General features: G+C 35.3%; 39 protein-coding genes (2 of these 39 only partly in view). 26 read left to right on the forward strand and 13 right to left on the reverse strand.

Annotated features, from left to right (window positions below; translation table 11 throughout):
- From ABXQ82_RS06845 to ABXQ82_RS06870, 6 genes are all read right to left on the reverse strand, one after another.
- On the reverse strand, positions 1–394 hold the 5' portion of the coding sequence (locus ABXQ82_RS06845) for a 2-oxoglutarate dehydrogenase E1 component (RefSeq protein WP_367056850.1). Its footprint begins 2,351 nt before the window's first position; the window shows 394 of its 2,745 coding nt (coding positions 1–394); the start codon lies at positions 392–394; the stop codon falls past the left edge of the window.
- Between the two features lie 230 nt (positions 395–624).
- The gene (locus ABXQ82_RS06850; RefSeq protein WP_367056853.1) at positions 625–2,259 is read right to left on the reverse strand and encodes a G-D-S-L family lipolytic protein; all 1,635 of its coding nucleotides are present in this window, start codon (positions 2,257–2,259) and stop codon (positions 625–627) included.
- A gap of 11 nt (positions 2,260–2,270) precedes the next feature.
- Positions 2,271–5,123, reverse strand: a complete 2,853-nt coding sequence (locus ABXQ82_RS06855; RefSeq protein ID WP_367056856.1) for a TonB-dependent receptor — start codon at positions 5,121–5,123, stop codon at positions 2,271–2,273.
- Positions 5,124–5,329: 206 nt separating this feature from the next.
- Entirely contained in the window at positions 5,330–7,177 is a 1,848-nt protein-coding gene (gene glmS / locus ABXQ82_RS06860; protein ID WP_367056859.1) for a glutamine--fructose-6-phosphate transaminase (isomerizing), read from the reverse strand.
- A 141-nt stretch (positions 7,178–7,318) separates the two neighbouring features.
- Positions 7,319–9,091, reverse strand: a complete 1,773-nt coding sequence (locus ABXQ82_RS06865; protein ID WP_367056862.1) for a DUF4270 domain-containing protein — start codon at positions 9,089–9,091, stop codon at positions 7,319–7,321.
- A 31-nt stretch (positions 9,092–9,122) separates the two neighbouring features.
- Positions 9,123–9,932 (reverse strand): glycogen/starch synthase, encoded by an 810-nt coding sequence (locus ABXQ82_RS06870; RefSeq protein ID WP_367056865.1) that lies wholly within the window; start codon positions 9,930–9,932, stop codon positions 9,123–9,125.
- Positions 9,933–10,041: 109 nt separating this feature from the next.
- Between ABXQ82_RS06870 and panC the strand changes: the two genes are divergently transcribed.
- From panC to ABXQ82_RS06930, 12 genes are all read left to right on the forward strand, one after another.
- Positions 10,042–10,893 (forward strand): pantoate--beta-alanine ligase, encoded by an 852-nt coding sequence (panC, locus tag ABXQ82_RS06875; RefSeq protein WP_367056868.1) that lies wholly within the window; start codon positions 10,042–10,044, stop codon positions 10,891–10,893.
- A gap of 12 nt (positions 10,894–10,905) precedes the next feature.
- The gene (panD, locus tag ABXQ82_RS06880; RefSeq protein ID WP_367056871.1) at positions 10,906–11,256 is read left to right on the forward strand and encodes an aspartate 1-decarboxylase; all 351 of its coding nucleotides are present in this window, start codon (positions 10,906–10,908) and stop codon (positions 11,254–11,256) included.
- Between the two features lie 4 nt (positions 11,257–11,260).
- Positions 11,261–12,223: a lysylphosphatidylglycerol synthase transmembrane domain-containing protein gene (locus ABXQ82_RS06885; RefSeq protein ID WP_367056874.1), complete on the forward strand. Its 963-nt coding sequence runs from the start codon at positions 11,261–11,263 to the stop codon at positions 12,221–12,223.
- 76 nt (positions 12,224–12,299) lie between these two features.
- Positions 12,300–13,448 (forward strand): alpha/beta hydrolase-fold protein, encoded by a 1,149-nt coding sequence (locus ABXQ82_RS06890; RefSeq protein ID WP_367056877.1) that lies wholly within the window; start codon positions 12,300–12,302, stop codon positions 13,446–13,448.
- 3 nt (positions 13,449–13,451) lie between these two features.
- Complete coding sequence (gene radA, locus ABXQ82_RS06895; protein WP_367056880.1) at positions 13,452–14,816, forward strand: DNA repair protein RadA; 1,365 nt, start codon at positions 13,452–13,454, stop codon at positions 14,814–14,816.
- A gap of 329 nt (positions 14,817–15,145) precedes the next feature.
- Complete coding sequence (locus ABXQ82_RS06900; RefSeq protein WP_367056883.1) at positions 15,146–19,366, forward strand: LamG-like jellyroll fold domain-containing protein; 4,221 nt, start codon at positions 15,146–15,148, stop codon at positions 19,364–19,366.
- 132 nt (positions 19,367–19,498) lie between these two features.
- Positions 19,499–22,948: an isoleucine--tRNA ligase gene (gene ileS, locus ABXQ82_RS06905; protein ID WP_367056886.1), complete on the forward strand. Its 3,450-nt coding sequence runs from the start codon at positions 19,499–19,501 to the stop codon at positions 22,946–22,948.
- 4 nt (positions 22,949–22,952) lie between these two features.
- Positions 22,953–23,333 carry a TraR/DksA C4-type zinc finger protein gene (locus ABXQ82_RS06910; protein ID WP_367056889.1) on the forward strand — a complete coding sequence of 127 codons (381 nt, stop codon included), beginning with the start codon at positions 22,953–22,955 and terminating at the stop codon, positions 23,331–23,333.
- Between the two features lie 153 nt (positions 23,334–23,486).
- The gene (locus ABXQ82_RS06915) at positions 23,487–24,110 is read left to right on the forward strand and encodes a lipoprotein signal peptidase (RefSeq protein WP_367056892.1); all 624 of its coding nucleotides are present in this window, start codon (positions 23,487–23,489) and stop codon (positions 24,108–24,110) included.
- Between the two features lie 196 nt (positions 24,111–24,306).
- Positions 24,307–30,015 carry a LamG-like jellyroll fold domain-containing protein gene (locus ABXQ82_RS06920; protein ID WP_367056895.1) on the forward strand — a complete coding sequence of 1,903 codons (5,709 nt, stop codon included), beginning with the start codon at positions 24,307–24,309 and terminating at the stop codon, positions 30,013–30,015.
- A 12-nt stretch (positions 30,016–30,027) separates the two neighbouring features.
- The gene (locus ABXQ82_RS06925; protein WP_367056898.1) at positions 30,028–32,682 is read left to right on the forward strand and encodes a PQQ-dependent sugar dehydrogenase; all 2,655 of its coding nucleotides are present in this window, start codon (positions 30,028–30,030) and stop codon (positions 32,680–32,682) included.
- 167 nt (positions 32,683–32,849) lie between these two features.
- Complete coding sequence (locus tag ABXQ82_RS06930; RefSeq protein ID WP_367056901.1) at positions 32,850–34,745, forward strand: hypothetical protein; 1,896 nt, start codon at positions 32,850–32,852, stop codon at positions 34,743–34,745.
- Positions 34,746–34,846: 101 nt separating this feature from the next.
- Here ABXQ82_RS06930 and ABXQ82_RS06935 read toward each other — a convergent pair whose 3' ends face one another.
- The 6 genes from ABXQ82_RS06935 to ABXQ82_RS06960 form a co-directional block, all read right to left on the reverse strand.
- Positions 34,847–35,677, reverse strand: a complete 831-nt coding sequence (locus tag ABXQ82_RS06935; RefSeq protein ID WP_367056904.1) for a mechanosensitive ion channel family protein — start codon at positions 35,675–35,677, stop codon at positions 34,847–34,849.
- Positions 35,678–35,740: 63 nt separating this feature from the next.
- Positions 35,741–37,576, reverse strand: a complete 1,836-nt coding sequence (locus tag ABXQ82_RS06940; protein ID WP_367056907.1) for an SLC13 family permease — start codon at positions 37,574–37,576, stop codon at positions 35,741–35,743.
- A 74-nt stretch (positions 37,577–37,650) separates the two neighbouring features.
- Positions 37,651–38,217: a 5-formyltetrahydrofolate cyclo-ligase gene (locus tag ABXQ82_RS06945; RefSeq protein ID WP_367056909.1), complete on the reverse strand. Its 567-nt coding sequence runs from the start codon at positions 38,215–38,217 to the stop codon at positions 37,651–37,653.
- Between the two features lie 57 nt (positions 38,218–38,274).
- Positions 38,275–39,249 (reverse strand): succinylglutamate desuccinylase/aspartoacylase family protein, encoded by a 975-nt coding sequence (locus ABXQ82_RS06950; protein ID WP_367056911.1) that lies wholly within the window; start codon positions 39,247–39,249, stop codon positions 38,275–38,277.
- 1 nt (position 39,250) lies between these two features.
- A complete protein-coding gene (gene rimK, locus ABXQ82_RS06955) occupies positions 39,251–40,126 on the reverse strand; it encodes a 30S ribosomal protein S6--L-glutamate ligase (protein WP_367056913.1) in 876 nt (291 codons plus the stop codon).
- Positions 40,127–40,129: 3 nt separating this feature from the next.
- Positions 40,130–40,555: a RimK/LysX family protein gene (locus ABXQ82_RS06960; protein ID WP_367056916.1), complete on the reverse strand. Its 426-nt coding sequence runs from the start codon at positions 40,553–40,555 to the stop codon at positions 40,130–40,132.
- A 655-nt stretch (positions 40,556–41,210) separates the two neighbouring features.
- Here ABXQ82_RS06960 and uvrC point away from each other — a divergent pair.
- The 11 genes from uvrC to ABXQ82_RS07015 all read left to right on the forward strand — a co-directional run bounded on the left by uvrC (position 41,211) and on the right by ABXQ82_RS07015 (position 54,786).
- On the forward strand, positions 41,211–43,004 hold the full coding sequence (gene uvrC / locus ABXQ82_RS06965; RefSeq protein WP_367056918.1) for an excinuclease ABC subunit UvrC: 1,794 nt from the start codon (positions 41,211–41,213) through the stop codon (positions 43,002–43,004).
- Between the two features lie 76 nt (positions 43,005–43,080).
- The gene (locus ABXQ82_RS06970) at positions 43,081–43,620 is read left to right on the forward strand and encodes a hypothetical protein (RefSeq protein ID WP_367056921.1); all 540 of its coding nucleotides are present in this window, start codon (positions 43,081–43,083) and stop codon (positions 43,618–43,620) included.
- Positions 43,621–43,719: 99 nt separating this feature from the next.
- Complete coding sequence (locus ABXQ82_RS06975; RefSeq protein ID WP_367056924.1) at positions 43,720–45,960, forward strand: patatin-like phospholipase family protein; 2,241 nt, start codon at positions 43,720–43,722, stop codon at positions 45,958–45,960.
- 253 nt (positions 45,961–46,213) lie between these two features.
- Positions 46,214–47,401 (forward strand): homogentisate 1,2-dioxygenase, encoded by a 1,188-nt coding sequence (locus tag ABXQ82_RS06980; RefSeq protein WP_367056926.1) that lies wholly within the window; start codon positions 46,214–46,216, stop codon positions 47,399–47,401.
- Between the two features lie 312 nt (positions 47,402–47,713).
- On the forward strand, positions 47,714–48,172 hold the full coding sequence (locus ABXQ82_RS06985) for a CCC motif membrane protein (RefSeq protein ID WP_367056929.1): 459 nt from the start codon (positions 47,714–47,716) through the stop codon (positions 48,170–48,172).
- Positions 48,173–48,243: 71 nt separating this feature from the next.
- Positions 48,244–49,380, forward strand: coding sequence for a 4-hydroxyphenylpyruvate dioxygenase (hppD, locus tag ABXQ82_RS06990; protein WP_367056931.1), 1,137 nt, complete (start codon positions 48,244–48,246; stop codon positions 49,378–49,380).
- A 246-nt stretch (positions 49,381–49,626) separates the two neighbouring features.
- On the forward strand, positions 49,627–50,409 hold the full coding sequence (locus ABXQ82_RS06995) for a DUF3108 domain-containing protein (RefSeq protein ID WP_367056934.1): 783 nt from the start codon (positions 49,627–49,629) through the stop codon (positions 50,407–50,409).
- Positions 50,409–51,338 (forward strand): tryptophan 2,3-dioxygenase family protein, encoded by a 930-nt coding sequence (locus tag ABXQ82_RS07000; RefSeq protein WP_367056936.1) that lies wholly within the window; start codon positions 50,409–50,411, stop codon positions 51,336–51,338. The genes ABXQ82_RS06995 and ABXQ82_RS07000 overlap by 1 nt, the downstream gene beginning before the upstream one ends.
- Complete coding sequence (locus ABXQ82_RS07005) at positions 51,296–52,630, forward strand: peptidoglycan DD-metalloendopeptidase family protein (RefSeq protein WP_367056939.1); 1,335 nt, start codon at positions 51,296–51,298, stop codon at positions 52,628–52,630. The genes ABXQ82_RS07000 and ABXQ82_RS07005 overlap by 43 nt, the downstream gene beginning before the upstream one ends.
- Positions 52,631–52,633: 3 nt before the next feature.
- Complete coding sequence (pgi, locus tag ABXQ82_RS07010; RefSeq protein WP_367056941.1) at positions 52,634–54,253, forward strand: glucose-6-phosphate isomerase; 1,620 nt, start codon at positions 52,634–52,636, stop codon at positions 54,251–54,253.
- A gap of 92 nt (positions 54,254–54,345) precedes the next feature.
- Entirely contained in the window at positions 54,346–54,786 is a 441-nt protein-coding gene (locus ABXQ82_RS07015; protein WP_367056944.1) for a hypothetical protein, read from the forward strand.
- 16 nt (positions 54,787–54,802) lie between these two features.
- Here ABXQ82_RS07015 and ABXQ82_RS07020 read toward each other — a convergent pair whose 3' ends face one another.
- On the reverse strand, positions 54,803–55,639 hold the full coding sequence (locus ABXQ82_RS07020) for an AraC family transcriptional regulator (RefSeq protein ID WP_367056946.1): 837 nt from the start codon (positions 55,637–55,639) through the stop codon (positions 54,803–54,805).
- 149 nt (positions 55,640–55,788) lie between these two features.
- Between ABXQ82_RS07020 and ABXQ82_RS07025 the strand changes: the two genes are divergently transcribed.
- The 3 genes from ABXQ82_RS07025 to ABXQ82_RS07035 form a co-directional block, all read left to right on the forward strand.
- The gene (locus tag ABXQ82_RS07025; protein ID WP_367056949.1) at positions 55,789–56,949 is read left to right on the forward strand and encodes a cytochrome P450; all 1,161 of its coding nucleotides are present in this window, start codon (positions 55,789–55,791) and stop codon (positions 56,947–56,949) included.
- A gap of 92 nt (positions 56,950–57,041) precedes the next feature.
- Positions 57,042–57,350: a 2Fe-2S iron-sulfur cluster-binding protein gene (locus tag ABXQ82_RS07030; RefSeq protein WP_367056951.1), complete on the forward strand. Its 309-nt coding sequence runs from the start codon at positions 57,042–57,044 to the stop codon at positions 57,348–57,350.
- Between the two features lie 11 nt (positions 57,351–57,361).
- Positions 57,362–57,671 carry the 5' end (the start) of an FAD-dependent oxidoreductase gene (locus ABXQ82_RS07035; RefSeq protein ID WP_367056954.1) on the forward strand. The gene runs 938 nt beyond the window's last position, so the window shows 310 of its 1,248 coding nt (coding positions 1–310); its start codon is at positions 57,362–57,364; the stop codon falls past the right edge of the window.

The raw sequence follows: 57,671 nt of genomic DNA on the forward strand, positions 1-57,671 counted from the left end.
GCAACGTTTGCTGTGGCCCTTTACCTAAGATTTCACCAGCATTAAACACAGTATCTAAATCGCTTTCGGACAATCCGAAATTTTCTATATCAAGAGTTGGAGAATATGTTCTTCTATCTCTAACAGGATTAGTTTTGGTAAACAAATGTCCACGACTTCTATAGCCATCAATTAAGCGAGCTACCTGAAATTCTTTTTGAATATGTTCTGGTATTTGAGTTGAAACACCTTCTACTATTTCACCATCCAGTCCATAGTTTTCCGTTCCAAAATCATAACCTTGAAAAAAGGCTCTCCAACTGGGTTCTACGGAATCGGGATGCTCTAAATATTGCTCGTATAAATCGGCAAAATAAGCTGTATGTGCTGCGTTTAAAAAGGAAAATTTATCCATTATTAGTTTAGTGCTTTCTCTTCATAAAAAAATATGCGTTAAAAATACAACTTTTACTAAAATTAGATAGGTCTTTGAGGATATTTGTAAAGAGAATGAAACGTTTTAACAAAACTCACGAAATAACAGTTAAATTTTTAACGATTTAAATGTAAAACTGGGTTTCTATAAAGGAATAAAAAAACACCCTCAATTGAAGGTGTTTAAAGTGTGTTTTTACTTAATATGATTTATTGTAACGTTGGCGAATAGTTGGTTGGAAAATCATTTGCTTTGGCAACATTACCTGAAGCTATAAAGTTAGAACCAAAATTTTCGTCAATAGCTTCTAAAAATTTATTTGCCATATAGGCATAGCCTCTAGCATTTAAGTGAATACCGTCTAGACTGATAGCACCACCAAATACTAAATCTGCGGTTAGATTAAATCCGTCAAAATCAATTCCTGTTGTAGCAGTTCGATTAAGTATGGCATTTAAATCAACTAGAGCAATATTTTCGTTTGAAGTTGCAACGCTCCCAATTGTTGCGTTATAGGCCTCTGTAGCTGTTTTTATTTCTGCTTGCTCACTGGGCAATAAAACCCATTTATCTGCTAGAGGAAGTGTTATACCTTCGGCAGAAAATTGACCTGCCACTTGTTGGGATAATCCTTGAGACATTAAAAAAGCCAAGGTAGTAGTATTAACTGTCCCAATAATGGAGCTACTAGGTAGTAAAAGCAAATCATTTTCATTGGCTTGTCTGGCTTGCCCATATACAAGACCGAATAAGGTAGCAACCTGAGGCGCTGCTGCTTCTGGAAGTCCAAAAGATTGAACTAAGGCTGTGAATGTAGGGCTTCCTTTTAATACATCAGCTATATTAGTAGCTAGGTTGGCTAAGTTTTCATCATGTATTACAACTGCGCTGGCTTCAGTTTCACTAAAAGTAATTTGACGTTCGGTTGCATTCGGAATGCCTTGACTTTCTAAAAAGGCAAATACTTGATTCAACTGACCAAAAACCCCATTTAATGTTGGTATTTGAGGACCAAAATCTGGGTTTGCAGGACTTAATGGTGCGAATGGAACTGTTGTAAAATGAGGTAAATCTGTAATGTTCGGCACATTTGTAACTACGCCTTTAGCACCGTTTGAAGTTAATGTTGTTACAAGGGTTTCAAAGGTTGCGCTAAAACCAACACCTGAGGGACCATCAACAGGCGTTATCATATTTGAACCATCACCGCCAGAGGTTGCATAACCAAGCACATCGTTACCTCCTATTTCAGATAAGGTAAAGAATGTTGGGTTTTGCGCCATGGCATCGTCTAAGACAGTTGCCGTAGGGGCAGATGCAATTCTCGCGTAAAAAGGATTTAACCCAGCATAACCAGGTGTAATTAAATGCCAACTTTTGGCTGCTGGAATTCCGAAGTTATTAAAATCGCTTCCAATACTAACCCCCGCTTCTGTAGTGATAGGGGGGACTGGAGCTCCCAATTCTGTTAAAAATTCATCTAATGGTTGAGGTCCAGGAATATCAGCATTAAATGTTAACCGATAACTTCTTACAACATTTCCACCAACTAAAATACCACCAGTATTGTCGACCATTAAGGGTTGTTTGAACGTGCCGCCTCCCAATTTAGAAAATTGTTTAGATAGGGTATTGGGAAATGAATTTTCTTGGCTTGCTATAAACAAACCATTATCTGTAAACCCAGCGGTAAAAGATGCGCCTACGGCAACATAGTTCGAAAAATCGGCACTACCTGATGTTAATTCTGGAAGTACAACTTCCTCTGGGATTGGGCTGTCTATTTCTTCACATGATATAAAACCAATTAAAAGCGTGAATAGCCATATATATTTAAATTTCATAGTTTTTTATTTTATAAGTTATTGATAGTCCAGGACACATAGTATTGTGAACCAATTAAGCCAGTACCTGCAGCCGTGAAATACTCATCGCCCATTAGGTTTGTTGCGCCAGCTTTAAAAGAAGACTTAAGGCTTGGTACTCTAAAGTTGATTTGGGCATCCAATACATGGTATGCGGGTACAGGGGCAGTTACAAAAGTAGCTTCCCAAACATAATTATCGCTCCATCGCCATGCTAAGTTAAATCCGAAATTCTTAAACAAATCGGTATTTCCAAAAGTGGCTTTTACTTTGTGTTCCGGTGTATTAAAATTAGTTTGGAAATCTGAATTTGCCTCACGGTCAAAATCTAGTTGTGTATAAGTGTAATTCACTCCTAAATCAAAATCTCCAAATACCTTTGTAGTTACACCTAAAGCAGCTCCATAGGAATTTACATTTTCAGTTGTGTTCGTGTTTGCTCGGTAGGCTTGACGATCTCCATTAGCTAAAGCAATTATTGCAAGTGGTGTTGGTGTTCCACCTACATCTGTTGTTTGTGACAATTGTACATCGCCATAAAAAGGACTAATTACGTCAACTGAAGTAATAAAATCTTTGTATTGATTAAAATAGGCACTAAAATCGATAATTACTCTTTCTACTTTACCTCGATAACCTACTTCAACTGAGCTTACTTGTTCTGGTTTAACTAAGTCAGGGTTTGCTATTTTTAAATCAGCAGGATTTCTTGAGGCAGCAAAGGCAGTAGCGGAACTTCTTGTAAAGGAATTGTTATAAGCCCCGGTACCATCATAAGTATAACTATTGGTTCCAAGTATTGCTTGCCCAGTTGCAGAAAGATCGTTACCACTTGCGGTTCTAAGATCTCTTTCGGGGTTGTTAATGGCGCCCCCAAGTAAAATTATCGGTCCTACATCAAAGCCAATATATAAGGATTGCGTATCTGGGTTTCTAAATCCTGTTTGAAAAGATGCTCTTATATTGTGATTGTCATCTTCTCCTATGTTATAACCTAAAGAAAGTCTTGGGGAGAAAAATGCATCGAACAATTCTGATTTATCATAACGCACAGAAGCCGTTAGTTTTAAGTCGTCTTCCAAAAATTTCTTTTGAAGTTGGGTATAAAAACCAACTTCAGAGTAAGGTATTGAACTTAATTTATCTGTATAAATGGAACCAAAAGAGTTGAGCTCGTATTTTCTGTAAGAACCACCCACTTGAATTTCGGCGAAATCAGTTAAATGACTGAAATTATAATTAGCGTCAGAATGGAATAATTTAGATTGATCCTTAAGTTGACTTCCTGTGAGTACGTCTGGATCATTGGTTACGGTATTAAAAGCACTTTGAAACTCTGGTGTACCGGGTTCAAACCTATCTCTGTCAGCAAACGCTCTAGCAGCAGCATGAGCCTCGTTCGCTGTTGCGCCAGCAAGGGTCTGCGTGATAAAGCCTTGTGTATATTCTCCAAACCAAACTTCATCTTCTTTCCACTTTCTGTTTATGTTCAGACCAGTAAATACCATATCATAAGAATTACCCGCATTTTCGCGTGTAATATAGGCTCTAACAAAAAAGTTATCATTTTTTACCTCTATCTTATGCTGTTGTAAAAAGAAATCTTTTATGGAATACCTGTTGGAACCCTGATAAATAGTTGCTCCAGAACCAATTTTACCTACATATTGAATTTCAAAATCATTTTCCCAAGGACGAAAATAGAGTCCCCAATCTGCTTTTATACTTTTGGCGTCGTAGTCTGTTAAATCCGATTCTGCATAACCTGTTCTACTAACATCAACATCGGGGACCAAATTTACTACTGCGGGATTAATGCCTCTTTCCGCAAGAGCCGCTAAAAATGTAGGACTCTCTTTTACAGCTCTCAAGTTGCTAGTTGCCAAATCTCCATAAATATTAACACCATCATAATCAATATCATTCTCCCGAGTACTGTTTGGTTTTACAATAGAGCTGGTTCTATCTTTACCTCGAGTGTCGTTTGCCACCCAATCGGTACCTTGTAAATAGCCAAAATTGATTTTTGCAGCAAACTTGTCACTAAATTTATGAGCGGCCCTAATCCCGTAATCTTTATAAAAATTATCTCCTGCTGCTTCTTGGGATGTAACGCCTCCCTTATAATAAGCACTGATTCCTGCATGGTCAAAAGGGTTTTTACTGCGCATAAACAAAATACCGTTAAATGCATTTGCACCATAAAGTGCTGAGGCAGCTCCTGGCAGCAGCTCAATACTTTGGACATCGGTTTCCATCATACCCAATAAGTTTCCTAAGGGGAAATTAAGTAAAGGGGCAGCGTTGTCCATGCCATCTACCAATTGCATAAAACGTGTGTTGGCAAATGTTGCAAAACCTCTAGTGTTGATGGATTTAAAGGTTAAACTGTTTGTATTAATGTCAACACCTTTAAGGTTTTCAAGAGCATCATAAAATTCTGCAGATGCGGAAGTTTTAATGTCCTTTAACCCAAACCGTTCTATAGTTACGGGAGATTCAAAAATGCGTTCAGGTGTTCTGGATGCTGAAATAACCACTTCGTCAAGAGAAGTCCCTTCTTTTAAAACGAGATTGAATTGTTGGTTGTTTGAAGTGACTTCTTCTGTCGCAGATTCAAAACCAACACTACTTGCTTGAATTGTAAACGGTGGGTTTTGATTTGTTGTTAAAGCAAAACCTCCATCAAAATCGGTCACAGTTCCTGTGGACGTACCAACAATAATAATATTTGCTCCTGGAATAGGTTGACCACTATCATCTGTTACAGTTCCTGTAATTGTTGTTTGCGCATAAGTACTAGCACAAAACAAGATCAAAATAAATCTGAGAATTGTCTTCATGTAATATTAATTAGTTTTTATTATAGGGTATTATTTAGGTGGTTGGTGTAGTTTTCAATACCAAAAATAAAAAAAATTATGCACGCATAGTATATATCGATAAAAAATTACCTAAAAACTTGAGTATTTAACAAAAAAAGAAGTGATTTTCGTATAAAAACACAATCAGGGTTAAAGAATACCTCTAACCCTGATTGTGGAAGACTTTATTCTACAGTTACAGATTTAGCAAGATTTCGTGGTTGATCCACATTTTTATCTAGCATAACGGCAATGTGATATGACAATAATTGGAGGGGAATTGTAGTTAATAAAGGAGAAAGTGCCTCTATGGTATCAGGAACTTCAATAACATGGTCTGCTAAATTTCTAACAATAGTATCACCTTCGGTAACAACAGCTATTATTTTTCCTTTTCTGGACTTTATTTCTTGAATATTACTAACAACTTTATCGTAATGCTCTGCGTTTGTTGCAATAACAACTATTGGCATATTTTCATCAATAAGAGCAATAGGGCCATGCTTCATTTCAGCGGCAGGATACCCTTCGGCGTGTATATACGAAATCTCTTTAAGTTTTAAAGCGCCTTCTAATGCCACAGGGAAATTATAACCTCTTCCTAAGTACAAGAAGTTGGTAGCATCTTTGTAAATATTAGAAACTGTTTTGATATGTTCGTCAGATTCTAAAGCTTTTACCACTTTTCCAGGGATTAATTCCATTTCTAGTAAGTAGCGACGGAAATCAGAACTTGAAATAGTCCCCTTTGCACGCGCTAAACGTAAAGCAATTAATGATAATATTGTAATTTGAGTTGTAAATGCTTTTGTTGAGGCAACACCAATTTCTGGGCCAGCATGTGTATATGCTCCGGCATCTGTTTCTCTAGCAATTGATGACCCTACAACGTTACAAACCCCAAACACAAATGCGCCTTTAGATTTCGCCATTTTTATAGCAGCCAAAGTATCGGCAGTTTCACCAGACTGAGAAATTGCTATTAAAACATCGTTTTCTGTAATTACTGGATTTCTGTATCTAAACTCAGAAGCATATTCAACTTCTACAGGGATTCTTGCTAAATCTTCAAAAATGTATTCGGCTACAAGTCCTGCGTGCCATGATGTGCCACAGGCAACGATGATAATACGATTGGCATTTAAGAATTTTTTCATGTTATCCTCAATGCCAGCCATTTTTATGATGGCTTCATCCGCTAAAAGACGTCCTCTATAAGTATCGGTTATTGCCTTTGGTTGCTCATGAATTTCCTTAAGCATAAAATGATCATAACCTCCTTTTTCAATTTGTTCAATATTTAATTGTAATTCTTGAATATAAGGATCTACTAAAGAATCATCTTTAATTTTTCTCACTTTAATGCCTTTATGGAATCTAATAATTGCCATTTCTTCATCTTCTAGATAAATAGCATTTTTTGTATATTCTATAAAAGGTGAAGCATCACTAGCAATAAAGAACTCTTCGTTTCCAATACCAACAGCAAGTGGGCTTCCTAAACGCGCTACTACTACCTCTTCTGGTTTGTTTTTGTCGAAAACAGCAATGGCGTATGCGCCAACAACTTGGTTTAAAGCTATTTGAACCGCTTTTCCTAGTTTTACACCTTCTTTTGTTTTAACATCTTCAATAAGGTTGATCAATACTTCTGTATCAGTATCAGATTGAAATGTATAACCTCTTTTTATTAATTCTTGTTTAATGGAATCGTAATTTTCTATAATTCCGTTATGAATTATTACCAACTCCCCAGAATTTGAAACATGAGGATGAGAATTTATATCATTAGGGACACCGTGAGTTGCCCAACGTGTATGACCAATACCTAAATTCCCGGTTTTGGTGATTTGGGCTTCAGCACAAGCTTCAAGATCTGAAACTTTTCCTTTGGTTTTTACAACTTTTAAATCTGTGCCATCAAATAGTGCAATTCCAGCACTATCATACCCGCGATATTCTAATCGTTTAAGTCCTTCAATTACAATTGGGTAAGCATCTCTATGTCCTATATATCCAACAATTCCGCACATAATTTTTTTAATTTGATTTTTGGGGTTATTTTAATTCAGGCAAATATGTAAAATAAATATTTAAAGTAAGGCAATTATTATATAAACGCCTTGATTTATATGATAAAATTCCATTTTATTAAGAAATTAATTTTCTATAAACTATTCATTTCCTTTAGGTTCGGTAAAAAAGAGTTCTAATTTCATTCTTTTATTATCATTTTCAGGGGCAACATTATTACCATGTAATATTGTTCCCCGAGGTGCTATTAGCGTTGTTGAGGGAATTCCAGTTATAGCATCGCCACCGTTTAAAATAGCAGTATTGATGAATAAATTAACATTATTGGAAAGTACCAAGCCTAGTTTAGGGTTGTCACCATTTCGAATAAGTATGTTATTTAAATGGTCTGTGAGCCTTAGTTTGTATTTTGAAACACCCTCCTCGTCATCTGTTATTCTTCTGCCTAGACTAAAAGCTCTCGAGGTTAACGGGTCGGTTGGATCAGCACTTGGATCTGTAGAATAATCTATGATAGGGGTGTTATTTTCCAAATCATAGATTAAAAGTCTATCGTAAGCATGATAAACATCTTTGTTAGGGTCTTCCTCGTTATAAAGACTTTCATCTTCATAAACAACCAACATAGCTTCATTGATTAGGCGTTTAAGTTGGTATTGGCCATTTATAGGGTCTAATTCTTGACCATTTTCATCTGTTTTTCTGAAGGTTTTCTTGAAACAATCAAATGGAGTTGTTGTAATAATTATAGGTTGTCCGTTTTGGTTAACTCCACATTTACAATCTATCATATTATCTCCAGGAAACAATTCTATCACCGCCATAGAGCCTTCAGTACCCTTTAGATATAATTTTTCATCACCATTAGTTTCGTCCGGATTTGTTACGAGAACTTCAGGCTTATAATCATTAATAAATGTATTTAATCTATTGCCAATGAAGTTTAATTTATAAGTTTCGTTAACTCTTTCGGTATCTGTTGCTCCTTTTTTAGAGTAATGAACTACTATGTTGGCTTCGCTATCTAACAAATTTAAAAGCACCATGCTGCCTTTACTATCAATAGCTTCTGCTTTAATATAAAGTCCTCTAAAATGATTTTTGAAGTTATTGGCGTTGCTTAATGTTGGGTTGCCTTGTTCATCAATTATCAACGTTTTCCAGAAGGCTTTATCAAGTTCACTGGCAGCCAATTCTAGTTTTATGGCAGGTTTAAAATATGTTATAGTTGTATCAGTTTCTGTTATTGTTTTGATAGATATTGGTTCGCTACTTGGTTTAAAACCTATCGTGTCACATAGCTTGTAATCTTTATGCTCATCAAAATTAATTGTTGTATTTCCTCCTGTAATAGCGAAGTTGTCTGTTGTGTTACTATTATCCACTGCTTTAGAAAAGTAATTTAGCGCATCAGGACTATAAGGCTCAAGATCACTTAAAAAATATTTGTTCTCATATACGGTAAGCTTAATTGGGCTAGCTTTTGCAGGGTCATTCTGTTCAACAAAAAGAGAATCTAATTTATATATAGGCTTCCCGTCTTCCAGACCAGTTTGTGTACTGTAATAGGGTATAGTTAAGGTTACAGAATCTATCTCTACTTCCTCGCCAAAATCAACGTTTGCAAAACTACTAGGTATCACCTGGGTTACAATACTTGCAGTAGTTTTTCCGAAATCTGGATCATCGTGAAAACCTAATAAGTTAGCTCCATTACCATTTATTTGTTGCGCCTTTAGGTTTTTGTTGTAAACAAGAATTGGAAATATAGAATCTACGGCTGAAAAATTAAAATTATTTCCACCAAGAACATCACTTTCAATGGAGCTATAATCTTTGTCGCAAGCATTAAAAACTAGCAACATAAGTAATAATGAACAGGTGTATTTAAGGGCGTTACATGTATTCTTCATAAAATAAATAGGATGACTAAGAGGGGGCAGCTTAACTTAAAACTTCAGTATTAAAAAACTGAGTGTAGGCTTCACCAAATTCATCTTTACTTTTATATTCTAAAACTGGTTTATTAGAATCTTTAATATAATTATCTAGGTTTTCGGGTAATTCTTGAGAGCCAATGATTAAAGCATCAGAATAATCTACAGCAATTTTCATCAAATTGTTATAAGTAGGTTCTTCCAATGATTTAATAGCCTCTTCGTTTATATTGTCAAATTTAATCTTATTGACCATATCTTTGTTTAACGTACTGTTAAAGCTTTGATTGTATATAGAAGTCACTATTTTACTTTCGTTAAATAAAGGCTCGTCCTTATAATATTCCTTTAAGTAAAGAGGTAGTAATGCGGCTAACCATCCATGAACATGAATAATATCTGGTGCCCAATTCAATTTCTTAACGGTTTCTATAACACCTTTTGCGAAAAAGATAGCGCGTTCATCATTATCTGAAAAAAGTTCACCCTTTTCATCTGTTAAAGTTGCTTTTCTTTTAAAATATTCATCATTATCAATAAAGTAAACCTGAATACGCTCTTTAGGAATTGAAGCCACTTTAATAATCAAAGGCATATCTAAGTCGTTGATTACTAAGTTAATACCAGATAGTCTAATCACCTCATGTAACTGATGTCTTCTTTCATTAATATTACCATATCTAGGCATAAAAATACGTATTTGCCCTCCTTGTTGATTAACCAATCTAGGAGCTTCAAACGACATTGAAGAAATTTCGGTTTCAGGTAAATATGGTACTACTTCAGATGATACATACAATATCCTCTTATCTTTCATATATGGCTTGCTTTTGAAGATTCAAAAATAAAAACACGCAAAAGTACAAAATTTTATGCAAAGTCCCCGTAAAATCTTAAGTTTGCAACCGTTAATTTTTTATTAAAACGTGAAGGTTTACACAGAAAAAAATAAGATTATTGATGCCATTGCCGAGTTAAAATCGCAAAAGCTATCTATTGGGATGGTGCCAACTATGGGTGCTTTACATCAAGGGCACTTGCAATTGGTCATAAAAGCACTTGAAGATAATGAGGTTGTGGTTGTTAGCGTTTTTGTAAACCCTACCCAGTTTGATAATAAAGACGATTTGGAAAAATATCCAAGAACCTTGGATGATGATGTTGAATTGTTAAAAACGGTTAGTAAAGACGCTATTATTGTGTATGCGCCATCGGTTGATGACATATATGAAGGCAACACCGTTTCGGAAACTTTTGATTTTGATGGTTTAGAGTTTGAAATGGAAGGTAGGTTTAGACATGGTCATTTTGATGGTGTAGGCACTATTGTAAAGCGTTTTTTCGACATCGTAAAACCACATAATGCTTATTTTGGCGAAAAGGATTTCCAGCAATTGCAAATCATTAAGAAATTAGTTGAAAAACAGCACATTCCAGTAAACGTTATAGGGTGTAAAATCCATAGAGAAACTAGTGGTTTGGCTATGAGTTCTCGTAATACAAGATTAAAACCGGAGCATAAATTGGCAGCACCTTTTATCTACAAAATACTGAAAACTGCCAAAACACATTTTGGCACAAAAAGTGCTAATAAAGTTACGGAATGGGTCGAGAATCAGTTTAAAAACCATGATGTATTAGAATTAGAATATTTTAGTATTGCTGATACCGGAACATTAAAACCAGTAAAACGAAAATCGAATAATAAAACATATAGAGCCTTCATAGCGGTATATGCTGGCGATATAAGACTAATAGATAATATCGCATTAAATTAATTATCTTTGCACATGCAAATTCAAGTAGTAAAATCTAAAATTCATAGAGTAAAGTGTACGGGCGCTGAACTCAATTATATAGGTAGTATCACTATTGATGAAGACTTAATGGATGCTGCTAATATTATACAAGGTGAAAAAGTTCAAATTGTGAATAATGACAATGGCGAACGTTTAGAAACCTATTGTATTCCTGGACCTCGTAATAGTGGGGAAATCACCTTAAATGGTGCCGCTGCTAGAAAAGTTTCGGTTGGCGACACTTTGATTTTAATCACTTATGCGTTTATGGATATCGAAGAGGCTAAAGTGTTTAAACCTTCTTTGGTGTTTCCGAATGAAGCCACAAACTTGTTAAACTAAAAGGTTGAATTCCAACATAAAAAAAATTCTTAAAATTACACTCCCATTGTTACTGGGAGTTTTTTTGGTTTGGTATTCTCTGTCCCAAATTTCTGTTGAAGAGCTTTTAGCCTACTTTAAAAAAGCCAATTATACTTGGGTTGGATTGGGCATGTTTTTTGGCTTGTTAAGTCATTTGTCCAGAGCTTATCGCTGGCAATTTCAACTAGAGCCTATGGGCTACAATATTAAATTGGGCAATAGTGTTATGGCTGTTTTCGCAACCTATTTAATAAACTATACCATTCCTAGAGCAGGAGAAGTTGCTAGGGCTTCGATTCTAACAAATTATGAAGGTGTGCCTTTCGAAAAAGGTTTTGGCACCATTGTAGCCGAACGCATTGCAGATATGGTTGTAATGTTAAGCATTATCGCGGTTACACTTTTTTTGCAGTTCGATTTTATATATGGTTTTTTAGTAGATAAGTTTAACCCTACCAAAATAGGAATAGCTTTAGCAGGTTTAATCGCTCTTGTGGTTTTCTTTTTGATAGTCATAAAACGAAGTAATTCTAAAATCGCCTTAAAAATAAAAAGTTTTGTAAATGGTTTGGTAGAAGGCGTTATGAGCATTTTCAAAATGAAAAAGAAATGGGCGTTTATTTTCCATACACTCTTTATTTGGACCATGTATGTGCTTATGTTTTATGTAACATCTTTTTCTCTTGAAGAAATGCACGATGTTCCCTTTGCAGCAATTTTAATCGGGTTTATTGCTGCAAGTTTCAGTATAGCAGCTACAAACGGAGGTATTGGTTCTTATCCTGAAGCCATAGTTTTAGTGTTTACCTCTTTGTTTTTCCTTCCGGAAGATCCTAGTCGCGCTTTTGGCTGGATAATTTGGTCTTCGCAAACACTGCTCATCATTGTTTTTGGAGGATTATCCTTGATATATTTACCTATTTTCAATAAGATTAAAGCTAAATAGATTTCAATCATATCTTTTTGAATTGTTATAGCTTATTTTATACCTTGTGAAGGTTATAATTTAATTTTCCGTATTTATGAAAACAACTTTTTTAGCTTTAATTCTTTTACTAACCTTTTCATTTTTAAATGCCCAAGTAAAGTATGAAAATTTTCAATCCTCAAAATTAGGTGAAGAGCGTCAAATAAAAATTCAATTACCTAGAGGTTATAGTTCAGATGAAGAGAAAAGATACCCAGTATTTATTGTGCTGGATGGCGATTATTTGTTCGAGGCTGTAGCAGGAAATGTAGATTATTATGCCTATTGGGAAGACATGCCAGAGTCGATTGTAGTTGGCATAAACCAAATAGATAAACGTTATGACGATTGCATGTACTCTGAACAAAACTCCTTGCCCGTTGAAACTGGAGCAAGTTTTTTTGAATTTATCGGGATGGAACTTGTACCTTATATAGAATCAGCATACCGAACTGCAAATTTTAGAGTAGCCGTAGGTCATGGCGAAACCGCAAATTTTATTAATTATTATCTGTTAAAATCAAACCCTTTATTTCAAGGCTATATTGCGGTTAGTCCTGAGTTAGCACCAGCTATGCTAGAATATATTCCAGAAAGCTTGGAAAAAGTTGATTCTAAATTATTTTATTATTTGGCAAATACTACTGCCGATAATTCGTCTTTAAAGCAGATGTCAGACGCTCTAAATTCAGATATTTCGGCAATCGAAAATAAAAATGTGTCTTACAGTTTTAATACTTTCGAAAACGCGACGCATTATTCAGTCCCTGCCCATGCAATTCCTAATGCGCTTCAAAATATATTTAAAGTATTTCAACCCATAAGTAAGAAGGAATATATAGATGAAATTTTAGAACTGGAAATTTCACCAGTAGTGTATCTTGAAGAAAAATATCAAGCCATAAATGATTTATTTGGTATTGAAAAGAAGATTCTCATTAATGATTTTAAGGCAATTTCAGCAGCTATTGAAAAAAATCAACTATTCGAATATTATGAGCCATTGGGAAAACTTGCCCGGAAGCATTATCCAAAAACCCTATTAGGTAATTATTATTTGGGTAAGTTTTACGAGGAAGGTGGTGAACCTAAAAAAGCAATGCGCACTTATCAATCGGCCTATACTTTAGATGAAATTGCGGGTATTACTAAAGATATGGTTCTAGAATTGGCAGATGCCATTAAAGAAGATTTTGGATATTGATTTATGGCAAAAGCAAAAGTAAAAACAACATTTTTTTGTCAAAATTGTGGCACTCAATACGGAAAGTGGCAGGGACAATGTAACGCTTGTAAAGAGTGGAATACTATTGCAGAAGAAGTATTGCAAAAACCAGAGAAAAGCGATTGGAAAACACCAACAAGTCCAACAAAACGAGTTTCAAAACCTTTACAGATTAAGGATATTGATGTTTCTGAAGAAGCAAGACTCAATAGTTTAGATGAAGAATTTAATCGTGTTTTAGGAGGAGGAATAGTTCCCGGGTCATTAATCCTTTTAGGGGGAGAACCTGGAATTGGTAAAAGTACGTTGTTGCTTCAAATTTCATTAAAATTACCGTATAAAACTTTATATGTTTCAGGTGAAGAAAGCCAGAAACAGATAAAAATGCGAGCAGTACGTATTAATCCTGAGAACAACAACTGTTATATTCTTACCGAAACTAAAACTCAAAATATATTTAAGCAAATCGCTACGCTTCAACCAGATATTGTTATAGTTGACTCGATACAGACGTTGCATAGCGATTATATCGAGTCGTCTTCTGGGAGTATTTCACAAATTAAAGAGTGCACAACTGAACTTATAAAATTCGCAAAAGAAACAGCAACTCCGGTTATTCTTATTGGACATATTACCAAAGATGGAAATATTGCCGGTCCCAAGATTTTAGAGCATATGGTTGATACGGTATTGCAATTTGAAGGCGACAGAAACCATGTATTTAGAATTTTAAGAGCGCATAAAAATCGTTTTGGTTCCACACATGAATTAGGAATTTACGAAATGCAGGGTTCTGGGTTACGGGAAGTTTCAAATCCATCTGAAATTTTAATTTCTAAAAAAGACGAGGAATTGTCAGGAAATGCCATTGCTGCAACTTTAGAAGGTATGCGCCCATTGATGATAGAAGTGCAAGCTTTGGTAAGTACCGCAGTTTATGGTACACCACAACGAAGTGCTACAGGTTTTAATGCGAAACGTCTAAACATGCTTTTAGCGGTTCTAGAAAAGCGGGCAGGTTTTAGATTAGGAGCTAAAGATGTATTTCTAAATATCACAGGAGGAATAACGGTTGATGACCCAGCCATTGATTTAGCGGTAGTTGCAGCTATTTTATCCTCAAATGAAGATGTGGCATTACAAAATGATTTTTGTTTTGCTGCTGAGGTTGGGCTTTCTGGAGAAATTAGACCAGTACAACGGGTCGGGCAACGTATTTTGGAAGCCGAAAAATTGGGGTTCTCTACTATTTTTGTATCTAAATACAATAAGATTTCATTGAAAAATACTGCTATTAAAATTCAATTGATTTCAAAAATTGAGGATTTGGTAGATTTAATTGTTTAGGATAAAGACTACAATAATTGAATTTTAAGTATGAGCCTTATCTCATCTGTCGTTAATTTTTTTGATGTTTTGATTACGCTTAATTAGTCTTTTATCTTACGTAAAAATACATTTTGTCTAAAAATTATGCGTTTTATCGACAATTTAATTGTTTTTATCGATAATTTAAAGTAATATTGTGTCGTAATTGAAGTTTTCTTCCCTCAAGTTTAGTTTCAAGGTTATTTTTTGTTTTAAATAAATAAACGTGAAATCTATTAGTATTTCATATTTAGGTTGTTACAATTAAAAATTTATAAATTAATTCGATTTCCCCAAATCTATTAATTATGAAAACAAAACTACTGTTAAGTGCTTTACTAACGTCATTCTCTTTTGCAATAGCAACAGCACAAACCAATGCTCCAAGTATTCAATCTGGGGTAACATTCCAATGGAATGATGTGCAAACTGTGAAAACCCACCCTGCAACAATTAAAAGTATTACCGTAAATGGTATTGTATATTTAAATTTTGGATTTCCAACAGGCTATCAATTAACTCAGTTAGGGCCTACTGGCCATTCTAAAAATGTGATATATAAAAATGGTGTCAAAATAGAAACAACTAGTGCTAGTGGCACATGGAACACTTCTGCATTAACGGCGTTCCAAGATTTGAATTTGAACCATTATTTTGGTTCTGATTCAAATGGAGCAAATATCTGTGATAATTATACTGCAGAATCTACAACCAATGCACAACGGCAAACCTTAACTTACGGAACAGGTATCTCAGCAACATCAAGCGGCGTAATTGCCGTCACAGAAAGAAATGCTAATAATTGTTTACACCTGGAACTATTCGGTATTCCGGCAGGTGGCGGTCCAGAGCAGTCACTTGGAGAAACATTTATAAATAAAGATGGTACCAGATATGGTTTTGGTGGCACAGGAAAAATTGGCCCGAATGGCTTAGGAACTCCAGGAGCTCTTAATGCACCTAGTGCAAATTCAGATTATTGGTTAAGCGATAGGGTTGTTGAAAACGTAGGTACACTAGGTATTGCTCTGTTTTATCTTGATGATGTGGCTCCAGATGGTTCGTTAATTACTAAAGCACAATTAACAGGGTCTAGTTCTGACCACGCCGATGGGAAATTAATAATTTTCACACTTGAGGATTATGATAAGGATGGATATAGTGATGTGGACGATTTAGATGATGATAACGATGGCATCAAAGATACCGATGAGTCTGGAGGGATTGATCCTTCAGCAGATGCAGATATGGACGGTACTGAAAATTATAAGGATGCAGATTATTGTACACTAAACGCTTATGGGATATGCGCAAATTTAGATGCAGATACTGATGGAATTCCAAATCACTTTGATTTAGATAGCGATAATGACGGTATTACAGATGTTAGGGAATCTGGAGGTACAGATACTGATAATAATAGTAGAGCAGATGGCTCTGTAGGATATACGGTAACTACAAACGGCATTCCTAGTTCCGCAGGTTCGGGAAATACTCCCGGAAATACTGATGGCGTTGGAAATGCTGATTTTTTAGATATTGATGCAGATAATGACGGTATTCCGGATAATGTTGAAGCACAATCAACAACAGGATATAGTGCGCCTTCAATGACAATAGATACTGCAACAGGAATATATAATAACTACGGTACAGGGTTAGTGCTTACAGATACAGATGGTGATGGAGTTTATGATTATATAGATTTAGATAGTGATAACGACGGTACTCCAGATATTGAAGAAAACGGTATGGCAAATACCATCTTAAATGCTGATACCGATAGCGATGGATTAGACAACACCTTTGAAGGTGGAAACCTTAATGATGGATTTGATGTGAATGATGAAATTAACAACCCTTCAGATGCATCAATTCTTCCAGATACTGACGGAGATTTAGTTTCAGGGGGCGATTTGGATTATAGGGATGTGTTTAGCCCTAATCCACCATCCATAGCAACTATAGATTTTGATGGAGTGGACGACTATGTGGATAGTGGTTTAGATTTGAGTGGTTTTAGTCAGCTCACAGCTATGGCATGGGTAAAATTAGATCCAGCTTTTTCTGGGAATGGCAGTATTATAAGTCAAGGTGATTTTCAAATTATGGTAAGTACCACCAGAGTGCCTATCGTAAAAGTTAATGGATATACAAAGTCTCTTACTGGTTCAGATGCTGTTACAAAAGATATTTGGACACATGTTACAGTAGTTTTCAATTCCGCTGCATCTTCAGATAAACTGAAGGTTTATATAAACGGAAATTTTAAGACTAGTAGTAATGATACAGCATTAAACTCTAGTATTTCCACTTCTACGGATGCCTTCACAATAGGTAAAAATGCATCTGCCAATTCAGAATATTTCAAGGGAAATATTGATGAGGTACGCGTTTTTGATACGGCACTTACCAGTAATCAGATACAAAAGATTATTTATCAGGAAATTTTTAACGATTCTGGGAGCGTAAAAGGGGCAATAGTTCCAAAACCGATAAAGGATGATGCTATTGGTTCAACAGTATCATGGTCAAGTTTAAATGCCTATTACCCGATGACAGGTATTATAAACACAACTACCGATGATTTTTCATCAAAAGGGCACACGGCAAAAATGCATAATATATTAACAGTACAAGAACAAACGGCTCCAATGCCATATAAAACGTCAAACTCTGGCAGTTGGGAAACTTCAGGAAACTGGGTTTCGGGTGCTGTTTGGAATATGTATGAACTCAACAATTCTGGGTTTTCAATAGTGCAAGTAAGTAATGATATGAATGTAAATTCATCTCTCAAAACAGAAGGGCTAATATTAGATTCTGGTAAAACCTTAACTGTAAATGGAGATAATGAAGTGTATAATAATTATTATTTAGAATTAAACGGGACCTTAGACTTAATGGGTGATTCACAATTAATCCAAACTGAATATAGTGATTTAGTAACCTCTGCCACAGGTAAGGTCTTAAGGCGACAAGAAGGTACGTCAAGTGCATATTGGTACAACTATTGGGCGTCTCCAGTTGGAAGTCTGGGAGCAACAAGTTTAACTGACAATAATGCGGCGACAAATAATGCTAATAATTCGCCATATAATTTACAGATGATTAAAGATGATTCTGGATTTAACTGTCAGTTTACATCAAACTATACTGCAAACGGAAATATTAGTACATACTGGTTGTTTACTTATATAAACGGACTTACTTATTGGGACTGGGCACAGATTGCAACAAGTGCTAACTTAAGTCCGGGAATTGGTTATACTCAAAAAGGTACAGGTGTTCCAAGTTCAGAACAACAATATATTTTTGAAGGTAAACCAAATAATGGCACAATTTTAATTCCTGTAGAGGATAAAGGAGGACCTGGTTCAGTTGCTGGTACATCTAAAACAGAATTTTTATTAGGAAACCCATACCCATCTGCTATTGATGTCCATCAATTTATTGATGACAATGCTGGGGTTATTGATGGAACACTTCAACTTTGGCAACAATGGAGTGGCACATCTCATAATTTAAGAGACTATAACGGGGGGTATGCACAAGTCAATAAATTAGGTGGTGTAAGGGCGCGTCAGTTTGTAGGGTTCAATGGAGAAACAACGGGAGGTGAAATAGGAGCAACCAAACCGTCAAGATATTTGCCGGTTGGTCAAGGGTTTATGGTAGAAATAATAGCCGATGGTGATGTTGAGTTCAACAATGGCCAACGTATATTCATAAAAGAAGCAGATGCCGACGGTACTTACAACAATGGTTCTGCATTTTTTAAAGGTGGCAATAAAAAATCTAAAGGAACAGTTTCAAATGGAAATAATTCAAATGACGCTCTTCAGAAAATCCGTTTAGAGTTTAATTCAGTAACTGGCCCAGAGGTAAGACGCGAATTGCTTTTAGGCTTTAGCGAGACAACTTCAGATGCTTTTGATTATGGCTATGATGCTGAGTGTGTTGAAGCCAACAACAACGATTTAAATCTAAATTTAGAAGGCAAAAATATGAACATACAGGCATATGGTGCTATTTCAGAAGATAAGGTCGTGCCTTTAAACTTTAAATCTTCTGGAGATAATACGTTCGAAATTAGAATATCAGAATTAGAACATATCGAAGAAAATCAAGAAATTTATCTGAAAGATAACTTAACGGGAGAATACTTTGATTTAACCAATAACCAGCCCTATAGGTTTTCATCGGAACAAGGAAAATTTAACAATCGTTTGGAAATCGTATTTCAATCTGAAGCCAGTACATTAGGTGCTAAAGAGGTAAAAACAACAGATAACTTCATCTATTACCACAAAGGAAGCAATATGATTTTTGCTAAAAAACTCAATGGAGAAGTTACTAAATTCACATTGTTTAGTATGACAGGGCAGTCTATAATGGAGTTAAATAATGTGTCCCAATCAACTTTAAATAAGGGCATAAAATTATCAAATGTGTCAACTGGTGCTTATGTAGCATGTTTTAGAACTGATACAAATACGGTCATTACCAAAAAGTTAATTATAAATTAGTCTAACCTTAATAACCAACCTAAGATAAAAAAGTCAAGCAATTTGTTTAGCTTTTTTCTATTTTAAAATAAGAGATGGCATCATTTTAAGGATTATTCATTAAATTCGCGAACTTATAAGATTCAAGAGTAAATGAGCGCGAAATTTCCTGAATATAAAGGACTTGACTTACCAAATGTAGCTAACGAAATACTACAATACTGGCAAGAAAACAACATTTTTAAAAAAAGTGTATCCACAAGAGAAGGTAACGAACCTTATGTGTTTTACGAAGGGCCACCATCTGCAAACGGATTACCTGGTGTACATCATGTTTTAGCGCGCGCTATTAAAGATATTTTCCCACGTTATAAAACCATGAAGGGGTATCAGGTAAAGCGTAAAGCTGGTTGGGATACCCATGGATTACCTATTGAATTGGGTGTTGAAAAAGAATTAGGCATCACAAAAGAAGATATTGGTAAAACCATTTCTGTGGAAGATTATAATGCAGCCTGCCGAAAAGCAGTAATGCGCTATACAGATGTATGGAACGACCTTACTGAAAAAATGGGCTATTGGGTAGATATGGACAATCCATATATTACTTACGAACCAAAATATATGGAAAGTGTTTGGTGGTTGCTCAAACAGATTTACAGTAAAAATTTGTTGTACAAGGGCTATACCATCCAACCGTATTCGCCAAAAGCAGGAACTGGTTTAAGCTCACATGAGTTAAATCAACCAGGAACTTACCAAGATGTTACGGATACTACAGTTGTTGCACAATTCCCACTAGCCCACAAAGGGGGGAATATAGGCGCTTTTTATGAGGCGTTTAATTTTGGAGAAGGGCAGCAAGCTCCCCCTTCGGGGGCTGGGGGGATTTTCTTCCTAGCTTGGACAACCACACCTTGGACGTTGCCAAGTAATACAGCATTAACCGTTGGGCCAAAGATTGATTATGTTTTAGCTGAAACTTATAATCAATATACTTTTGAACCGATTAAAGTTGTTTTAGCTAAAAAATTAGTGAATTATCAGTTTTCTGGAAAGTTCAATCTGGTTGAAGAAAAATCTGAAGTTCTAGACTATAAACCTGGTGATAAAAAAATTCCATATAGAATTATTTCAGAATGTAAAGGAAAAGACTTGGTAGGCATAAAATATGAGCAACTCATGCCATATGCGCTTCCAAACGATAACCCAGAAAATGCATTTAGAGTCATTTCAGGAGATTTTGTAACTACAGAAGACGGTACAGGAATAGTACATACAGCACCAACCTTTGGAGCAGATGATGCTTTAGTTGCAAAACAAGCAACTCCAGAAATACCACCACTATTGGTAAAAGATGAAAACGGAAACCTAGTACCACTTGTAGATTTACAAGGCCGTTTCAGACCAGAAATGGGAGAGTTTGCTGGCAAATATGTTAAAAATGAATATTACAATGATGGTGAAGCACCAGAGCGTTCGGTTGATGTAGAAATTGCCATCAAATTAAAAGAAGAAAACAAAGCCTTTAAGGTTGAAAAATACAAGCACAGTTACCCAAATTGTTGGCGAACCGATAAACCAATTCTATATTATCCATTAGATTCTTGGTTTATTAAAGTAACCGATGTTAAAGACAGAATGCACGAGCTTAACAAAACCATAAACTGGAAACCTAAAAGTACTGGGGAAGGCAGATTTGGTAATTGGTTAGCAAATGCAAACGACTGGAATTTATCACGTTCAAGGTATTGGGGAATTCCATTACCAATTTGGAGAACCGAGGATGGTAAGGAAGAAATTTGTATAGGTTCGGTTGAAGAATTAAAATCTGAAATGCAAAAGTCCGTAGAGACGGCATTCATGCCATCTGATATATTTTCGGATTTCGAAACAGGAAACAATTCCGAAGACAACTACGCCAAAATCGATCTACACAAAAATATCGTTGACGAAATAATCCTAGTATCCCCATCAGGACAAAAAATGTTCCGCGAAAGCGATTTAATTGATGTATGGTTCGATTCCGGATCTATGCCCTACGCACAATGGCATTACCCATTCGAAAATGCCGATTTAATTGACAAAGGCACAACATTCCCAGCAAACTTTATCGCAGAAGGTGTCGATCAAACCCGTGGATGGTTCTATACGCTTCACGCAATTGCGACTATGGTATTCGATTCTATCGCCTATAAAAACGTAGTATCCAACGGATTGGTATTAGACAAAAACGGACAGAAAATGTCCAAACGTTTAGGAAATGCCGTTGATCCGTTTGAAACTTTAAGTACTTATGGAGCCGATGCTACGCGATGGTACATGATTTCTAATGCAAATCCCTGGGATAATTTAAAATTCGATTTAGAAGGCATAGAGGAAGTAAAACGAAAATTCTTCGGCACACTATACAATACCTATTCATTCTTTCAACTATATACAAATCTAGATAATTTCACATATGCCGAAGCTGATCTTCCGTTAAAAGAACGTCCAGAATTAGACCGATGGATTTTGTCTGAATTACACACCTTAATTCAAAAGGTTGACGATTATTACGCAGATTATGAACCAACAAAAGCTGCAAGAGCCATATCAGACTTTACACAAGATTATGTAAGTAACTGGTTTGTGCGTTTAAGCAGAAGGCGTTTTTGGAAAGGCGATTATCAAGCCGATAAAATTTCGGCTTACCAAACACTTTATACGTGCATGCTAACAATAGCTAAGTTGGGTGCGCCAATTGCGCCGTTTTTTATGGACAGATTGTATTTAGATTTAGATGCTGTAACCAAAAAAGAAGCGTTTGAAAGTGTGCATCTGTCAAACTTCCCGGTTTACAATGCGTCTTATGTTGATAAAAGTTTAGAGCGTAAAATGGAAGCGGCACAAACAATATCATCTTTAGTCTTGTCGTTAAGAGCTAAAGAGAAGATAAAAGTGCGTCAGCCATTGCAAAAAATCATGATTCCTGTTTCAAATCAACAGCAAAAGGAAGAGATTTTAGCAGTTTCAAATTTAATAAAGCACGAGGTAAATATTAAGGACATCGAACTGCTTGAAGACGCTTCGGACATTTTAGTTAAAAAAATAAAACCGAATTTTAAAGCTCTTGGACCTCGCTTTGGTAAAGATATGAAAGCCATTGCCGGTGTCGTAATGAACTTTACGGCAGAGGATATTAACAAAATCGAGCAAAATGGTAATTTTGACGTTGTAATTAATGAAAAAAACATTACTTTAGAACTTGAAGATGTAGAGATAACTTCTCAAGATATTGAAGGGTGGTTGGTTGCAAATGAAGGTAATCTAACAGTAGCTTTGGACGTAACCATTTCGGAAGAATTAAAGCAAGAAGGTATTGCGAGGGAATTGGTAAATCGTATTCAGAATTTAAGAAAAGATTCTGGTTTTGAAGTTACCGATAGAATAGATGTAAAATTACAAAGAGACGAGCAGATCAAGCAAGCTGTAGCCTCTAATATTGAATATATTAAAACAGAAACATTAACAGAAGAGTTAGAAATTATTGACCAAATAAATAACGGTATAGAAATTGCTTTTGATGATGTAAATACCAAATTATTTATTACAAAACATTAACATTATGGCTTCAAACAACACCGTAAGATACCCAGATAGTGATTTAGCAGAATTCAAAAAGCTTATCCAAGATAAAATTAAGAAAGCACAACACGATTTAGAATTGATAAAAAGTGCTTATATGAACGATCATAATAACGGCACCGATGATACATCGCCAACGTTTAAAGCGTTTGATGAAGGTAGTGCCGTTATGAGTAAAGAATCTAATTCCCAATTGGCAATCCGTCAGGAAAAATTTATCCGCGATCTAAAAAATGCATTGATTAGAATAGAAAACAAAACTTATGGTGTTTGTCGTGTAACTGGCAAGCTCATCAATAAAAAAAGGTTGGAATTAGTGCCTCATGCTACCTTAAGTATTGAAGCTAAAAATATGCAGTAATAAATTCCTTTGACTTGTGCTGTCCCGAAGTTTTGGGGGTTTCAGTAAAAAAGGAATCTTATAATACAAAACGCCAATCTCAACTTATTTGAGAAAGGCGTTTCTTTTTTAAAATCGCTATCATTCCTGCGGAGGCAGGAATCCATAAAATAAATGTCTCTAAAAAAATCCATTCTTTTAATCACTGTCATTCTACTTATAGACCAAATAAGTAAGATATATGTTAAAACCCATTTTGTGCTTCACGATAGTGTTGAAGTTTTTAGTTGGTTTAAAATTTACTTTATTGAAAATGAAGGAATGGCTTGGGGCACCAGAATTAGTGATTTCGTATCTTTTATATCCGATAGAACAGCAAAAACTTTTTTAACCTCATTTAGGGTTATTGCCATTTTTGGGATTGGCTATTGGTTATATAGTGCAATAAAGAAGCGGAGTTCTAAAATACTAATTTCGGCAATTGCCTTGATTTTTGCAGGCGCGTTGGGTAATATCATCGACTCAGTGTTTTATGGTGTAATTTTTAATGATAGTCATGCCCAAATAGCCACATTTTTACCTAAAGAAGGGGGCTACGACACGTTGCTGCACGGTAAAGTGGTAGATATGTTATACTTTCCTTTATATAAAGGCTATTTACCCGAATGGTTACCCTTTTATGGCGGTAAATTCTTCACGTTTTTCGAACCTGTTTTTAATATTGCCGATATGGCGATAAGCACAGGCTTTATGATGCTCATTGTGTTTAATAAGCGGGCTTTTTCTAAAAAGCGTTAATTTTTAATACTTCCTAAGTACGCAATTACTACGCAAAACGTATTATCAAATGTTAAAATCCGTTTATTTTATTTAAAATATACATATTTTTTTATTTTTGACGTTAAGTTGCACGAAAATAACGATTAAAAACAAAAGATGCCATTCTAAAGCCCTCAATACAGACTGGTATTTTCTTTCAAATATGATTTACGAAATGAAGAAAGCCTACTTATGTCTTTTTAGATGCTTTACCGTAATCTTTTTCTGCGTAATAATCCTTTTTTGCCCAAGTAAAGCCATTTCACAATGTAGTCCCACTGGAATGGTGTCATGGGACACTTTTGCGATGGAAAATGTTACCACTGCAGGAGACAATTCTCCAACGGAAATAAACTATAATGATCCAGGCGACAATACATCAAATGCCGAAATGTACACCGACAATACAGGTCTAATAGTAGAAATGACGGCAGGTGGCACCTATAATTGGTCAATAACGCATCTTAAAGAAACTTGGGGGAATTTAAGAGTAAGAATGTGGATAGATTATGGAAGTGGCACATTTACTCAAGTATATGATGATCCAGGGTATAGTTACAATGGTGCAGCGTCTCAAGTTAGTACAGGAAGCTTTACTATAGCAGGAGGGGTATCGGGTCTGGCAACGTTGAGAATTGCTACTCATTACTGTTCGGGATGTGGCGGTGGAAGTTCATTGCCTGCCGATGGTTGTAGTTTTGCTCAACGTGCTGAAGTTCATGATTACACCATAGATTTTGGCGCACCATTAGATCCAGTACCCAATAATGACAATTTAACAGTTGTTAAAAATAGTACAGCAGGAGCGTCTAACCAAATAGACGTGAGCGCCAACGATAACATTGGAAGTTCTGATGGTAGTGATGGAGATGATTATGCCATAAATACCACAGCAACAAACGGAACAGTATCTGAGATTACAGATGGCATATTTGAGTATATTCCAAATACCGGTTTTATAGGAAATGATAGTTTTACCTACAATCTTTGTGATGCGAATAATGATTGCGCGACTGCCACGGTAAATGTGTCAGTTATTTTTGGGATTTGTGTGCCAACAAGTAATTCGTCTGGGACACACTATATTACCAATGTATCATCAACTGGAGAAGTTGCAACGACAATTAATAATACGTCTGGAGACAATGCTGGTTATGTTGATTTTACAGGGTCTGTAGCCCCAATAACATATTATAAAGGGAGTACTTATCCTATTTCAATTACAGTAAATAACTCTACTGGACAAGCTATGGGTTGGACGGTTTATATGGATTTAAATGGTGATGCCGATTTTAATGATGTAGGTGAAATGCTTTATGATACTGGAGGTACAGAGGCAATTCCTTTTGCAACTCAAAATATTACAATCCCAACTTCGGCTATAAATGGGAACACAGCACTAAGAGTAGGCACAAGAAGATTTGATTCCTCAGACGAACCTTGTGGAAATTCAGGCGGACAACCAGAAGAATTTGAAGATTATTTAGTGAATTTACAAATAGACCCTGCAAGTCCAACTGAAATAGATATTACTGGAAACGGAAACAATATTATTGATGGGTCAGCTACGGCAAATATCAACAATAACACAGATTTTGGTGTATATGATATTTATACCCCAACTCCATTAGAAAGAATATTTACAATTACAAACAATGGAGGGGCAACTTTAAACTTATCGGGAGTTCCAATAGTAGCAATTAGCGGAAGTCCAGATTTTTCCATAGCAGTACAACCAGTAACTACAGCAGTACTTTCGGGAAATTCAGTAACTTTTACGATAGCCTTTAGTCCTACAGCACCTATTATTGGAACTAGAACAGCTACGGTTTCAATTGCCAGTGATGACGCTGATGAAGATCCTTATACTTTTGTTGTTGAAGGTTTTGGCCAACAAACTTTTCCTGACACGGATAACGATGGCGTTCCAGATAATATTGATTTAGATGACGATAATGACGGTCTTTTGGATGTTACCGAACAAGTATCTTGTGTAGCTAACCCCGTTGCAACAACAACAGATGTAGTTTTTTTAAATGAAGATTTTCAATCAGGAACAACTAGAGGAACAATCGCTGGAGCTACGTATTGCTTTGAAGATGGTATTGGTTTAGGCTCATGTAATGGTTCAATAAATTTAAATGATGGCTCATATACCGTATATTATAAGGCAGCCGATGCAGATGGTACTGACGACACTCCTGTTGGAGAAGTAGCTACATGGGCAGATACTTTTTGGTACCCAGGCGTCGATCATACACCAGGGGATACAAACGGTAGAATGGCAATGTTTAATGCAGATTACAATCCAGGGGTTTTCTACGAAACTACAATTACGGGTGTAAGTGCTGGTGTAGATATTACCTATGGTTTTTCAGCTTTAAATTTAGATAGGGCAGATGCTCCCGGAATTGCCTCGAGAGAAAGGCCTTCTGTTTTAATTGAAATTTTAGACCCTACGGGAACACTTATTGCATCGTCTTCATCAGGGTTAATCCCTCCAACGGCAGATTATGCCACAGGAGATTGGGTAGAAGTAAGCGCAACGTTTAATACCAACTTTACACAGTTTACAGTTAGGCTGACCAACGAGAATTTAGGTGGTCTTGGAAATGATTTAGCAATCGATGATATTTTTGTTTTGCAGACTTTATGTGATTTAGATGGCGATGGTGTAGAAGATGCAGTAGATTTAGATAATGACGATGATGGCGTCCCCAACGTGGTAGAATTACAACTTACAGATGATGATAAAGATGGTACGGTAAACAACGACGCTGGTGGGTACGCATGGGTAGATGTGAATGGTAATGGCATACAAGATTTATACGATCCCCAAGATGTTTCGGGGCGTAACCCTGGAGATGTTGGTTTTTCAGGTTCTGTAGGAACTCCAATAGACCTTTCAAACCCAATTTATGATACAGATGGCGATGGTGTCTTGGATTATTTAGATTTAGATTCTGATAATGATGGTGTTTTTGATGCCGTGGAATATGATAACAGAGGAGATACAGATATCAATGGCGATGGTAATGGCGATGGCTTAGACAGAAATATTTTAGATGCGTTTGGTAGCCCAATTTTAAATGATGAATTTGATGGTGATGGTATTTTGGGCCCTGCCGATGCCAATGATAGTGATGTCGATGGTTTAGATCATGGAACGGGTAATGCTTACCCAACACCTCTTGATGACGACGGCGACGGTATCCCTAATTTCAGGGATGTTGATAGTGATGATAACCCTAACGATTTTTCTAATGGGAGTGATATTGATAAAACAGAAATCTACGCACATTTAGATGCCGATAACGATGGTGTTTTAGATGATACTGTTGATACAGATGGTGATGGTATCCTAGATATTTTTGATACCGATAATACCCTTTTTGGCTCTCCAAGAGATTTAGATGCCTCTTACACCTTATTTTTTGACGGTAGAAACGATTATGTAGAAGAAGCCTCAGTTATAGATGGATGGACAGATGTAACAGTGATGTCTTGGGTAAAAGTAGAACCGGGATCAACCGGTAAACGCGTGATTGTAGGTCAAGATGAAATTCAATTATTTATAACAAATGCAGGACATGTTAGTGCATTGGCAGATGGAAATACTTTAACATCTGGTTCAGCAATAGCAGAAGGTATTTGGGTACATGTTGCAGCTATCTATGACGATTCAAATGGTGCCTTTACGTTATATATTAATGGCGAACAAGATGCAACATCTGCAACATCTGGTGCTTTACCAGCTGATGTCTCTAGTTTCACAATAGGAAGAACTCCAGATACCGATAGTGATTATTTTCAAGGTCAAATAGATGAAGTAAGAGTCTTTACAAAAGCTTTAACCGAACTTGAATTGCAAAGAATGGTCTATCAAGAATTAACATCTGCCGAACGTGGTGCTATAATTCCAGTAGATATTTCAGGAGTTTTAGCTGGAACATTATCCAGATATTATAAAATGGATACCTATACAAATGATATTACAGGAAACGGTGCCTCAGGAGGAAAAATGTATAATATCAAGGACATTTATTTTCAAACCGCACCACTTCCTTATGAAACAACAGCAAATGGGGCATGGTCAAATAACGCAACATGGCTACATGGTAATGTTTGGGATATTGGTAGCGGTTCTAGTAACAAAAACTGGTCTATCGTACATATTAAACATAATACTACCGCAGCAACTAGCCACGGGACAGCAGGTTTATTTGTAGATCCTGGCGTTGAACTAGAAATTAATGGCGGTTCAGAATTACAAAATTCATGGTACCTAAGTTTAGGTGGTACAATAGATTTACAAGGCGAATCTCAATTAATACAAACGCAAACCAGTGCTCTAGTTGGTACTGGTACTTTAGAAAGAGACCAACAAGGAACTGTAGATTTGTATCGTTATAATTATTGGTCATCGCCAGTACATTCAAGCAATCCAGATTCAGATATTGATGGTAATGAAACTTATACTGTTGGGTCTGTTTTAAATGATGGAAAAGACCCAGATAACCCGCAAGCTATCGATTTTTTAGGAGGTGTAAATATAGATGGTGACGGTAATGCTACTCCAAATATTGAAATAGCAGATTTCTGGATATGGAGATTTAATAATACTAGCGATGATTATTCTGAATGGCAGCAAATAAGAAGTGGAGGTAATTTATTAGTTGGAGAAGGCTTTACAATGAAGGGTCCTGGGCCTGGCCCTGATGCAATTGGTAATTATGTATTTATTGGTACACCTAATAATGGAGAGATAAATTTACCCACTACAGGAGGAAACGATTATTTAGTAGGAAATCCCTATCCTTCAGCTATTGATGGTTCAGAGTTTTTAAGTGATAACCCACATCTGGATGGTACACTCTATTTTTGGGAACATTATGGTGGAGGATCACATAATTTAGGGGAATATCAAGGGGGTTATGGTTTATACAATTATTCTGGTGGCGTGCCTCCTATAAATGGTAGTGCCGCAACTCCAGACCCAGATGTAGATCAAACAGGAAGTGGGTCTATAACTCCAAAAAGGTATATACCAGTAAGTCAAGGATTCTTTGTTGTTGCTAGTTCAAATGGAAATACAAAGTTTGAGAACGATCAACGGATTTTTGTTACGGAAGGCGGAAATTCTTCATTTTTTAAAAATTCAAATACTAAAAAATCTCAATCCTCCAATATTGAAGATGAAAGACCTAAACTTAGAATAGGTTACAAATCTCCAACGGGTTATAAAAGGCAACTTTTAACAACTGTAGATGAAAATGCATCTTTAGGTCATGATTGGGGCTATGAAGGTGCTCTTATAGAAGACAATGCTGAGGATATGTATTGGAAAATAAGCGATGCTAACTATATCATTCAAGGTATTGGCGAAATAGATCCTGTTACGACGATACTTCCCTTGGGTATAAAAACTAAAAATGAAGGGATTGTTGAGATAACACTTGATGCACTTGAAAACGTAGATGACGACACAGAAATCTATTTAAGAGATAAGGATAATAATAGCTATCACAATTTAAGGGACTCCAAATTTATTGGTACTGCGGTGCAAGGAGTGGATGATGATAGGTTTGAAATTGTGTTTTCATCTCAAGGCCAATTATCCAATCCAGAATTAGAGTTTGAAAACCAAACGGCGCTCTTTTATGATAATTCTAATAAAGCGTTGGTCATACTTAATCCAACCAACTACAAAATTGACACATTAAAGCTTTTTAATACTTTAGGACAAATTATTTCTGAAATTAAGATTGATAGTTCTGAAAGCCGTATTGAAATATCAACCAATATTACAACAGGTGTTTATATTTCAAAAATTATAGCTTTAGACACTAAAATTTCTAAAAAACTGATTATAACCAATAAATAGCAAACCAAGAAAATGATTAAAAAACTACTTTTAACTACCATTATAGCTGTTACCATTAACACGTTTGGGCAAACGCCAATGACACCCAGTTCCAGTGCCATAACTGCTGGATCTAACTGGACAACAACAAAAATTACAAATGATAATGCACTAAGCTTGCCTTGGGAAGTTACTTATGGTCCTGATGGGAATTTGTGGATCACAGAACGTTGTGGCGTTGGAAACACTAATCCAGAAAGAGAACTTGGCGGTCAGAAAATAGTACGTGTGAGTTCTGCAACTTCAACAAACACCCCAACAACTTTAATAGATTTAAGTGCTAAGGTAACACCAGATAAGCAAGGTGGTTTAATGGGTATGGCAATTCATCCAGATTTATATACCAATATTAATACTTCAACAAATAATTATGTATTTGTGGCTTACACTTACGATGACGGAGGCAATTTAAAAGCCAGATTAGTAAGGTTATTGTACAATCATGGCGCCGGTACTTTAACAGAAGACACAAGCTTAGATGCTAACGGAACATTACTCGAAGGGCTTCCTGCAAGTGATGACCATAATTCTGGACGACTTAAATTTGGTCCCGACGGTAAATTATATTACACCATTGGAGATCAAGGTGCAAATCAATTTGGAAATTCATGTAACCCAATAGTGTCTCAAAATTTACCAACTTCTACTACAGATTATGATAATTACCCTGGTAAAACATTGCGTTTAGAGATAGATGGATCTATACCTAGTGGTAACCCAATGCTGGCTGGTGTGAAAAGTCACGTTTACACTTATGGACACAGAAATCCTCAAGGTCTGGTTTTTGCACAAGACGGGACATTGTATAGTTCTGAACATGGTCCAAAAACTGACGATGAACTTAACAGAATTATAGCCGGACAGAATTATGGTTGGCCACAAATTGCTGGTTTTTATGATAATAAGGCTTATAACTACAGAAATGAATCTACGTTTCCAAGTTGTACTGGTAGTCCAACATCTGAAGAGGCTACAGAATATGAATCTTATCCTTTGCCAGGAGGCCCTCCTGCTAATTTCGAAAACCCAATTGGTACTTACAATAGCACGGTAGATGTAGAGCCAACAGGAAACTATTTAACATGGCCTGGAGTTGCTCCCTCAAGTATTGACATTCATGAGGTTGGTAGCATACCATGTTGGGACAGGTCTTTATTAATACCTACTTTAAAAAGAGGTACTATTTTTAGAGCGAAATTAAATGCAACAGGAGATGATATTGTTGATGATTTTTATGAAGAATTCCACTCATCAAACGATCGTTACAGAGATATCGCCATTTCCCCTGATGGTTTAACCATATATGCAGTAACAGATAACACAGGTGGTACCTCAGGACCATCTTCAACCGGAAGTGTAAGTATCGCAAACCCTGGTGTAATTATTAAAATTGAATATGTTGGGCCAGCGGTTACAGATCCAATTAGTGCACCTACACTAGATGATATTGTTACATACTGCCCAATAACACTTACTGCACCAACGGTACTTTCAAATGCAAGTGATTGTCAAGACATTGTTGGTACAACAACAGATTCTATTACTTACAGTTCAGGTTCGCATGTGGTTACTTGGTCTTTTGATGATAATGGCACTATTGTAACTGCAAATCAAAATGTAACAGTTAATGCATTACAGGCACCTACAAATGTTTCGGCAAACCCAGACACTACAACTGCCGAAATATCTTGGGATGCTATAGATAATGTGTCTTTTGAAGTTAGATATAGAGCGCAAGGTGCTTCAACTTGGTTAATGGATACAACTTCAAGTAGTAGTATAACATTAACAGGTTTAGCACTTTCTACTACTTATGAATATCAAGTGAGGAGTGATTGTGGGGCTTCTCAATCTAGTTATACTGCACTTGATACTTTTACAACAAATGCTTTATCTTATTGTAGCGCATTTGGTTTAACCAGAGGACATATTAGTAATGTTGCAATATTTGGAGAAAGTGGAACATCAATAATTAATGGCTCATCAGGAAATACAGATTATACAGATTTTACAGCGGTAACCCCTGTAGATTTAAATGCAGATGGATCAACTAGCTATACTTTGAATGTAAGTACTAGCTACAACAATCAATCTGGAGTTGCTGTTTGGATAGATTTAAACCAAGATGGCGATTTTGATGACTTTGGTGAGAAGGTTTGGAATGAATCTTCTGGAACTACTGGTAATTCCCCAAGAAGTAATTCATTTACAATTCCTCTTTCTGCACTTAATGGAAATACAAGAATGCGTATTGCATCCAGACAATATTGGACACCTTCTGGACCTTGTGGATTAGTTGTGGGTAACGATAATGACGCCGAGGTTGAGGATTATACCGTAAATATTGTAAACAATACATTGTCAAATAATACGAACGAAATATCAAGTTTTGTTGTATATCCTAATCCAATTGAGGATAGATTAAACATAAAATTACCTCAAGAATATACTGTAAATAACCTTAATGTTGAATTGCACGATATCCAAGGGCGTATTATAAAACGAAAAAGAGTAAACAGTTCCAATATCACTATCGATAATCTTAACACATTAAGCAAAGGTGTTTATTTTATCAGGTTTAAAAATTCTAAAGGAGTGATAGGATCTAAGAAATTGATAAAAATGTAGGTTCTAAACCAACTATATCTTAAATTTATTGAAAGCATCAGAAAAATAATTTTCTGGTGCTTTTTTTATAAAACAGTAATTGCAAAAAGTTTTTCCGTAAGTATCGGATTATGTTTTATGTACTTATTATCTTTAATACCTAAAACTCGTTTTATTCAATATAACTTATGAAAATCAAACATTTTTATTTCCTTGTTGTCTTGCTTTTATTCGGTTTTAATCAATTAATAGCACAAGGCATTTACGATATTCAATTTCCTAAAACAGATAATGAGCGCACTCAAAATTGCCAAAGTTGTCATCAAATTTTTAGGCAAAAACCTAAGGAAGTTAAATTTTCAATCAAAAGAGAAAAAAACAATCTTTATTTTGAGGTAAATGATAAAAAATGGTTCAATCTTCTATTTAAAAATGCTGGCGATGGTTTAGCCGTGGACTTGGTGGATAAAAACCGTTACAACTGTGATTTAGAATCTGTAGAACGGGCTCAAATTAAAGGAAAAGTATTAAAACCAATTTACGGTTCTAGACTGCGAAGTGGTTTAAAGCCCAATGGGGAAAATAGGTTTCGGGTACATGTGGGCAGACTATCTGATACTGATATTAATAAGGAGTTAGAATACAACATTCTGTTTTTAAGCAACAAATATTTGTGTCAGTATTATGTGATTTACGATTTGGAATCCTACCAATGGGATTTGTTGGATATGGGCATGTATTTAGATTCTTTAACCTATAACACAAAACAAATTAAAGCTACTGCCAAAGAAGGTTATATACTTCGAAATAAAACTCTAAAATTTAAAATCCCTTTTGAAAAAAATAAAGCGGCATATTCCCAAGAAGATATCAAACCAATTTATGATTCGTTACGATTAACAGATTTTAATATAAAAAGCATAAATATTAAGGCCTATTCCTCTGCTGAAGGAAGCTTAGAACGCAATATTGAGTTGCAAGAACAGCGGGCCAACAGTATTGTTGCAGCATTACAGACTTTTCAAAAGCCAACCATTAAAACACAAGTGTCTTCTTCCGAAAATTGGGTGGAATTTTTAAATGACATCAAAGGCACCAAATTTGAAAACTTAGGAAAACTAAAAAAGAACCAAGTAAAGGCTCAATTGATTGGTGCGCTTTCAGCGGAAATGGAGCCTATTTTACAATATCATAGAAAAGCAGTTTTGGAATTGGAGTTAGAGAAAAAGGACAAGTACAAAACCATGTCGCCAGAGGAGTTATTGGCTAAATTTAATGCATCCATAAAGGCTGAGAATTTAGACGAAGCCATAGAAATTCAAAATTCATTATTCGAAAAATTGAAGCACAAGGTAGCGTCTCCAAACATACTGCGCAAAATGGAAATTCCGAAGCAGGCAAAGTTTGTCAAAATATTCAATAAAAACTCGGCATACCGTTACATATTAAATGTAAGACAAGCATTGATAGTGTATAACGAATTGTTGGATCTGGAAAAACTAGTGCCAAAAAACGGAGAGGTTAAGTACAATATAGCAGCAGTCAAAATAAAATTATGGCGATTTAAAGCCATTGATATTGATGAAATCAAACTAAAAAATCAAATTTATAGTTTGAAAAAGTATGGCATTGAGAGTTCGCTAATTTCAAGGATGATGGTTAATTTTCATATCATAAAGGCCGAGAATTTAATGCGAAAAAGGGATTATGATAATAAAGATAAATCTGTAATTTATATTAAGAATAATTACAAAAAATTCTATTTATCGGATTATGATTATTTGAGTTTAGCTCAATTTTTTAGCTACTATGCGAATATTGATTTAGCTGTGGAATTATTGGATAAAAAAGCAAGAAGCATTGATATTGATGAAAATTTATTGTTCTATTATTTAAACTTAACATTAATAAATGATGAGCTTACTCAAGAAGATGATTATAGAACTATTTTATTGAACGCCATTAATATGAATAAGGAGCGCTTCTGTAAATTATTTAATGCTGTTGAAGATGGCGGTGTTACATTTCAATTATTAGCTGATGAATATTTGAGAGGAACGTATTGTGAGAATTGTGAGGATTAAACCTAAAGTGTGATTAACCACCATGATAAACATTTTGCGAAATAAATGTCATATCCTCACACAGGAGAGCACAAAATTCCACCGAATATAATAGAGCCTCTTTAATTGTTTAAAATATCCTTATCAAAATATAAAGTGCGAATTGGGAAAGGGATATTGATGCCTTCTTCATCAAATTTTTGTTTAATAAGCTTCATGGCTTTGTGCTTAGCTTCCAATTGGTGTTTGTTTTTTTTAAAATCAATCCAAAATCTTACTACAAAATTTATGGAGCTATCTCCAAATTCCGTAAAGAAAAACTCCACGCCTTCACCTTCATTTTGTTTAAATTCATTACCGATAATATCTTTAACCAGATCTTCAACATGCTGCAAATTACTTTCATAACCAATGCCACATTCTACGCCTATCCTAGATCTTTCGGTCAATGAATAATTGGTAAAAGGATTATCAACAATTTTAGAATTTGGAATGATTACATAATTATTGTCGGGTCTTCTTAAAATAATACTCCTAAGATTTATTTCGGAAATAAATCCTGAATAGCCATTGGTTTCCACATAATCGCCAATACGTAAACTTGGAATAAATGACAGCATAATTCCAGATACCGAGTTGCTCAAGGTTGCCTGAACAGCAAGTCCTACAGCTAAACCAACAACTCCAGCACCTGCTAGAACAGAGGTAAGAACCTTGTCGAGATCCATAATGCCCAATGCTAGAAAAAATCCAATCAAAATTATAAATCCAAACACAAATTTGGTGCTCAAATCTTTTATGGATTCTTGTTTGATTTTATCAAAAAGATATTTTCTGGAGGCTTTAGATATGCCTTTTGCTAAAAAGTAAAAACTTACCATCACAAAAATTGCTACAAATAGGTTGGGAAGTTTTAAAATTATAGCCTCTCCCCATCCACTAAGTTTTTCCATTAATTTGTTTAATGCGTCTTTAAGGTTGAATTTTAATAATAGAGATAACATAATAGTTTGTATTTAAATCATTGTATTTAAAAGTAGTGTTGCCAAAATCCAAAGCACAATGGAAATTGAACCACCTAAAATTAAGAAATCTTTGAATTTATAGACACCCATGCTATAAATTAAGGCATTTGTTTGATAGCCCACAGGTGTGAAAAAGCTGAAGTTTGAAGCAAACATTACAGCTAGAATAAACGGTTTTGTGGGTAGTTGCAACCCAGAGGATATGGTAATTGCTAATGGTGCCATGATAATTGCTGCGGCATTGTTTGATATGACGCCACTTAACAATAAAGTTGACAGAAATAAAACCCCAATGGCATACAAAGCAGATTCCCCGTGCATGATGTTCAATAGCCGTTCTGATAACCAAACATCGGTTCCGGAATTGTTCATAGCTATGCCTAAAGGAATCATGCCTGCTAACAAGATCAATATTTGCCAATCTATTTTTTTATAAGCATTTTCTAAACTAATACAATTTAACAACAATAGTGCAGCGCAACCTATAATGGTACTCGACAATATTTTTAGCGTGCCGGTTGCAGCCAATACTATGACGCCCAGCAAAATGAATAAAGTCAATGTGCGTTTGGGAGATTTCACGACTTTAGGAGATTCATGCTCCTGAAGAATTACCATATTATCATAAATATCAAAATCCTCAATTTTGTTTTTTTCTATTTCTAAAAGCACACGATCTCCAACTTTTAATTTTGTAAAGCTTAAATTTGTAATTAGTCTATCTTTTAAATGCCGAAGATTTTTTCTTTTTTTTATGGCAATTGGTAAGGCATTATGGGGCATGATAGCTCTAAGCTCTTCTAGCGATTTATTCAAAAACCTTGCTCCGGGTAACATCATGAGCTCTACCAAAACGGTGTCGTGTTGCTGAATTGTTGATGGTAATTCTTTTTTGTTCCCGTAATCCTTAAATTCTTTATGGGAGAAAGTTGCATATTCTATACCGTCAGAAGCTATCAAAACTTCATCACTACTTTTTATATTTAGTAGGTTTTCCAAATCACATGATAACATAAATCGATCTCCCTTTTTAAGGAGTGTTTTACTGTCTATTTCATGGTCTTCTTTTCCGTTTCGAACAAATTTCAGTACTATGATATCTTCTTTATGTAAAAAAGAATCTTCAAAATGTTTACCAATTAATTTAGAGTTTGGTGCTAGCTCAATTGTGGCAATATAGGTGTCTAAACTGTATTCGTCTCTAAGTTTTTTTGTACTGTCTTTGGGTAAAAATTTGACCAGTAAAGTAATTATTACTATAGAAACGATTAAAAAAATAAGGCCCAGCCATGAAAATTCAAAAAACGATAAACGTTCTCCTACCCGTTTTTGATAGATTGAATTCACAATTAAATTGGTAGAGGTACCCATTAGGGTGCAACTGCCTCCTAAAATACTGGCAAACGATATTGGAAGCAAAAGTTTGCTTTTAGAAATAGCAAATTTATCTGAGAGTTCTGTAATTATTTTTATAAATACGATGACAACAGCAGTAGAACTTATAAAAGCTGAAATACTGCCCGCAATAAGCATAAAAGTTGGCACTAATAAATAGATGTGCCAATCTTTGAAAACTTTAAGACTATTGGCCAACCAAGCGATAACGCCATTTTGCTCTAATGCCGTGGCAATAATCATGAGACATAAAATAGTAATTACGGCAGTATTGGAAAAACCACTTATCGCTTCTTCTGGCGTTATTAGCCCTGAAATTATCAAAACACCAATAGTGCAAAACGCTATTTTGTCAACGGGGAAAACTTCAAAAACGAAAAGAAGTATTATGGTAACTATAATTAAAGAAACCAAGCCAATTTCAAAAGTCATGGATGATGCTTAAAAGTTTCTTATAAAGTTAAAAAAAAATGACTTGCTAAGAGAAGTTTAATTAACTGTAAAGATTAAAATGTGTACACATTATTTGGTGTCACACAATAATCCAAACGCACATCGCTTTCAAAAGTATCGGTAATTTCAGTTTCAGCTTTAAAAAAAGACAAGCCAATTTTTATAGTTTCAGGGTTACATTCCTCTAAAAAGCGATCATAAAAACCTTTGCCATAACCTACTCGATTTCCTTGTTTATCAAAGGCTAAAAGTGGTATAAAAACAACCTCGATTTTATCGTTTGAAATTTCAATACCATCGACAGGTTCGGGTATGTTGTAGTGGTTCTTTTTAATAATTGTACTATCGGTCAACAAAAACTGTGTCATTGCTCCAGTTTCAAAATTACTTTTTGAGATAAGAATATTCTTATCTTTTCCAGATAAAATATTCAGAATATAATCTGTATTCACTTCTTTTTGTGCTTCAATAGGAAGGAAAATATGATAAAAAGAATAGTCCCAAATGGGCATTTTTAAAAGTTGATTGGCAATAGCCAAACTTAAATCATCAATTTGGGTTTCAGATAAGTTTTTTCGTAGGGTTTTATATGTTTTTCGTAGTTCAGCTTTAGTTGACATTGATTCTGTTTTTTAGACCCGTCAGGTTTTGGAAACCTGACGGGTCTGGTCATAATATTACTTTTTTAATTTCGTAGTAATATGAAACAGAGCATCACCTTGATACACAATAGGCGATTCGTTCACATTAATAATATAGCCATCGTTTGAGGCTTTTACAGCATAATTAAATTTGCCATAAGGATCGGTAATATTCCCTAAAACAGCTCCTTTTTTTACAGGTGTACCAATACTAATAGACGCTTTAAACATACCAGAATGTGTGGCGCGCAACCAGCGACTGTCATTAATAAAAACACAGTCCTTTTTAGGTTTAGACGATTTAAAATTAGAGCGTAACATGCCTAAATGTTTTAAAACACGTTTAGAACCGTTAACTCCAGAATTTGTAACAATATCATCTATATGAAACGATTTTCCGCCTTCAAAAAGCAACAAGTTTTTGCCCATTTTAAAACAGGTTGTTCTAAATGATTTCGATAAGTTTTTAGAGTATAAAACAAAAGGAGCTCCAAATACCTGAGCCAATTCATTGAGTTTGTAATTGTTTTTAGCGTAACGTAATTGCGGTGCATTAAAGCGTCCCGAACCTCCAGTATGAAAATCGATGATTAAATCTACATGCGGTATCACGTCCTGAACCAATTTATGCGCAACCCTACCCGCAAGAGAACCTGAACGGCTTCCAGGGAACACCCGGTTTAAATCCCGTCCGTCGGGAAATTCGCGTTTTAAATTTATAAAGCCAAAAACGTTGATAACGGGCATACAAATAATAGTGCCACATTTAGGTTTATTAATCCCTTTGGCAATTAGTTGTCTTACAATTTCAACACCATTTACTTCATCGCCATGAATCCCTGCGGTAAACAAAACCGTAGGGCCTGGTTTTTTAGCACGTTCAATAATAACAGGTAAGTTTACAGGTGTTGAGGTGTGCAAATTTGCAACATCAAAACTGACTTCTTTACTTTCTCCGGGTTTTACGCTTTCACCTAAAATGTCAAGTATGTCGGCTTTTGTTTCGGGCATTTTATTTTGTGTTTTTCTCTATAAAAGTAATAATAGCTTTCGCAATATTCCGTCCTGTGGCAGTTTCAATACCTTCCAAACCAGGCGTTGAATTCACTTCCAGTAATAAAGGGCCTCTAGCAGATTGCAACATATCCACACCGCAAACAGGTAACTTTAAGGCTTTAGAAGCATTCATCGCTAATTTTAATTCATCATGATTCAGTTTTATAATATTTGCCGAACCGCCACGATGTAAATTAGAACGGAATTCCCCCTCTTTACCTTGGCGTTTCATAGCACCAACAACCTGTCCGTCCACCACCAAAGCACGTAAATCGGCACCACCGGCTTCCTTTATAAATTCTTGAACAATAACCCGGGCTTGCAAACCATTAAAAGCTTCCAAAACCGATTCGGCAGCATTTTTGGTTTCGGCCAAAACAACACCTAAACCTTGCGTGCCCTCCAATAATTTAATAATTACAGGTGTACCGCCAACATGCTCTATAACCTCTTCCACATCTCTGGAATAGTTTGTAAAAACGGTTTTTGGCATCCCAATTCCCGCTTTACTCAAGCGTTGTAAACTGCGCAGTTTATCACGAGAACGCTGAATTGCATCAGAAGTTACAATAGTAAAAACCCCCATTTCTTCAAACTGTCGTACCACAGCACAGCCATAAAACGTCACCGAAGCCCCAATTCTAGGGATAATGGCATCAACGTAGTCTAAATATCTATCCTTGTAATAAATAGCTGGTTTTTCCTTTTCAATAATAATGTCGCACTTTAAAGGGTCTATCACTTCCATTTTATGCCCCTTTTTTTCGCCCTCTTCAATCAATCGGTCGGTAGAGTATAAATTTGCGTTTCTAGATAGTATTACTATATTCATGTATTAATTGTGTTTTATTTTAAAAGAAACATGTTCCACATCTACATCAACCAGAAATTTTTGTTTTAAAAATTGTCTGCCAATTAAAACAGGAAACTTCATATCGTCTCTTGTGCTTAAAGTTAAGTTAATTCTGTATGACTTTCCAAAAACCACCATGTCCGATTTTATTTTATAACGGTTTTCCTTAAAACCGTTGCTGCTTTTTACATCGGTACGCGAAAAACTATCAAAAACAATAGGCGTTTCAGAAAAACAAGGATGTCCTTTTTCAAAAAACATACAATGCAATTTGCCATCATTTTCAATAATTTTCGAGCAATGGATCGTCGAAGTATAAGCTCCAGTATCAATTTTCACTTCGATATCAAATAAATTCAGCTTCGGAAAGTCAATTTTATCAACACGTCCAATAATTTTCTTAGTCATCAATTTTTAATTATTTTTTTTGGCCTACCTGCTGGCAGGCCTAGCGCTTATCCGCCTAGGTTAGTAGCTAATTCCAAATTTTTGTACCACTTAAAAAATGGGTTTTTAAAAGCGGCGCAATGTAGATAATTAATCCATTCAAAAAACAAAAATTTTAAAATTTAATGCTACCGTAATTAAGGTTAATTTGAAAAATTCAGAAGACACATCTATCAAAATCAATAGGCTTTTAAAAGTAACAGTTTTCCTCCTAAAAAGGAAGTCCGATAGCTATCGGGATAAGAGAGGTGTTTATTTTTTCTTAAAATAAGGAAATATAGAATACTAACACACATACACCCACAACCCACTCTTATTTGAGGGGATGAGTAGCGTTTTTTTAGTGTTATTTTATCATACTAGTGTCCACTTAAATCCAGAAGAAAGCTATGTAGGAACTTGATAAAAAATACCTTACGTCCATTTTTGATGTCGTAATCTGTTTTAATTGAATATTTGCAAAAAATCAATATGTAGCGGCTTTTTTTAGTGTGTTGGGAAAGTCTTATGTCTTAGGTCTTTTTAGTGAATACTCGTAATTTTATCATAAAATTTTAAAGCGTTAAAAACGGCTTTATTTCAAAAGAAAAACTTTTAAATAATTACCTTTACCATAATGGATACCCCCGATTTAGAGATACAATTAAAAACCTTGCCAAATCAACCTGGAGTTTATCAATATTACGATAAAGAAGGTACGCTCATTTACGTGGGAAAAGCTAAGAATTTAAAAAAACGTGTAAGTTCTTATTTTACCAAAACCCACGAAAACGGTAAAACCAGGGTTCTAGTTAGGAAAATTGCCAACATCAAGCACATAGTTGTCGATACAGAAACCGATGCACTACTTCTAGAAAACAACCTCATTAAAAAATACAAACCGCGCTACAATGTGTTGTTGAAAGACGATAAGTCCTATCCGTGGATTTGTATCAAGAACGAACGCTTTCCAAGAGTGTTTTCTACCCGGCGCGTTTTTAAAGATGGCAGCGAATATTTTGGACCCTACACTAGCGGAAAAACCGTTTACACACTTCTAGATTTAATACGGGGATTGTACAGTTTACGAACCTGTAACTTTAATTTATCCGAAGAAAAGGTGGATGCGGGAAAGTATAAAGTCTGTTTAGAATACCATTTAGGAAATTGTAAAGGTGCTTGCGAAGGTCTGGAAACCGAAGCCGAATACAACGAAAACATTAAAGCCATAAAAGAAATTTTAAAAGGGAATTTTAAAGATTCCTTGTCGCAGTTTAAAACACAAATGAAACAGTATGCGGCAAACATGCAGTTTGAAGAAGCACAAAAAATAAAAGAAAAAATTCAGGTTTTAGAAAACTACCAAGCAAAATCTACCATTGTAAACCCTAAGATTAGCAATGTAGATGTGTTTTCTATCATGAGCGACGAAAGTTATGGTTACGTCAACTTTTTACAATTATCCTACGGTTCCATCATTCGTTCGCATACCTTAGAGATTAAAAAGAAATTGGACGAAACCGATGCAGCACTTCTTGGGTTGGCAATTACCGAAATTAGGCAACGTTTCAATTCCAATTCAAAAGAAATTTATGTACCTTTTAAGTTAGATTTAGGCGAAGATGTTAAGGTTACAGTTCCAAAGCTAGGAGACAAAAAACACATTTTGGATTTATCATTAAGAAACGCCAAGTATTTTAGAATGGATCGTTTTAAACAAATGAAAATTGTAGATCCAGATAGGCACGCCAACAGAATTATGGCGCAGATGAAAGCAGATTTAAGACTTTCGGAAGCCCCAAGACATATTGAGTGTTTCGATAATTCAAACATACAAGGTACGCATCCTGTAGCAGCATGTGTGGTATTTAAAAACGGGAAACCAAGCAAAAAGGATTACCGCCATTTTAACATCAAAACCGTTGAAGGCCCAGATGATTTTGCCTCTATGGAAGAAGTGGTCTATAGACGCTACAAACGTTTATTGGATGAAGACCGACCATTGCCGCATCTCATCATTATTGATGGTGGAAAAGGACAATTATCATCTGCATTAAAAAGTTTGGATGCGCTCGATTTACGTGGGAAAATTGCCGTCATCGGAATTGCAAAACGTTTGGAAGAATTATTTTACCCAGATGATCCAATTCCCTTATATTTAGATAAAAAAAGCGAAACGCTTAAAATCATACAACAACTGCGAAACGAAGCGCACCGTTTTGGGATAGAACACCATAGAAATAAACGCAGCAAAACAGCGTTAAATACAGAGTTGGAAACCATACCAGGCATTGGCGAAAAAACAGTTGTGGAGTTGTTAAAACATTTTAAATCTGCAAAACGTGTGGCGCATGCCAAGTTAGATGAATTGGAAGCTGTTGTTGGGGTGTCTAGGGCGGAGAAGGTTTATAGATATTATCATGGGAAATAAACAACCTGCAAGGTTTTAAAAACCTTGTAGGTTTCATACTAAATTTAAAGTTAGTTCATAATAAGTTGTACAACATATGAAAAGCGAACTGAACAAATACATAATTTTAACTCTGATTTACGTTTTGAGCGTCTTTTTAGTTGAACTCCATACGAATATTATTGCGCGTGGAGTTTGGCTGATTTCAATTCTTTTGTGCTTAATTGGACTCATAAGATTACTTTTAAAAAAACGAAATTTAACACAAAAACTGCTTCCGATTTTATTGTTGTCAATTCCAATTTTAGATTTGACATTCGGAATTACAAATAAAATTAGAAACGAGATTAAAGGAGAAATTGTACTTGATATAATTGATGACAGTTTTGCGACAACAAAAAATCTGACTGTTAGAGAGAGAAACGGAAAATTAACAGCAGAATTTTATAATTCATTCGCTGGGTTTGGAGATATGGAAATAGCTAAAACCGAATTGCTGAATGATAGCACTTTAGCTTTTAAATTATCTGAAAGAAATTATTCGGAAAACCTGACTTTTGACAGACAAAAACAAAATTTCCGGAATAAAGAAAAGAATCTGAACTATCGAATTTTAAAAAACGAACTATTTAAATAGAAAACCTGAGCTAGCGCTCGTTTGTAACGAGTGCCCACAAACAAATTTAACCCGCCACTCGTTGCAAACGAGCGGTAGCAGAAAAACAAAAAACAAAATTTGAACCTAAAAACCATCATATTAACCCTATTCCTAATCGCTTCACTTTCCGCGAAAGCGCAAAACCATGCGCAAGAAAAGCCTGCGCCAAAAGTTGGTTTGGTATTAAGTGGCGGTGGCGCAAAAGGTTTAGCACATATTGGGGTTTTAAAAGTCATTGACAGTTTAGGCGTAAAAATAGATTACGTTGCTGGAACAAGTATGGGCGCTATTGTAGGTTCATTATACGCTTCTGGATATTCTGGAAAAGAACTGGATTCTATCTTTAACTCATTGGATTTCGATAGAATTATAAACGACAATTTACCAAGAGTTTCAAAGGCGTTTTACGAACGTAGTAATTCTGAAAAATACGCCATAACATTACCTTTTGAAAATTTTAAATTAAAGTTGCCTTCAGCATTTTCTAGAGGTCAAAATACTTATAATTTGTTTTCTAAATTAATGCTCCATGTAAATCATATAAAAGAGTTTGAAAATTTACCGATTCCATTTTTTTGTGTTTCAACCAACGTAGAAAATGGAAAACAAGTCATATTAGATAAAGGGAATTTGCCACTAGCGGTAGTTGCAAGTGGGGCATTGCCATCGTTATTTCAGCCGGTAACTATCAACGGAGAAATTTTAATTGATGGCGGCGTAGTAAATAATTATCCTGTAGATGAACTCAAGGCAAAAGGCATGGATGTTATTATCGGTGTTGATGTGCAAGATGCCCTGGTAAACCGAGACGAACTAACTTCAGCTCCCGATGTACTGTTTCAAATCAATAATTTTAGAACGATTAATGATATGAAATTGAAATCTAAAAAAACGGATATCTACATTAAACCAGATATCAGAAATTTTAATGTTGTGTCGTTCGATCAAGGCAATGAAATTATAGCCAATGGAAAGAAAGCTGCTTTGGCGTATGTAGATGACCTAAAAGAATTGCTGGATAAACAAATTAAAACTCCAAAAAAAACGATACCTAAAATTGTAAAAGACAGTATTGTAATTCGTGAGATAAAAGTAAATGGAATTAGTAAATACACTCGCGCTTATGTGTTAGGAAAACTAAAATTAAAAGGACTGGAAAGAGTTGCGTATTCCGACTTTGTAGATGGCGTAAATAATTTAGTGGCAACTAATAATTTTGATGCATTTCAGTATCGATTAGAAGCAACAAATGAAGAGAACACCTATGATTTGCATGCTAACGTAACAGAAACAAAAACGACTACATTTTTAAAATTAGCCGTACATTACGACGATTTATATAAAAGTGCAGCACTTATAAATCTAACTAAAAAACGATTGTTGTTTAACAACGATATCGCATCATTAGACATCATTCTTGGAGATAATGTACGTTATAATTTCGATTATTTAATAGATAAGGGTTTTTATTGGAGTGTGGGTTTAAGATCTAGATACAACCAATTTAAAAAAGGGGTAAGCGCACAATTATTATTGGATGATATTCAAATTGAAGGCACAGGATTAAATAAGATTGATGTTTTGCTACACGACCAAACAAATCAGTTTTATCTTGAAACCTTGATAAAAAAAGATTTTGCCTTTAGTATGGGGGCAGAACACAAGCGTTTGGAAATTAAATCTGAAACCATTTTAAACTCCAATCAAGACGAATTTATTTTTGAAAGTACCGATTACTTTAGCGCTTTTGGAGGTTTAAGGTTGGATACCTATGATCACAAGTATTTTCCAAAAAAAGGCGTGTATTTTAACGGCGATTTGCACATGTATTTATTTGCATCTCAATTTAATGAAGATTTTGATAGTTTCTCAATAGCAAAAGCCGAGATGGGTTATGCATTTAGTGTGTCTCCAAAGCTAGCTTTTAATTTGAAAACTAGTGGAGGTTTTAAATTTGGAGATAAATCTACAACCACCTTGGATTTTGCTCTGGGAGGTTACGGCAATAACCTAATTAATAACTTTATTCCCTTTTATGGCTATGATTTTATTGTGCTTACAGGGAATAGTTTTGTAAAGGCGAATTTTAGTATGGATTACGAGATTTTTAATAAAAACCACATTACTTTAGAAGGCAATTGGGCAAATGTTGATGATGATATTTTTGAGTCTGGAGAGTGGTTTACCTTGCCAGACTATAGAGGTTATGCGCTTGGTTATGCATTGGATAGTTTTTTTGGACCAATCCAAATAAAGTATAGTTATTCTCCAGAACGAAAAAATAGTGTTTGGTACTTTAATGTGGGGTATTGGTTCTAAAAGTTCTGTATTTATTTCCATAAGGACGGAAATCTCTCTAAGAATTTGATCAATATTTTTCACGATATTTGTGTAGTTATGATATTTTTATGGACAGACTTATTGCAATTCCTTCATTATCTCATCAAGAGAAATCCTGAATAAGCGAGCATTTTTTGTATCTTTATATACGTTGATTTTTTTAGTCTTTTGTCGCCCTGAGCGCTTCCGATAGCTATCGGAACCAAGGGTTAACTTTTAATATCAAAAAGAAATGCCTTTTTATCACAAACTTGGGAATATTCCCCCTAAACGACACACACAATTCAGAAAACCAGACGGTAGTTTATATTACGAGCAATTGTTTGGCACTATTGGTTTCGATGGCATGTCAACCAACAGTTATCACGAGCAACGTCCAACACAAGTTAAAGGAATAGAAAAACGGTATAGCGTGGCACCAAAAATAGCGCAATCAAATAATATACAATCTTATCGTTTAAAAGGATTTCAAGTGAAACCAGAAAACGATTATTTAGAAAGTCGAAAAACGGTGTTGGTCAATAGTGATTGTGCCATAGTTTTAGCAGCACCAAAACTATCTACAACAAATTATTTCTATAAAAACACAGATGCGGACGAATTGATTTTTGTCCACAAAGGCACTGGAAAACTAAGAACACATCTAGGGAATCTCGATTTCAAGTATGGCGATTATCTGTTGATACCAAGAGGAATAATCTACAAAATGGATTTTGATACTGAAAATAATCGCTTGTTCATTATAGAATCTAGACGGCCAATTTATACACCTAAACGTTACAGAAATTGGTTCGGACAACTTTTGGAACATTCCCCGTTTTGCGAACGCGATATCCGCAGACCTCAAGAATTAGAAACCTATAACGCATCTGGAGATTTCTTGATCAAAGTAAAAAAACAAGATGATATTATAGAAATGACGTATGCATCCCATCCATTTGACGTAATTGGTTATGATGGATATAACTATCCGTATGCATTTTCAATTCACGATTTTGAACCCATTACAGGACGTATCCATCAACCACCGCCAGTACATCAAACTTTTGAAACCGATGCATTTGTGGTGTGCAGTTTTGTGCCAAGGTTGTACGATTACCATCCGCAATCCATTCCGGCACCATACAATCATAGCAATATAGATAGCGATGAGGTGCTGTATTATGTAGATGGCGATTTTATGAGCAGAAACGATGTAGAAGCTGGTCATATTTCGTTGCATCCGGCAGGTATTCCGCATGGACCGCATCCAGGAGCAACCGAGCGAAGTATTGGCAAAACCAAAACCGACGAGCTCGCAGTTATGGTGGATACTTTCAAACCACTTATGGTCACAGAAGAAGCCATGAAAATTGCCGATAACAGTTATCATAAATCGTGGTTGAAGCCTCCCCCAGCTCCTCCAAAGGAAGGGGACTGATTACTTATATATTTTGAGTTTCACGGCATACAATTTAATTAAATAACCCGTTGTGCATTTTGGACCTTTTTAATAAACAAATGTCAGTTCGAGTGAAATTCTGAAAGAATTTTGTATCGAGAACAGCTTTTCTAAAACGAAAATTTTTATTCTCGATACAAATTTTGCTTATTTCAATCGCAACACTCACTCGAACTGACAAAATTTTCTCAAAATGCACAACGGGTTAAATACAAAAACATTATAAATAAATACTCAAAATACCCAGTTTGAGTTTCCCGATCAAGATCGGGATTAAGAGGGGCTTTTTACATGAATAAATTACCAGCAGATCCAACTTCATTAATTTTAGGAATAGTAGCACTAGTGTTTAGCTTTACAGGATGTTGCTGTTACGGTATAGTAGCCGTGATTCCATTAACATTGAGTATTATAGGCTTAGTTATGGCAAATAAGAGTTTAAAGGAATATGCGCAAAATCCAGAAGCCTACTCGCCACAAACACAAAGCAATGTCTCAACAGGTAAAATATTAAATATTGTTGCTCTGGTTTTTAGCGGTGTTTTAGTGCTGTATTCAATAGGCGTTTTAATTTTTTATGGCACGATGTTGTCATCAGGGATTTTAGATGAATTTAAAAATTTCGAAAAAGAAGAAACCTTTGAGTTTGAAAATGACACACTTTATGATGGTTTTGAATATTATGAAGATGAAGAAACATTAGATACAACAAATACTGAAATATTAAGAAAAACTTTTCAGGAAGGTTAACTATAAATAGAATACTCAATTACCCGATTTGAGTGCCCTCCACATGGGAGGGTTAAGGCGGGCTTTATATTATGGATGCTTTAGAAAAAATTTTTGAAGGTGCGCAAGATTTCTTGCCACTTCTTGGAACAGACTATGTAGAACTCTATGTGGGTAACGCAAAACAGGCGGCGCATTTTTATAAAACAGCATTTGGATTTCAATCTTCTGCTTACAAAGGTTTAGAAACAGGGGCGAAAGACTCCGTAAGTTATGTGTTGAAGCAAGACAAAATCAGGTTGGTACTTACCACGCCTTTAAACAGTAAATCTAGTATAAACGATCATATTGTAAAACATGGCGATGGTGTAAAAGTAATTGCGCTTTGGGTAGAAGATGCCAAAAAGGCCTATGAAGAAACCACCAATAGAGGCGCAAAATCATACATGCCACCTGTTGTTGAAAAAGACGAGCATGGCGAAGTAATTCGTGCAGGAATCTATACTTACGGAGAAACTGTGCATATGTTTGTGGAACGCAAAAACTATAACGGTACGTTTTTACCAGGTTTCCGTGAGTGGAAAAGTGATTACAATCCAGAACCGGTCGGACTAAAATACATAGACCACATGGTGGGCAATGTAGGTTGGGGACAAATGGATGTATGGGTAAAATGGTACGAAGATGTCATGGGATTCGAAAACTTCCTGTCTTTTGATGATAAACAAATCCATACCGAATATTCCGCACTTATGAGCAAAGTCATGAGTAATGGTAACGGGCGCATAAAATTCCCCATTAACGAACCTGCAAAAGGTAAAAAACGATCTCAAATAGAAGAATATCTCGATTTTTATGAAGGTGCTGGCGTGCAACATATCGCGGTTGCTAGCGATGATATTATTTCTACCGTGTCTAGTTTAAGAGCAAGGGGGGTTGAGTTTTTATCTACGCCTCCAGAAGCATATTATAGGGCAGTTCCAGAACGGTTAAAAGCCCACAGTCACAAACTAAAAGAAGATATTGAAACTTTAAAAAGTTTAGGTATTATGATTGATGCCGATGAAGAAGGTTATTTGTTACAAATTTTTACTAAGCCTGTTGAAGATAGACCTACGCTGTTTTTCGAAATTATACAGCGTATGGGTGCAAAAGGTTTTGGAGCAGGTAATTTTAAGGCACTTTTTGAATCTATTGAAAGAGAGCAAGCTAAAAGAGGTACGCTTTAAAAAATAATGGCATGTTTGAGCTTCCCGACCTAAGGAGGAAGCAAGTAGTGAAAGCCCGATCTCCAGATACTTCGGGAGTAGATTACCTAAATTATTTTTATTTTATGGGAATTCTAACAGAACTATAACACTTATGGTTACAGCTATTTCAATAAAATTTCTATTTTTGGAACAGTAATTGTAATTTCTTACTTGAAAACAATAAAATGTACGATAAGAAGTTACATTATAATTACCCAAATAGAGATGAAGAAATTACTACTTATATTAATTACTTTTAGTGCTGTACAAATGACCGAAGCGCAGCAAGAACCTGCTTTTGAAGATGGTGAATGGTTTAAATTTAAAATGAGTTATAGCGGTTTTTTAAAGGCTGGAAATGCTACACTTACCGTAAAAGATTCAAAGCTAGAGGACAAAGATGTGTATCATGTTGTTGGTAAAGGCTGGACAACAGGTATGATACGATGGTTTTTTAAAGTGAAAGATAGGTATGAAACCTACTTTGATAAAAAAACAATTATGCCTTACAAATTTGTGAGAAATATTGATGAGGGCGGACATACAAAAGATATTGAAATTGAGTTCGACCAAGAAAACAATAAAGCCCACATTAATAATAAAAAGCATAAAACCAAGAAAGTTATTGACACCAAGCCCAATATCCAGGACATGGTATCTACGTTTTATTACTTAAGAAATAATTTGGATACACGTAATTTAAAGGTTGGAGACGAAATAAAGGTGGATATGTTTTTTGATGAAGAAAATTATGGTTTTAAACTACAGTATTTAGGTGAAGAAACTATTGATACGGAATTTGGAGATATAGAATCTTTAAAATTTAGACCTTACGTGATGGCAGGGCGTGTTTTTAAAGAAGAAGAAAGTTTAACGCTATGGGTGTCTAAAGACAAAAATAAAGTACCTTTACGCATCAAAGCAGATTTGGCTGTTGGGTCGCTACGCGCAGACCTCGAAGCCTTTAAGGGACTAAAACATCCGTTTCAAATAGTTGTTAATAATTAATGAAATCAGACTCAGACATAACAAACCAACTCAGAGAAAAATACGAGTCTATAGACCAAGATTTAGAGGTTCACTTAGAAGGATTGCTCCATAGCAAGCCTATCAGCTATTGGGATTATATTCAAACCGATGTATTGTTGAATCTTCAAAAACCCAGAACAGATTTCCCGGACGAGATGGTATTTATAATGTATCATCAAATTAGCGAGTTGCTTTTTAAAATGATATTGACTGAAATTGGGCAAGTTGCTAAAAATGAGGTTGACGATTTAGATGCCCAAATTTTTACTGAAAAAATAATGCGTGTTAGTCGCTATTTTGATGTGTTGACATCCTCCTTTAGTATCATGAAAGATGGGATGAACGTTGATCAATACAACAAATTCAGAACAACTTTAACACCTGCAAGTGGGTTTCAAAGTGCGCAATATAGAAAGGTTGAATTCGCATCTACAGAATTAATTAATTTAATAGATAAACGCTTTAGAGATAAAGTCGGTCCAAATATTTGCTGCAATAAAGCCTTTGAGCAGTTATACTGGCAAGCAGCAGGAAAAGATTTTAAAACAGGCAAAAAAACCTATACACTTTCTGCTTTTGAGAAACGCTACAAAAAAGAATTTATAGAATTTTCTAAATTTTATGAGGACAATAATCTTTGGTCCAAATACAAATCCTTACCTAAGGAAGCTCAAGAAAATGCGGATTTAATACAGGCCATGAGGCACTACGATTATACCGTAAACATCAAGTGGGTTATGGCGCATTACAATACAGCAAACCATTACTTGAATATTGGGGGCAAAACAGCCGAAGCAACTGGAGGTAGTGAATGGGTAAAGTATATGCACCCAAAATATCAAAAAAGAATATTTTTTCCAGATTTATGGACAGAAAAAGAAATAAAAGAGTGGGGAATAAATATTTAATATTAGTAGTATTCGGGTTAATATGTATAGGCTGTAAAAACGACCCTAAACTTGAAATAGAAGAAGTTGTTGAAGTTATTCCCGAACCAGATCCTATTACGATGTTTGGTTTTAATATAGATGACTACGTTGTTAAACACGATACCATTAAAAGCGGTGATAGTTTTGGTGAAATTTTAGAGCGTAATAATATAGGCTATCCTAAAATTTTCCATATTGCAGAAAAAGCTAAAGACACTTTCGATATTAGGCGACTGCAAGTAGGGAAACCTTATGTATTGTTGTGCGCTAAAGACTCTTTGGAAACTCCAGAAGCTTTTATATACCAACCGTCTAAAGAAAAATATGTAGTTATAAATTTTAAAGATTCTATACACGCTTTTACAGGTATAAAACCGATAACATATGTTGAAAAAGTGGCCACTGGTGTAATTACCAGTAATATTTCAACAACTCTTGATGAAAAAGGTTTAAGCCCTAGACTTGCTTACAAAATGGCAGATGAAATTTATGCATGGACCATTGATTTTAGACGGTTACAAAAAGGAGATCGCTTTAAGGTAATTTATACTGATAAATATATTGATGATAGTATTTATATTGGTGTAGATAATATTAAGGCAGCCTATTTTGAACATAATAAAGAACCCTTTTACGCTTTTGAGTTTGTGGTGGATTCTACAAAGGGCATCATAGATTATTTTAATGAAGAAGCTAAAAATTTAAGACGTGCATTCTTAAAAGCACCAGTAAAATTTAGTCGCGTTTCTTCAAGATATAATCTAAAACGGCGTATTGCTGTGTATGGTTTTAGGGTAAGACCCCATAAAGGTACCGATTTTGCAGCACCAATAGGCACACCAATCATGGCAACCGCAAATGGTACCGTTACCGAGTCTAGACGAAAAGGCGGTAACGGTAAATATGTAAAAATAAGACACAATGCTACTTATGAAACACAGTATCTGCACATGAGCAAGCGTCTTGTTAAAGTTGGCCAGTTTGTAAAACAAGGAGATGTTATAGGTAAAGTGGGTATGACAGGTAATACTGGAGGCCCACATGTATGTTATCGTTTCTGGAAAAACGGCAAACAAGTAGATCCCTTCAAACAAAAATTACCTGAAGCAAAACCAATTTCAGATTCGTTGAAAGTGAAATATTTAGATTTCATTCAACCCATAAAAACACAACTAGACAATATCGATTTTCTAGAAGATGTTTTTGAAGACGAAAATCAACCGGAGCATAGGCTAAAAGAGAATACTAATCCAATTTCATACAACCAGTAATTTATGGCATTACCTAGCATAAACCCGACTACAACGAACTCTTGGCAAAAATTACAAGAGCATTTTGCCACTGTAAAGAATTTACAGATGAAAGATCTGTTTGCTCAAGATAGCGATCGAGCAAATAAGTTTACCATAAAATGGGACGATTTTTATGTAGATTTTTCTAAGAATAGAATTACTGAAGAAACATTCAAAAACCTTTTGGAACTTGCGGATGATGTGAAGCTGAAAGAAGCCATTAAAAGTCAGTTTTCAGGAGAAAAAATAAATTTAACCGAAGGACGAGCTGTATTACATTCAGCATTAAGGGCACCAGAATCTTCTGTTATAAAATTAGATGGAGAGAATGTAGTCCCTGAGGTTTACAACGTAAAACGTAAGATCGAAAGCTTTACTGGACAAGTTGTAAACGGCGATAGAAAAGGCTATACCGGAAAACCATTTACCGATGTTGTAAATATTGGTATTGGAGGGTCAGATTTAGGACCGGCCATGGTTGTTGAAGCACTTCAATATTATAAAAATCACTTAACAACCCATTTTGTAAGCAACATAGATGGAGATCATGTAAATGAAGTGATTAAAAAATTAAATCTAGAGACAACACTTTTCGTCATTGTTTCTAAAACGTTTACTACTCAGGAAACCATTTCTAACGCAAATACCATCAAAGCATGGTTTTTAAATTCAGCCAATGAAGAAGACATAGCGAAACATTTTGTTGCTGTTTCAACCAATATTGAATCCGTAAAGAACTTTGGAATAGATGCCAATAACATTTTCCCAATGTGGGACTGGGTTGGAGGTCGTTTCTCTTTGTGGAGTGCCGTTGGTCTATCTATAAGTTTAGCCACGGGATATCATAATTTTGATGGTCTTTTAAAAGGGGCTCACAAAATGGACGAGCATTTTAAAAATGAAGATTTTAAAAGCAATATCCCCGTAGTTTTGGCATTAATTAGTGTGTGGTACAATAACTTTTTTAATGCTGAAAGTGAAGCTGTTATTCCCTACTCTCAATATCTTAATCAGTTTGCAACCTATTTGCAACAAGGTATTATGGAAAGTAACGGAAAAAGCATAGATAGAAATGGCAACCCAATAGATTACGAAACAGGGACATTGATTTGGGGAGAGCCAGGAACAAATTCACAACACGCCTTTTTTCAATTGATACATCAAGGCACCAAGTTAATTCCGGCAGATTTTATCGGTTTTACAAAATCGCTTCATGGCAATCAAGACCATCAAAATAAGTTAATGTCAAACTTTTTGGCGCAAACAGAAGCTTTGCTCAATGGTAAAACTAAAGCACAAGTAGTGGCCGAGAATACTCCAGAAAATATTATTCCTTTTAAGGTTTTTGCTGGAAACAAACCAACCAATACCATTTTCATCGATAAATTAACTCCAGAAAGTTTAGGGAAATTGATTGCTATGTACGAGCATAAAATCTTTGTTCAAGGTATCATCTGGAATATTTATAGTTACGATCAATTTGGAGTAGAATTAGGTAAGCAATTAGCGAGCAAAATTTTAAAAGAATTTAGCGGAGAAGAAAAAAATGAACATGATGCTTCCACAGCCAATCTGTTGAATTATTATAAGAAAATGTCTTAAAACATTCAATTAGCCCCATAATAATCAGTATCGATTATTATTGGACTAGACAAAAATCTGTATTTTTAAACAGTTAAATAAAATTCGAAATCATGTACGAAACGATTCAAGTATTACATTCTTATTGGGCATATCTAGTGCTATTAATTTTAATTATTGCGGTAGTAAATGCCATTGCAAAATCTGTTGGCGGGAAAGAGTACAGTCCTAAAGATTTTAGAATTTCATTATTTACCTTGATAGTGTCCCATATTCAGTTGTTAATTGGTTTTATACTTTATTTTGTAGCTCCTCGATTTGCTTTGTTCAGTGAAATTGGGATGGGTGAAATCATGAAAGACTCTGTAAACAGATTATACCTAGTTGAGCACCCAATCATAAATATTGCAGTAGTAGCCCTTATTACAATTGGCTATTCTAAACATAAAAAGAAATTAACATCTGCCCCAAAATTGAAGACAATTGCAATTTTTTATACCATAGCGTTAGTACTGCTCGTGTCGAGAATTCCTTGGAGTGCTTGGCTGGGATAACTGGATTTAAAAATAATCAAACCACATGCTTCTTCCGATACTTAGCAGGAGACAATTGATGTACTTTACCAAACTTTTTAAAGAAAAACGGCAGGGATTCATAGCCACACGCAAATGCGATTTGAGATACTGTTTCATCTGAGTCTATAAGCATACGCGTTGCAATATTAATGCGGTATTCGTTTAAAAATGTAAAGAACGAACGCCCCATCATTTTACTGAAAAAACGCGAAAATGATTGTTCACTCATATTTACTAAGTCTGCCACTTCTTTTAAATAGATTTTCTGGGTATAATTGGTTTCTACAAAATCATGCACTTTAGAAATCCTTTTTCCGTATTCTGATGGTAAATCATCTATAAAACTAGCTTCAGATAAGGTTTTTTGTGAACATTCAGAAAGACTGACTAATAGGGAAAGTAATTTTATATAAAGTTCATGGCCTTCTAAAGTTATTAATGCTTTAAACTGTGGAATTAAATGGGCAACCTCTTCCTTGTCAAAAATAATACCTTTTGAAGCTGTTTTCAGCATATTAAAAACTGGTGCTAATTCAGGAACATGCGTAAAAATACCTTTGTTCCATTGTATTACAAAAGATTTTGATGATCCTTTTTGATGCATCTCATTTTTCCAGCAATGTGGTAGTTTTGAGCGTAATAAAACAAGCTCCCCTGATTCGTAAGCGCCAACATAATCTCCAATAAATTTAGTGCCAAAACTCTCCTCTATATAAGTAAGTTCATGTTGAGGATGAAAATGCCAAGGCATTTCAAAATTAGTTTTTTCATAAATAAAGCCAGTAATACTCTGATGTTGCTCTAAATGTATGGGTTCAAGAATAGGATTCATCTGTAATCTATTTTGTAACAAAAATATCAAAATAAAAATAATACATACAGAATAGTTTATTTATATGCTAAAAAAGGTTACGGAAATTGTTATATTTATTGCAACTTTTGCACTCCAAAATAAATTTAATAACCGTTAATTAGCATAATATGAAAAAAAGTGAGTTTCCAGATCCGTTTGAGAAAGCCAGAGTTGAAACCGGTATAGGGGAAATGGACGATCAAAACGATCCAGTAACGATGCTTTTGAGACATAAAGATGTTAGAAAGTCTGCACATAATTGGAAAACGTTTCAATCTGGAGCAACTCCGGGCAGAATAGTAATCCCTTCCGAAGTAAATATTCGTACGACACGTCAAATTCCTTTTGAAGTAGATCCTCCAGAGCATAAAGATTATAGAACTATGGTAGAGCCTTGGTTTAAACGTCCTTTGGAAGCTGAATATCAAGAAAAATTATCCAACCAAATTAATGGTTTATTAGATAGTGTTTTAGATAAAGACAATTTAGATGCTATTGAAGAATTTGCATTGGTACTACAATCTAGAGCTTTAACATTATTATTAAATACGCCTTTTGAAGAGTCTGAAACTTGGATTTCTTGGGGAACACATGTATTTAGAAGTGAGGGTGAAGCTTTGGATGGCGATAAAGCCGCTATTTTATATGATTATATTGATGCACGTATAGATCAAGCTATCGAAAATCCGGGGGAAGGGTTATACACGATGTTATTAAATTCTGAGGTAAATGGTAAAAAATTGACCAAGGAAGAAGTAAAAGGGGTTATGATTTTAACTTTTGCAGGTGGGCGTGATACGGTTATCAATGCGCTTACAAATACTATTGCTTATTTTGCAGAACACCCAAAATCGCTTGATCGTTTAAGGGCAGAACCAGAAATTATCGGAAACGCCACAGAAGAATTTGTGCGTTATTTTTCGCCATTAACACAAATGGGGCGTGTGGTTACTGAAGATACCCAGGTTTGTGAACATGCTGTAAAAGAAGACACAAGAATTTCGTTATGTTGGGCTTCTGCTAACCGCGACGCAAATGTGTTTGAAAATGCAAATGAAGTGGTTTTAGACCGAAAAGTAAATCCGCATGTTGGGTTTGGTTTTAGTCATCATAATTGTTTGGGTGCTACCCATGCAAGACAGATTATGAAAATATTTATAGTAGCACTTACAGAAAAAGTAGGTTCTATTGATATCATAGATTCAAAAGAAAATATTGAAGAATTAGGAGAATTTAAACGAAAAGTGGGCTTCGATAAACTAAAAGTTAAATTTAATAAATTAGTTTAAGCGGCATAAAACTAAGGTTTAATTCGCGAAATAGATGTCGCATCTAATCCATGAAATCCCTGTCAAAAAAATAAAAACAAAAATAAATAGGTATGGCAAAAATAACATTTGTAACAAGTGATAACGAACGTATTACTGTAGAAGGAGCCTCTGGTTCCGTAATGGCGCTAGCTGTTGAAAATAATATAAAAGGCATTGATGGCGATTGCGGCGGTGTATGCTCATGTGCTACGTGCCATGTATTTCTTACTCCTGAAGATATTGAAAAAATAGGAGGCGCAAGCGAAATAGAACAAGACATGCTGGAATTAGATGATAATGCAAACGAATATAGCCGATTAGGGTGCCAGTTGGAAATAAACGACTCACTTGATGGTATCGTACTTCAGGTAGCTAAATAGATTTTTAAATTATGGAATCAACCAAAGACAAGGCTTGTATTATTATCGGTGCAAGTCATGCAGGGGTAAATTGTGCCTTTAATTTACGAAAAGAAGGCTGGGAAGGCAGCATTGAATTATTTGATGTAGATCCGTATTTACCTTATCACAGACCGCCTTTATCAAAAGCCTATCTAACTAGTGATGATGGGTTGGACAAGAACTTGCTGAAATCTGCCGAAGCCTATGAAAAAGAAGCCATAGGTTTACATTTAGGTGTAAAAGTGAAAAGTATCAATAGAGAAGAAAAAACGATTTCACTTGAAGATGATACAACACATA

Source organism: Algibacter sp. 2305UL17-15 (assembly GCF_040720935.1).
In the GTDB taxonomy this organism is placed as follows: Bacteria; Bacteroidota; Bacteroidia; order Flavobacteriales; family Flavobacteriaceae; genus Jejuia.

Excerpts from the sequence above, each read along its gene's own strand:
- ABXQ82_RS06985 (WP_367056929.1), top strand. The coding sequence starts at position 47,714 with ATGAATAAATTACCAGCAGATCCAACTTCATTAATTTTAGGAATAGTA.
- radA (WP_367056880.1), top strand. The coding sequence starts at position 13,452 with ATGGCAAAAGCAAAAGTAAAAACAACATTTTTTTGTCAAAATTGTGGC.
- ABXQ82_RS06935 (WP_367056904.1), bottom strand. The coding sequence starts at position 35,677 with ATGGAAAAACTTAGTGGATGGGGAGAGGCTATAATTTTAAAACTTCCC.
- ABXQ82_RS07030 (WP_367056951.1), top strand. The coding sequence starts at position 57,042 with ATGGCAAAAATAACATTTGTAACAAGTGATAACGAACGTATTACTGTA.
- ABXQ82_RS07020 (WP_367056946.1), bottom strand. The coding sequence starts at position 55,639 with ATGAATCCTATTCTTGAACCCATACATTTAGAGCAACATCAGAGTATT.
- ABXQ82_RS06970 (WP_367056921.1), top strand. The coding sequence starts at position 43,081 with ATGAAAAGCGAACTGAACAAATACATAATTTTAACTCTGATTTACGTT.
- pgi (WP_367056941.1), top strand. The coding sequence starts at position 52,634 with ATGGCATTACCTAGCATAAACCCGACTACAACGAACTCTTGGCAAAAA.
- ABXQ82_RS07005 (WP_367056939.1), top strand. The coding sequence starts at position 51,296 with ATGGACAGAAAAAGAAATAAAAGAGTGGGGAATAAATATTTAATATTA.
- glmS (WP_367056859.1), bottom strand. The coding sequence starts at position 7,177 with ATGTGCGGAATTGTTGGATATATAGGACATAGAGATGCTTACCCAATT.
- ABXQ82_RS06940 (WP_367056907.1), bottom strand. The coding sequence starts at position 37,576 with ATGACTTTTGAAATTGGCTTGGTTTCTTTAATTATAGTTACCATAATA.
- ABXQ82_RS07025 (WP_367056949.1), top strand. The coding sequence starts at position 55,789 with ATGAAAAAAAGTGAGTTTCCAGATCCGTTTGAGAAAGCCAGAGTTGAA.
- ABXQ82_RS06925 (WP_367056898.1), top strand. The coding sequence starts at position 30,028 with ATGATTAAAAAACTACTTTTAACTACCATTATAGCTGTTACCATTAAC.
- ABXQ82_RS07000 (WP_367056936.1), top strand. The coding sequence starts at position 50,409 with ATGAAATCAGACTCAGACATAACAAACCAACTCAGAGAAAAATACGAG.
- ABXQ82_RS07015 (WP_367056944.1), top strand. The coding sequence starts at position 54,346 with ATGTACGAAACGATTCAAGTATTACATTCTTATTGGGCATATCTAGTG.
- uvrC (WP_367056918.1), top strand. The coding sequence starts at position 41,211 with ATGGATACCCCCGATTTAGAGATACAATTAAAAACCTTGCCAAATCAA.
- ABXQ82_RS06915 (WP_367056892.1), top strand. The coding sequence starts at position 23,487 with ATGTCTCTAAAAAAATCCATTCTTTTAATCACTGTCATTCTACTTATA.
- panD (WP_367056871.1), top strand. The coding sequence starts at position 10,906 with ATGCAAATTCAAGTAGTAAAATCTAAAATTCATAGAGTAAAGTGTACG.
- ABXQ82_RS06865 (WP_367056862.1), bottom strand. The coding sequence starts at position 9,091 with ATGAAGAATACATGTAACGCCCTTAAATACACCTGTTCATTATTACTT.
- ABXQ82_RS06950 (WP_367056911.1), bottom strand. The coding sequence starts at position 39,249 with ATGCCCGAAACAAAAGCCGACATACTTGACATTTTAGGTGAAAGCGTA.
- ABXQ82_RS06870 (WP_367056865.1), bottom strand. The coding sequence starts at position 9,932 with ATGAAAGATAAGAGGATATTGTATGTATCATCTGAAGTAGTACCATAT.
- ABXQ82_RS06855 (WP_367056856.1), bottom strand. The coding sequence starts at position 5,123 with ATGAAGACAATTCTCAGATTTATTTTGATCTTGTTTTGTGCTAGTACT.
- ABXQ82_RS06930 (WP_367056901.1), top strand. The coding sequence starts at position 32,850 with ATGAAAATCAAACATTTTTATTTCCTTGTTGTCTTGCTTTTATTCGGT.
- hppD (WP_367056931.1), top strand. The coding sequence starts at position 48,244 with ATGGATGCTTTAGAAAAAATTTTTGAAGGTGCGCAAGATTTCTTGCCA.
- ABXQ82_RS06910 (WP_367056889.1), top strand. The coding sequence starts at position 22,953 with ATGGCTTCAAACAACACCGTAAGATACCCAGATAGTGATTTAGCAGAA.
- ABXQ82_RS06890 (WP_367056877.1), top strand. The coding sequence starts at position 12,300 with ATGAAAACAACTTTTTTAGCTTTAATTCTTTTACTAACCTTTTCATTT.
- ABXQ82_RS06980 (WP_367056926.1), top strand. The coding sequence starts at position 46,214 with ATGCCTTTTTATCACAAACTTGGGAATATTCCCCCTAAACGACACACA.
- rimK (WP_367056913.1), bottom strand. The coding sequence starts at position 40,126 with ATGAATATAGTAATACTATCTAGAAACGCAAATTTATACTCTACCGAC.
- ABXQ82_RS06945 (WP_367056909.1), bottom strand. The coding sequence starts at position 38,217 with ATGTCAACTAAAGCTGAACTACGAAAAACATATAAAACCCTACGAAAA.
- ABXQ82_RS06850 (WP_367056853.1), bottom strand. The coding sequence starts at position 2,259 with ATGAAATTTAAATATATATGGCTATTCACGCTTTTAATTGGTTTTATA.
- ABXQ82_RS06960 (WP_367056916.1), bottom strand. The coding sequence starts at position 40,555 with ATGACTAAGAAAATTATTGGACGTGTTGATAAAATTGACTTTCCGAAG.
- ABXQ82_RS06995 (WP_367056934.1), top strand. The coding sequence starts at position 49,627 with ATGAAGAAATTACTACTTATATTAATTACTTTTAGTGCTGTACAAATG.
- ABXQ82_RS06920 (WP_367056895.1), top strand. The coding sequence starts at position 24,307 with ATGAAGAAAGCCTACTTATGTCTTTTTAGATGCTTTACCGTAATCTTT.
- ileS (WP_367056886.1), top strand. The coding sequence starts at position 19,499 with ATGAGCGCGAAATTTCCTGAATATAAAGGACTTGACTTACCAAATGTA.
- ABXQ82_RS06900 (WP_367056883.1), top strand. The coding sequence starts at position 15,146 with ATGAAAACAAAACTACTGTTAAGTGCTTTACTAACGTCATTCTCTTTT.